We start from the raw sequence: 57671 nt of genomic DNA, 5'->3' as shown, positions 1-57671 counted from the left end.
CTCCCGTAAAGGTAAACATGTTTTTTTGCGCTTCTTTAATGGTTTTCATACTCAGGTTTTTTTGCATTAAATCCTGGTCTAAACCCGTCATTGCAATGGTTACAAAAATACCGCCTATAAACTGCTTGTTGAAGTTAAATTTATTGGTGAAAAAATCATCCCAAAAGAATATTTTAGAATAGCTGCTACTTTTAATGGTTTCAAAAGCTTGTGGAATATTAAAGTTTAAACTATTGCATATAAAGTAAATGGTTAAAAAAACCGATAAAACTAAAAAGAACGTTTGCAGGGTATCTGTAATGATAATGGTTTTTAAGCCCCCTTTAAAAGTGTAAGACCATATTAAGGCCAGAGAAATTAAAACCGTTAGCCAAAATGGAATTCCATAATTATCGAATATAAAACGTTGCAGAACAATTACCACCAGGTATAATCGTGTAGCTGAACCTAGTGTACGGCTTAATAAAAAGATAGAAGCAGCGGTTTTATAGCTGTAATGACCTAATCGTTTTTCAATATAACCATAAATAGAGGTTAAATTCATGCGGTAATACAACGGTAAAAGCACAGTTGCAATAATGATAAAACCAACGGCATTACCTAAAACAAACTGAAAATACTGAAACTGATTTCCACTTGGTGCACCAACTTCTCCGGGAACTGAAATAAAAGTTACCCCCGAAAGTGCTGTTCCAATCATCCCAAAGGCGACCAGATACCATTTAGAATTTCGGTTGGCAATGAAAAATGTAGAGTTGTCGGATGAGTTTTTTGAAGTAGCAAAAGAGATGATAATGAGGACCAAAAAATAGCCCAGAAGAAAACATAAAAGGATAGTTGGCGACATAAATTTGTTTTTAGGCTCTAAATGTAATAAAAACGATTTTTATAATCAATATATTGATTTCTAAGATTGGCTTACATCAGGTAAAGGCACACAAATATTCCTGCTTTTTATCTATTTTTGTAAAATGAATTTCTCTTCCAAACTGCTTGAAGATGCAGTAAACGAATTCTCTAAGTTACCGGGTGTAGGGCAAAAAACAGCCTTGCGTTTGGTATTACACTTACTTAATCAGGAAACTGCTGAAGTAGAAATGTTTGGTAACAGCATTATCCGGTTAAAACAGCAAATTAAACATTGCAGCATTTGCCATAATATTTCGGATCAGGTGGTTTGTGAAATATGTACTTCACACAAGCGTGATAAGGAAACCATTTGCGTGGTAGAAGATACAAGAGACGTAATGGCCATCGAAAATACTGCTCAGTACTTTGGTGTTTATCATGTTTTAGGCGGATTAATATCGCCTATGGATGGGGTAGGCCCATCAGATTTGTATATTGACAGTTTGGTGCAGCGGGTTGCTGCAGGAGGCATTAAAGAAATTATTTTGGCTTTAAGCCCGAATATGGAAGGAGATACCACCCTGTTTTATTTATATAAAAGGTTAAAAGAGTTTAATGTTCCGGTTACTACGATTGCCAGGGGGATTGCTTTTGGCGGAGAGTTAGAGTATACCGACGAAATTACACTTGGCCGATCAATTATTACCCGCGTGCCCTACGAAACCGCTATGATGAAATAGTGTACAGCAAAGGGAATTCAATTACTCCATTAATTAAAAATAAGATTAGGTTTCAATATGAACTTGAAGGATAAAGTCATCATTATTACAGGTGCATCAAGCGGAATTGGTAAAGCTTGTGCGGAAGAATTTGCAAAACGCGGTGCAAATTTAGTTTTAGCTGCCCGTCAATACGTTACACTTTGCGAAATAACAGCAGCGTTTGAAAAGAAATACAACATCAGGGCGGTGGCGGTACAGGCCGATGTGAGTAAAGAGGCCGATTGTGAATTAATTATAAAGCAAACGCTGGTTTCTTTTAACAAGATTGATATTCTGGTTAATAATGCTGGATTATCGATGAGGGCTTTATTTAATGATCTTGATCTTTCTGTTTTAAAAAACCTGATGGACGTTAACTTTTGGGGAACGGTATATTGCACAAAATATGCATTGCCCGAAATTTTAAAAACTAAAGGAACAGTAGTTGGTGTTTCGTCTATTGCAGGTTTTCGCGGTTTACCCGGAAGAACAGGTTATTCTGCTTCTAAATTTGCCATGAATGGTTTTATGGAATCATTAAGAACCGAATTGCTTAAAACTGGAGTAAATGTTTTACTGGCCTGCCCTGGATTTACCACTTCTAATATCCGTGTTGCTGCATTAGCTAAAGATGGCGAAGCACATGGCGAAACCAGTATGGAAGAAGGCAAAATGATGTCGGCAGAGGAAGTTGCCAATAATATTGCAGATGGCATTGAGCAACGCAAACGTACTTTAGTAATGACCAGACAAGGTAAACTAGCCGTTTGGATGAACAAACTGTTTCCTGCATTCGTTGATAAAAAAGTATTTGATTTATTTGCAAAAGAGAAAAACCCTTTAATTAAAGCCTGATACTCAGCATTGTTTATTCAGCCGATAATTTAGGCACGAGAAGTTAATAAAAAGATGTCATCCTGAGCTTGTCGAAGGATCTTATTGATGCTTTATAATCCAGCTTGTTACTCAAATATTTAAATACAAGTTTGATAATGATCAGGAAATGAACGGATAGTAAATTTAGCTTAAAGTAGTCCCGCTCCCGTCTCTGTCCCGATTTTTCTTTGGGGATATAGCGCAAAGCGGGAACCGGCTTTAAAAGCAATTCAGCTTTGCTTTACCGAAAGAAATTGTCTGTCAAGTTAGCTGCATCGCATTTCGACAGGCTACAGACTAAACTCAAATATTTTAACTAAAATCTATTTAAGAAATTGAAATGGTTTTATCCAGCTTACTGTAGTCTAAAACTGTTTTTCCTTCTTCATTATGATAATGCATGATTTCGAATTTTGCATCCAGCTGAATATCTTCATCCTGATAGCTTGTACGGGTGTGGATGGTTTGTGCAAAAGTATCATCAAAAGCTTTTAAAATAACGAAAATCTCTACCTCAGCAACCTTCAGTTCATCCAGTGTTTTCTCAAACATTGGACTATCTTCTGTTATCGGGTGTACAATAGTCCAGTTTAAAGATAAAACGCTGATTTTACTACGTTCGAGTTCCAGTGGGTAAAAACTTCTTCTTAATTTACCATCAATAGTTTCATTAAAGGTCATAAACATTTGCACTTCAATGTCGATCAGAGAATTTCGCCTCAGGTTAACCAAACGGCACATTAAACCTTTATGATGCTGATAAGGTGCAATGACCATGCCTTTGCTAAAGGAAACCTTCGATGTTGGCCGGCTGAAGCGGCCATACAGCAAGCCTGTAGCTAAAGCAAAAGCCAGTAAGCCCAACATACTTTCAAAAGCGGCAAGAACACTGGTGATAAATCCTTGTGGTGAAATGTGCCCGTAACCTACGGTTGAAATGGTTTGTGCAGAAAAGAAAAAGGCATCGAAGAACTGATCGCGGAGTGTTACACCGTTGGCGCCATTTAAATTTTCAATCCCAATAACATTGTAAGCTATGGCAAAAAGGGTATTTACAATGAGGTAAACAGTTAATATCACAAAGAAAAAACGTGGCCAGCTCATAGTAACCAGCCGGGTGTAAGTATCGTCAAATTTAAACCAGGGCAAGCCGGTGCGCTCAATGTTTGGTGTACCGTCGGTATTTAAAACACGTTGATTTTTAATAACAGGAGCAGAGCCGAAGCCCAAATCATCATTAAACTGTACTTTTCTTTTAAAGAAAGCCATATATTTTTAGAAAGATTTTGGAATTATAAAAAAGTATATCAATATTTGTTCTGTACAAACATGATAATTAAAAACTTAAATAACAATTGGTGGTGGCATAACGAAACTCGTTAGGCAAATTCCATTGTGTATTTTTAAAAATATTATTTAACAAAATGAGAAGGATTGCCCAAAAAGCAATCCTTTTTTTATTACCCAAACCCGGAAAACCGGGCCAGCACCATGAAAAAAATATTAAATCATTTATTTGAAAATAAAAGCTTTAGCAGAGAAGAAGCACGCAATATTCTGGTTTCAATTTCTGAAGGGCAATTTAACTCTTCGCAAATTGCAGCCTTTATAACAGCCTATGCCATGCGAAATATTACGGTTCAGGAATTACAGGGCTTTAGGGATGCCATGCTGGATATGTGCGTCAAAGCCGATCTTTCAGGTTACGAATTAATTGACCTCTGCGGTACCGGTGGCGATGGAAAAGATACTTTTAATATTTCCACTTTATCTTCTTTTGTGGTAGCCGGAGCAGGGCATCACGTAGCTAAACACGGTAATTACGGCGTTTCATCAGGCTGCGGTTCGTCTAATGTAATGGAATATTTAGGCTATACTTTTACCAATGATGAAAGTACTTTAAAACGTAATCTTGATGCAGCAGGAATCTGCTTTTTACATGCACCTTTATTCAATCCTGCAATGAAAATTGTAGCGCCGATTCGTAAAGAACTGGGTGTAAAAACATTTTTTAACATGTTAGGGCCAATGGTTAATCCGGGTCATCCTAAATATCAAATGGTAGGCGTTTTTAGCCTCGAGCTGGCCCGTTTATATGCTTATTTATATCAGGATACCGATAAAAATTATACCATCGTTCATGCGTTGGAAGGTTATGACGAAATTTCTTTAACCTGTGATGTGAAAACCTTTACCAATAAAGGAGAGAATATTTTAACCCTTAACGATATGGGCTTTGAAAAACTTGCTGTTGATGCAATTAAAGGGGGCGATACGGTAGAATCATCTGCTAAAATATTTATGAATGTATTAAATGGAGCAGCTACAGATGCACAAACCAATGTGGTTTTATGTAACTCGGCGCTGGCCATAAAAACAATAAAACCAGAATCATCTTTTGCAGATTGTTTTTACGAAGCAGAAGAATCATTGCTTGGCAAAAAAGCCTTAAACAGTTTCAAAAACTTACTGGCATGTTAAAATTAAAAGTTTGTGGAATGCGTTTGGCGGCCAATATTGCAACAGTTGCCGAATTACAGCCGGACTATATGGGCTTTATCTTTTATGAAGGATCGCCCAGATTAATTAGCGAAGTATCGGCAGAATTAATCAAATATATACCTGCTGAAATTAAAACAACAGGGGTATTTGTGGATGAAGCTATTGAAAAGGTAAAACAAAAAGTTGCGGCATATCAATTAAAAGCAGTTCAGTTGCATGGAAAAGAAAGCGTTGAGTATTGTAATGACCTCCGTTCTTCATTTAGTGGGCTTGAAGTGATTAAAGCTTTTGGAGTAGATGAAAATTTTGATTTCTCTGTTTTGGATGCCTACGCCAATGCAGTGGACTATTTCCTGTTCGATACCAAAACCAAAGCACATGGCGGTTCGGGTAAAACTTTTAGTTGGCGTCTTTTAGATAAATATAAAGGTACCAAACCTTATTTTTTAAGTGGGGGAATTGATCTGGAACATGCTCCTGAAATTAAAAAAATTACAGACGCCCGGTTATATGCATTAGACATTAACAGCAAATTTGAGCTGGAACCGGGTTTAAAAGACACTGAAAAGATTAAAACATTTACTAACGAAATGAAAAAATAGAAGGTCATATTGGGATAAACGAAAAATGCTGTTAATCATAAACAAATCTTCGTAGCCCAGATGATAAAATATACAGATATGAAATACAAAGTAAACGAAAAAGGATATTATGGAGATTTTGGTGGTGCATACATCCCCGAAATGCTTTATCCAAACGTAGAAGAATTGCGTCAGAATTATTTAAAAATTATTGATGATGCTGATTTTCAAAAGGAATTTCATCAGTTGTTGAAAGATTATGTTGGCCGCCCTTCGCCATTATATCTCGCAAAAAGATATTCGGAAAGATATGGAGCCAATATTTTCTTAAAAAGAGAAGATTTAAATCATACCGGAGCCCATAAAATTAACAATACCATAGGACAGATTTTATTGGCTGAAAAATTAGGTAAGAAAAGAATCATCGCTGAAACAGGAGCAGGGCAGCATGGGGTTGCAACGGCAACGGTTTGCGCACTGCGTAATTTAGAATGTGTAATTTACATGGGCGAGGTAGACATTGAACGTCAGGCGCCAAATGTAGCCCGGATGAAAATGTTGGGCGCAAAGGTTGTTCCGGCAACTTCGGGAAGTAAAACGCTGAAAGACGCAACAAATGAGGCCATGCGTGACTGGATTAATAACCCTGTTGATACCCATTACATCATTGGTTCGGTAGTTGGTCCGCATCCTTACCCGGATATGGTTGCTATTTTTCAGTCGGTTATTTCTGAGGAAACTAAAAAACAATTATTAGAGCAAACCGGAAGTGACCAACCCAACTATGTTTTGGCCTGTGTTGGTGGTGGAAGTAACGCTATGGGTATGTTTTATCATTTCATGGATGATGAAAATGTAAAATTAATTGCAGTGGAGGCAGCAGGTAAAGGCGTTTCGAGTGGTTTTTCTGCTGCTACAACTTATCTGGGTAAAGAAGGGGTTTTACATGGCAGCAGAAGTATTTTAATGCAAACACCTGATGGACAGGTTGTAGAGCCGCATTCGGTTTCTGCAGGATTAGATTATCCTGGCATTGGCCCTCAGCATGCACATTTATTTAAAACCGGCCGCGGGCAATACGTTTCCATTACGGATGACGAAAGTTTACAGGCTGGTTTACTATGCACACAATTAGAAGGAATTATTCCGGCAATTGAAAGTGCTCACGCTTTGGCTTACTTAGAAAAAATGGAGTTCAAAGCCGGTGAAAATGTAGTGGTTTGCTTGTCTGGCCGCGGCGACAAGGATTTAGATACCTATATTAAATATTTTAATTTATAGTGCATTCGTCATTGCGAGGCACGAAGCAATCTTACAACTATGGTTGGGCTATTTTAACAAACCTTTCTATTGCATTAAGATTGCTTCGTACCTCGCAATGATGCAAAGAATAAAGATATGAACAGAATTAAACAACTCTTCCAGGAGAAGAAAAATATATTATCAATTTATTATACTGCCGGTTATCCAAATACCGGCGATACCATACAAATTGCTGAAGCTTTAGAGAAATCGGGTGCTGACATGCTGGAAATAGGCTTCCCTTATTCAGATCCTGTTGCTGATGGCCCTGTTATTCAGGCAAGCAGCAAGCAATCTTTGGATCAGGGCATGACGCTTAAACTACTTTTTGAGCAATTAAAAGATCTTCGTAAAAAGGTAACCATTCCCGTTTTATTAATGGGTTATGTAAACCCTGTTTTACAATTCGGTGTAGAGAATTTTTGTAAAGCCTGCGCTGAAGTAGGAGTAGATGGTTGTATTGTACCTGATTTGCCCATGGTTGAGTACGAAGAATTTTATGCAGCTAGTTTTGAGCAACACAATTTGAGCAATATCTTTTTGATTACGCCACAAACAGCTGAAGAACGGATTCGTAAGATTGATGGATTAAGCAACGGCTTTATTTATCTTTTATCCTCTTCGGCAACAACGGGAAAAAATTTAGAAGTAAGCAATACCACTGAAGATTATTTTGGCAGAATTAAAGCCATGAATTTGAATAATCCAACTATGATTGGTTTTGGGATCAGTGATAAACAAACTTTTGATAAGGCCTGTACTTATGCAAATGGTGCAATTATCGGTACCGCTTTTGTTAAAGCCATTGCCGAAGGAAACTTAGAAGAAAGCGTAAGCACATTTATGAAGAAGTTTAAGGTATAATATTTTAAAAATAAATTCCTGTACTTGCCATTCTGAATGCAATGAAGAATCCCTTGTTCTGTTGCCTTTTTGTACCTGGGTTATATTTCCGGATAGTTTTTCATTGTTAAAAGATTCTTCATTGCATTCAGAATGACAGGTGGGGGAAGGCTGTATCTTTCACAATTGTCACACTGAGCTTGCCGAAGAATCTTTTACTTTTTCATCCAATCCTCATAACTCATTTCAAATTTCACTTCACCTCTATGTACTGTTCCTGCTGTTTTCCAGCCTTGTAACCGATAAAATTTTTCTGCCCTTGTACCAGGCGAGGTGCCAAGCCAAACCGTTTTGTTAGTCTGGCTGAAATACCAGTCCAGCATCAATTGATGTAATTGTTTGCCAATTCCACGGTTCTCATATTCTGGTCTTAAAAATAGCGCCCAGATATTGTTTTCCTTTAAATCTACAATGGCGAAACCCACAACTTTCCCTTCAATTTCGCAAACCCAGCCTTTGCCACGCTCTGTGATAAACTCCTGGCAATCTGCATCGGTTACAAGAGCAGGATCTGACAAAATATTCTCTTTCACCGTATGCCTGACAATTTGTATCTCCGTTATGTCAGCAACTTCAGCGTTACGAAAAATCATAATCCATGTTATTTAAAACTTAACCGTTGATAAAAATGCTGTTAATGTAGCGTAAAGCTTGATTATCAGATCTTATACTAATTAACAAAATGTTTATGACAAATTAATGATTGTGGATTTTAAAATTGGTTATACATTTGCTTAACAGTGTTAAATTATTTACACACTGAAATTCCAGATGGGAAGCAAAGAGAGAATACTACGTTTAAAAGATGAAACCAGAACTAAAATTCTGGATGCAGCCTTGAACATTGTTCAAACAGAAGGTTGGCAGGCATTAAGTATGCGTAAAATTGCCGATCAGATTGAATATACGGCCCCAATTATTTACGAATATTTCGCCAATAAGGAAGGGATCTTACTTGAATTAACCAGAAGGGGTTATTTAATTTTAGCTAAAGACATCAGCGCTGCCAAAGCAAAACATCAAAATCCGGAAGCCCAAATGGAAGCCATGTGGGTAGCTTACTGGAACTTTGCTTTTAAGCATAAAGAATTTTATAAACTGATGTATGGTGTGGATATGAGTTGTTGCGAGATGCAAAAAAATCTTCCCGAAGCCGAAGTTGTCGGAACATTACTGGGTGATGTAATCGAAACGCTTTATAACAAAAAACCGGTTAATGAAGATGATATCTGCATGAAATATTATACTTATTGGTCCATCATACATGGTTTAATTTCAATCAACCTTGTTCGCCCTGATGGAAGAACGAATAACGAAATGAATCAACAAATTTTAAAAGATGCCATCAAAGGCATTACATTATCCATTAATAGTTAATTTTTTTTACAAGTCTATTTAACACTGTTAAATATTTATTACACCATTAAACCCTTATAATTTTTAATCATATGAAATCTCTACGTCGCTTGTTTCTATCATCTAACGCTGTTAAACAATTTAATATCGTTATCGCTATTCCTGCAATTTTTCTTTTATCGATTATATTTGCCGGCTGTTCATCAAAACCGGAGCAATCTGCAGCTGCTCCGCCACCACCGTCTTTACCGGTTGCCAGCGTTGTTTCTGGTACTCAAACTACTTATCAGGATTATCCAGCCTCTATTGAAGGAACAGATAATGTTGAAGTTCGTCCACAGGTTAGCGGCACATTAGATAAAGTATTTGTTGATGAAGGCGCTTTGGTAAGTGCTGGTCAGCCAATATTTAAAATTAACGAACAACCTTATCGTGCTGCTTTAAATAATGCAATTGCAGCGCAACATTCAGCTGAAGCTGCAATGGTTAATGCAAATTTAGAAGTAGAGCGTTTAACTGCTCTGGTTCAAAATAAAGTAATTTCTGATTTTCAACTGAAATCAGCAAAAGCTACTGCACAAGCCGCCAAAGCAAATATTGAACAAGCTAAAGCAAATGTTTCTGCAGCATCTATCAATTTGGGTTATACGCTAATTAAAGCACCGGTTAGCGGTTACATTGGCCGTTTGGCTAAGAAACGCGGAAGTTTAGTTAATCCTGCTGATGCAGAAGCTTTAACTCAATTATCGGATGTGCATGAGGTGCATGTTTATTTCTCTTTAGGTGAAAACGATTTTGTGAATTTTAAAGCACAATACCCGGGTCAGACACTTAAAGATAAAATCAAACAACTTCCGGCAGTAACCCTTCTTTTGGCAGATAATACGGAATATGCTAAAACTGGTAAAATCGACGTAATCGATGGTCAGTTTGATAAAAATACCGGTGCCATTACATTGAGAGCAAGTTTTCCTAATCCTTCTGGTTTATTAAGATCAGGCAATACCGGAAGAATTCGCTTAAGTCTGGAGCACAAAGATGCCTTAATCGTACCTGGATCAGCTACGATTGATATGCAGGATAAAGTATTTGTATTTACTGTAGGCGACAGCAGCAAGGTAAAAAAACAAGCCATTACCATTGTTGGTAAAGCCGGCGAAAATTACCTGGTTAAAGATGGTGTAAAAGCTGGCGATCAGATTGTGTTAAGCGGCATTGATAAATTACAGGAAGGCATGGTGATCCAGCCTCAAAAGGCAGCAGATAAAGTAGCTGTTGCAAGAACAAAAAATTAATACAACCCTTAAAGTTTAAAAAGTCATGTTTCAGAAATTTATAGACAGGCCGGTACTTTCCACAGTTATTTCCATATTATTGGTAATCGTTGGTATACTTGCCTTAACAAAGTTGCCTTTAGAGCGGTTTCCAAATATCGCGCCTCCGTCGGTATTGGTCACTGCTGTGTATCCGGGTGCTAATGCCGAAACTATTTTACGTTCGGTAACTCCGTCATTGGAGGAAGCCATTAATGGTGTGGAAAACATGACCTACATGACTTCCACGGCCAGTAATGATGGTACCTTGGGTATTACGGTTTACTTTCAACAAGGTACCAACCCCGATCAGGCTGCTGTTAATGTGCAAAATCGTGTTTCGCAAGCAACAAGCCAATTGCCAGCAGAGGTTGTACAATATGGTATAACGACTACTAAACAGCAAAATAGTTTTATTGGTGCGATAGGTATTTACTCCGAAGATCCAAAAAAATACGATGCCGTTTTTGTAAATAACTATGCACAGATCAATATCATTCCCGAACTTAAACGTATTTCGGGTGTGGGTTCTGCCAGTGTATTTGGTGGTATTAAAGATTACTCCATGCGCATTTGGTTAAATCCAGGTCAATTGGCCACTTACAAAATAACCCCCAACGAAGTAATCAGCGCCATTCAGGACAAAAACCTGGAAGCATCACCGGGTAGGGTTGGAGAACGAAGTGAGGAGGCATTTGAATATGTAATTAAATATAAAGGCAAGCTTACCAAACCGGAAGAATATCAAAATATTGCCATCCGTTCAAATTCAGATGGTTCTATATTACGCTTAAAAGATGTAGCCCGTGTTGAATTGGGTGCTTATAGTTACAGTAGTGTAAACCGCTTAAACGGGCATGATGGAATTACCATTGGGGTCATCCAGTTATCGGGATCAAATGCCAACGAAATTCAGATTTCTATTGATAAACTGATGGAAAAATTATCGAAGGATTTCCCTGCGGGTATTAAATACAATCAGTTTTACCGGACTAAAACCGATCTTGACGAATCCATCAACCAGGTTGAGCATACTTTGGTGGAAGCCTTTTTACTGGTATTTATTGTCGTATTTATATTCCTGCAAGATTTCAGGTCTACGTTGATTCCGGCTATAGCCGTTCCGGTTGCTATTATCGGTACTTTCTTTTTCATGAATCTCTTCGGGTTCTCTGTAAACCTTTTAACGTTGTTTGCCCTTGTATTGGCCATTGGTATTGTGGTAGATGATGCGATTGTGGTGGTAGAAGCAGTGCATGCCAAGATGGAGAACGATCCTACGCTTACGCCCAAAGCAGCAACTACCCAGGCGATGCATGAAATTACCGGGGCCATTATATCCATTACACTGGTAATGGCGGCGGTATTTTTACCGGTTGGTTTTATGACAGGTTCAACAGGTATATTTTACAAACAGTTTGCATTAACCATGGCTATAGCCATCATTATATCAGCTGTTAACGCCTTAACCTTAAGCCCTGCACTGGCTGCCTTATTTTTAAAGAATAAACATGCAGCTGGTCACAAAGCGCCTAAAAAAGGTTTTGTTGAAAAGTTTTACGCAGGCTTTAATGGCGGGTTTAATTATATGACCAGCAGGTATATTGGCGGCTTAAAAATCCTTATCCGTAATAAATGGCTTAGTATAGGTGGGCTTGCTTTAATTGTTGCTGCTACAATTTTTCTGGTCAGCAGAACAAAAACAGGCTTTATTCCGACAGAGGATCAGGGTTTTGTGGCTATTGCCGTTGCCAGTCCATCAGGTACTTCATTAGCCAATACCAATAAAATGTTAAAACAGGCTGAAGCAGAATTGAGGGCTATGCCATCTGCAAGATTTGTAATGTCGCTGGCTGGTTATAACTTTTTAACGGCATCCAACAGCCCGTCGGCCGGTCAGATTTTCTTATTGCTAAAACCAAATGACGAAAGGGGGGCAGTAAAGAATATCGACGAAATACAAAATATAGTAAGGGCTAAAATGGCGGCCATATCTGCCGGTACCTTCTTTGTATTTAGTTTCCCAACCGTTCCGGGGTTTAGTAATGTGGAGGCCATGAATGTAATGTTACAGGATAAAACCAATGGCAGACTGGATAAATTTAGCGGGGTAGCGAATAACTTTATAGGAAAATTAATGGCGAAACCGGCAATTGCTTATGCTTTTACTTCTTATAAAGCAGATTACCCTCAGTTACAACTGGATGTTAATGATGAAAAGGCCGATCAGCTGGGTGTAAGTGTTAAAGACATTTTACAAACCATGCAGACTTATTTTGGTACAGCGCAGGCATCAGATTTTAACCGCTTTGGTAAATACTATCGTGTAGTGGTTCAGGCTGATGTAGCCGATAGAACCGATCCCGCAAGTATTGATCGTGTGTTTGTTAAAAACAAGGCAGGAGAAAGTGTGCCAATCAATACGCTGGTTAAATTAACCCGTGTTTATGGGTCGGAAACGGCTTCGCGTTATAACCTGTTTAACTCTATCGAGGTAAATGCGATCCCTAAGCCTGGCTTCAGTTCTGGTGATGCAATTAAGGCAATAGAAGAAACCGCTAAAGAACAATTGCCAACTGGATATGCTTATGAATTCTCCGGACAAACCCGTGAGGAAATTTCTTCAGGAGGACAGTCAACGGTGATATTTTTGCTTTGTTTGGTATTTGTTTATTTTTTATTATCAGCACAGTACGAAAGTTACGTTCTGCCATTGGCAGTTATCCTTTCCATCCCTACAGGTGTATTTGGTGTATTTGTGGTATTGGGTTTAACCGGTATCGAAAATAACATTTATGTACAGGTAGCGCTGATTATGCTTATTGGGCTGCTGGCTAAAAACGCCATCCTAATTGTGGAGTTTGCTTTGCAGCGACGAAAGGCAGGACTTAGCTTGGTTGATTCGGCCATAGAAGCAGCGAGGTTAAGGATAAGACCGATCATTATGACCTCAATGGCCTTTGTGTTTGGTTTATTCCCGATGAGTATTGCAACGGGTCCATCTGCACAGGGTAACCATTCTATCAGTATAGGTGCTGCTGGTGGCATGGTGTCGGGTGTAATTCTGGGCTTATTTATTATCCCGGTATTATTTGTCATCTTCCAGTATTTACAAGAGAAGATTTCACGTAAACCTGTTGCAGTTGCTGTTTACAATGAAAATCACATTAAAGAAAATGAATTTGCTCATGAAACCGTTTAATATAATCAGCATCCTGGCCTTTGTTTTAACATTGGCCGGATGTTCAATTTCTAAAGATTTGGTTACGCCTGCAGGGGTAGAGCCTAAAATATTCAGAAATTCTTTTGGTCAGGATTCTTCAAGTATAGGCGATTTGCCCATGAAGACTTTTATTACCGATCCAACCGTTCAGGCTTTAATTGATACGGCTTTGACAAAGAACTACGATATCCAAATTGCATTAAAAAATATAGATGCAGCCGAGGTCTTATTCAAACAGTCAAAACTGGGTTATTTGCCTGAATTAAAATTACAGGTGACGGCCAATACCAGCCGTCCGTCTGATAACAGTTTGAATGGTTTAAGCATTAGTCAGTTTACAGGCTCAAAACATATAGAAGATTACAGTGCTAATTTAGGCGTGTTTTGGGAAGCCGATATCTGGGGTAAAATCCGCAATCAAAAAGCAGGTGCTTTAGCTGCTTATTTACAAACAGAAGAAGCCCGAAAAGCCGTGCAAACCAGATTGGTTGCAAATGTTGCTGAAGGCTACTATAATTTGCTGATGATGGATGCACAACTGGAAATCGCTAAGAAAAATTTAAAGCTTAACGATAGTACTTTACGCATCATTAACCTGCAATATACAGCCGGGCAGGTTACTTCTTTAGCCATTCAGCAGGCAGAAGCACAACAATTGGTTGCGGCACAGCTTATTCCTAAGCTGGAGCAAAACGTGGCTTTACAGGAAAATGCACTGAGTGTTTTAATTGGTAAACTACCTGAAGCCATCAGCAGAAAAAGCCGTTTGGATCAAATGAATGTCCCGACAGAATTAAGCTCGGGTTTTCCTTCGGCATTGTTAAGCCGCAGACCGGATATTAAAAGTGCAGAGCTTGCCCTTAATATCGCCAATGCAAAAGTAGGGGTAGCCAAAGCGAGTCTTTATCCATCTTTGGTTATTACGGCTAGTGGAGGTGTAAACTCTTTTAAGGCTTCTAACTGGTTTAATGTGCCTGCTTCTTTGTTCGGTATGGTTTCTGGCGGAATTACACAACCAATTTTTCAACGTGGTCAGCTAAAAGCGAATTACGAAGTTGCTAAAATTGACAGAGAGAAAAGCGTAATCCAATTCAGACAGTCGGTATTGAACGCCGTAGGGGAGGTTTCTGACGAATTAACAAAGGTTGAGAAATTGAAATCTCAATATAGCTTAGCCGAGAAAAGGTCGCTGACTTTACAACAGGCTTCAAAAAATGCAAATTTGTTATTCAGAAATGGAATGGCTAATTACCTTGAAGTAATTACGGCTCAAAGTAATTTATTGCAAAGCGAGTTGGAATTAACTTCTATCAAAACAGAACAGTTAACCGCAGTGGTTAATTTATACCGCTCGCTAGGTGGTGGTTGGAAGTAAGTTTTTTAGTTAAATAATTTATCACGAAGGACACAGGGTATTAAAACTTTGTGTCCTTTGTTTATTCGAATAATGAAAGAATCTGCAAGAATTCCAATGAAATGATGCTATGCCTGGGCGTAATCGGAAAGGGTAGTAATTTTAATTAAAGTTAGTTTAGCGATTGCCTATCACTAACAAGCCCAAACCAAAATCTCTTCGTTAACCCCTTAATCGGCATGGTCAATTTTACGGGAAGCACAAGTCAAGCCTACTCGTTAGCTTAAAAAGAAAAATTGCGAGCCGACACTTTTCTTTCTTTTGGTGTCAAAAGAAAAGAAGCCCCGCGGCCAGCGAATAAAAGTATTATTTGTCTTGGCCAGATGGGCTTCCTCCTTTTTCTTGATAAAAAGGTAGCCAACCTGAGCGTAGCGAAAACATGCCTGCCCTTAAAAACAAGAAACACAAAGGCATAACTGAAAGGCTTGCATCTTTTCTTGAACTATGCTATTAAAATTCTGATGGCGACAATAGGAGGCCCCGATGAAAAATCGGAACTTTATATTGCCTTGTTCAGCTGGTTTTTTAAATGTTTGTGGATGAACTTCAATGCTTATCTCTGCGAAAATTTGCTATGCTCAAAGGGTGTTGTTTGGTGGTTCTTTCAATTCTTTGCAGTGGGTCGTTTTGAGTTTTCAGTTGAGAGTATTGAACTTGCAGTTGAGGGATTTATACTTTCAGTAGGTTATTTTAGGTTTTCAGTTAGCAGTATTGAACTTACAGTAAAGAGGTTTATGTTTTCAGTAGGTCGTTTTGGCTTTTCAGTTAGCGGTATTTAAATCGCAGTTAACAGTTTTATACTTTCAGTAGGTTGTTTTGAGTTTTTAGTTAGCAGTATTGAACTTGTAGTTAACCATTTTATGCTTTCAGCAGATTGTTTTAGGTTTTTAGTTGGCGGGATTAATTTGCAGTGCGCCCTATGTTTTATTGGGTTAGTGGCTTAAGGATGGCTTTTAAATAAAAACAGCAACCGATTTTATTTCTGTTGCTGTTTTAGGTTATGCATTGTGCAGGGATGGCAGTTTTCATTATTTAAATTTTTATGGTTTTAAATGGGATACCCGAAATTTGTTTGTATTGTGGGTTACTGGCTCCAAAAATAGATTTTACATAGTTTTTTGCATTTAAGGCCAGGGCAACTATACCGGTTTCTGCATGATATAGTACATGATCACGATTAATGCGATAGCTGCTTAACTGGGAAGTATTTGATACTACGTCGCGGTTTTTATTGAGTAAGTCGGTATACAAATTGCTCAGTGTAGTCTGTTGCAGTTCGATTTCGTTGGGCGCATAATTGGGAATGGTGGCTAAGAGTTTAATCTGCTTGTCGAAGGTATCCAGCAGGCTATCGAAACTTTGTTGCGAGGCCGATATCTGATTTACAATAATTCCGCTTACAGCCAGTTTTTGTTTCTCATCGTCTGTTAGCTTGGCCGACGCCCTTTGGCCCTGCATTTTTCGATTGTGGGTTGTGGCATTACCAATTACCTGCTGCGCTACATTACTTGCTTTAATGGCGTTCAAAATACGGGTACTCAATTTTTTTAAGGGTTCGAATGCCAAATTACGGGTGGCAATGGCATTGCTGTTCCTGGCCGCCATATCATTTACCTGCTGGTTAATGGCCAGGGCAAAGCTGGCTTTCTCGTTTAAACTGCTTAACTGGATGTTGGCATTGCTGGGATTGTACACTGCGCCGTAGCCAGTTAAATAAGTAATGAGGGTTTCGAAGCTGGCCACATTTTTGGCGTGGCCGGTGTCATAATTTTTAGACATAATGTTCTATTTTAAAAGTTAATAATAATTATTTATATATGTCAATATAGTATTATTTGTAATACAAACAGAATAATTAGACAATTTTTTATTAAAAGTAGGTGCAGATAGAGGCTTTCGCGAGTGAACTTCACAAATTTCTGACAGGATATTTTCCAAATCAACACTATATTCTTAAATTGGGCCTAATTAGCCTATATGACAGAAGAAATAACAGCAGCACTATTAAAGTTTAGAGATGAGCGTGATTGGGCGCAGTTTCATAATCCAAAAGATTTAGCCCTTGCTTTGAATATTGAAGCAGCAGAATTACTAGAGCTGTTTTTATGGAAAAATGCTGAGGACGCGAATGTTGACAAGATAAAAGAAGAGCTTGCTGATGTTTTTTCTTATGCGCTATTGCTGGCTGAAAAATACAATCTGGATGTAAAACAGATTATTCTTGATAAAATTAAACTTAATGATGCGAAATATCCTATAAATAAAGCCAAAGGTACCGCAAAAAAATATGATGAACTATGAGTAGGTCTTTCGAACTCTCTATCGACGTTTCTGAACCTTATGATTTTAATAAACAAAGTTTAAGTAAAATTCAGCAAAATCCGTGGGTTAAGAATCAGTGGCCACTGGTTTATTTTATCCAAAACGAAGCAATTGCTGAAGCTTACGTAGGTGAATCGACAAATGCTTACAGTCGTATTTCGAATCATTTGGCTAATCGGGTTAAGGCATCAGTATTTAATAAGATTTCGATTATTGGTAGTGATAAGTTTAACAAGTCGGCTACCCTTGATATTGAATCTAGTCTGATCCAATATATTGCGGCTGAAGGCACTTATAAGTTACAGAATGGTAATGCAGGTTTGGTTAATCACAATTATTATCAGCAAGACTTATATAAAGATTTATTTAAAGAAATCTGGAAGAGACTGATTGATAAGAAAGTTGTAAGTAAATCGTTGAAGGAGATTGAAAACTCTGAGTTATTTAAATATTCGCCATATAAATCGCTCAACGAAGATCAATACCATTCTGTATTGGAAATTTTATCTGGGCTAACACAAAATGATAATAATAGCATTTTCGTAAGGGGTAGTGCGGGTACAGGTAAAACTGTTGTAGCAACTTATCTTTTGAAATTATTGGCTACCAATATTCTAAATACCGATGTGGAGGAATTTAATGATGACGAACTTCGGGAAGTAAATTATATCCGAAATTTTCAGTTAAAGTACCCTAATGCGAAAATTGGTTTAGTTGTAGCCATGACCTCATTAAGAGAATCGCTGCAGCAAGTTTTTAAACAGGTGCCCAGCCTAAAATCTTCTATGGTTATTAGTCCATCCGATACTTTTAAAAGTAAAGAGAAATACGACTTGCTTATTATAGATGAAGCGCACCGATTACGCCAATATAAAAATATAAGCTGGATGGGTGCGTTTCGACAAAATAACCAAAAGCTTGGCTTAGGTGATTCAGGAAATGAACTCGACTGGATTATGGCTAATAGTAGGAATCAAATCTTTTTCTACGATGAAGCACAATCCGTAAAGCCGTCTGATATATCCGGATTACATTTTACTAAACTTCTAGCCGATCAACGTACAATTAAGTTGCAACTCCATTCTCAAATGCGTGTTCAGGGAGGTGAAAACTACATCAAATTTATAGATGATTTGCTGAATGTAAACCGTGAGGATCAAACGGTTTATCACTCTACTAATTATGAGTTGCTCTATTTCGATTCTTTAGCAGACTTGTACAGAGAGTTAGGAAAAAAAGAACAACATTACGAGTTGTGCCGAATGGTTGCTGGATACAGTTGGCCATGGCAATCTAAAAATGATAAAAATGCTATCGACATTGAAATTGAAAATTTATCTTTTCAATGGAACCAAACGGATAAAGATTGGGTAAACTCTCCAAATGCCTTTAAAGAAATTGGCTGTATTCATACCACACAGGGTTATGATTTAAATTATACAGGGGTCATTTTCGGAAAAGAAATTGATTATAATCCAGTTACCGATAAAATTGAGATCGATCCAAAACAATATTTTGACATTAATGGTAAAAAGGGAGTAACAAGTCCGGAGGATTTAAAATCGTATATCATAAACATTTACAAAACAATTCTCTATCGTGGCATTAAAGGTAGTTTCGTTTATGCCTGTAATCCTAATCTCGCAGTTTATCTTAAAAAGCATATTCCATTATTCGAAAGGGTATCTGCCTTAAGAATCATACCATTTAACCAAGTAAAGCCATATGTAAATGCTGTACCGTTAGTAGATATTACTGCTGCTGCGGGTAATTTTAGCGATTTACAGATTCATAGCGATTTTGAATGGGTAGAACTGCCATTCCATATTACACCTCAAACGGATTACTTTGTTTGTAAAGTAGTAGGTGAGTCGATGAATAAGCAAATTCCAAATGGCTCTTATTGCTTATTTAGGCAAGATGCTGGTGGCAGTAGAAATGGTAAAATTGTTTTGGTACAAAGTACGTCTATTCAAGATTCAGAGTTTGGATCAGGATATACTGTTAAAGAATATCATAGTGAAAAGGTAGTAACAGATGGAGGTTGGCAACATAGTGCAATCAATCTCAGTCCTTTGTCTGATGATTTATCTTACGAAACAATCAAATTAGCAGGAGATGAACTGATAGACTTTAAAGTTGTAGGAGTATTTGAGCGAGTGCTGGCCTAAAAGGTAATTTTCAGTAAGAATTTTCTTTCAATACGGGAACCCGTAATTTTTATCTCTCTTAACCAAGTATCTTGGTACCATGAAAAGATTTTATTATGTCCTATTTTTAAGTGTAATTACGCTGGCCTGTAGTAAAGAAAATGAAATAGGATCAGATACAGATATCGAGACTTATAGGCCATGCGGTACGTATAAATCCGGCCAAAAATTATATCAAGGCTCTAAAGGTGGTTGCTTTTATTACAACAGTAATGGTAATAAGACATATGTTGAAAAGAGTGAATGCAAATGTTAATGCCTCATTATACTATAGGTTCTGATTTTAAAAATTTGCAAATTTCAATTCATTCATCTATATTTCAATATCTAAATAACTCTAGCTCGATACTTTCCGTATTTTTTCTCTCAATTCTTTTTATCGTAACCAATATTTACAACTGAATTGCATAACTCGTAATTGCTGTATGCATTGAGCTATTCTATTTATTCTTAAATAATGATATATGAAACAACCAGATCAAGTGATTTTGGATATATATACTTCTAAAGTGCTGGCCGATAAGGCAATATTGATGAATTAAAATAAGCAAAAATAACTCTATGAATTTTCAAGACCCAATACGTCAATCCAAATATTTAAGACAGACTATATCGCAGAGTAAAAGAATGTCCACTTTTTCGATTAGATAAAAAATCTATTGACCGTTACAATAATGATAAATAAGTTACAATAATGATAAATAAGAAATACATATAATGAACCAATCAAAACACGATCCATCTGAGTACATAAGAGGAATACAGCAAATTCTGATTTCTGATAAAAAGAAAATTGGTTTTTTGTTTGGTGCTGGGAGTTCTTTAGCTTATAAAAGTGATAACTCTCTTACGGTTCCTGCGATAGGAAAAATGACTTCTGAAATTGTGGAAGAAGTAGGAAAATTAGAGATTAAATTTAAAACAGCTTTAAACGAAATAAAAGAAGAACTTGGAGAAAATGATTTTAATATTGAGACACTTTTATCAAAACTTGAATTAAAACTAGATGTTATTGGTAAATCAACATTAAACTCCTTAACAAAAGAAGATTTTAAAATTCTCATTTCTTCTATAAAGAAATGCGTTCGCCAAAAAGTTAGTGTTCATTCTGACAAAGGACAAATTGTAAGAAAAGATATAGTTTCTGAGTTGGTTCAAACTGATTTTGCTAACTGGATAGGACAAGCTGAAAGGAAATTTCCAATTGAAATATTTACTACTAATTATGACTTTCTATTTGAACTTGGATTGGAACACAAAGAAATCCCGTATTATGACGGCTTTTGTGGGAGCTTAAGAGCATTTTTCAATCCCGAATCTGTCGAAGATTTTAGATTTCTACCAAAGCAAACAAAATTGTGGAAAATGCACGGTTCCTTGGGATGGCACTTTGATAAGGACACAGAAAAGATATTACGAGTTAGTCCCGATGATGAGGATATTTTGATATATCCCTCTACTTTAAAGTATAAAGATTCTAAGAAACAACCTTATGAGAGTTTATTAGATAGATTGTCTAATTTTTTAAAACAAGATGATGCAATATTAATAACTTGCGGTTACTCTTGGGGCGACGAACATATTAATTCACGTATTATTTCAGCACTAAAAACAAATACTACATCACACGTAATAGGGTTGTTTTTTGATAAATTCGATAGAATTAATGAAGACTCTAAGATTTCAAAGATTGGATTAGATAATCCGAAAATATCTATTTATGCTTCACGTAATGCCGTAATTGGGTGTAATTTTGGAGATTGGGTATTGAAGTCTGAACCCTCAAGAGAAGATTCTGTAAATATTGATTTGTATTTTGATGAGGATGCTGCAATTGATCCAAAAGATGAAAAAAAGGCTGAAGCCAAAGGCGAGGAAATATGGACAGGAAAAGGAGAGTTTATACTGCCAGATTTTAGTAAGCTTGTAAAGTTCCTGAATACTATGGTCAGCGATAACGAGATTAAAAAATTAGGAGAAAATGTCAAAAAGTAAAATAACAGAAATCGGTGAAATAGATAGTATCAGCGGAAATAGTATTTCTGTTAAGCTTTTTGATAATATCAAATCTAATATGCCAATTATTGATGGAGTGGTTTACCGGGTTGGACAAATAGGCTCTTTTGTTAGAATCCCTTTAGGTTATGCTAATCTCTATGGTATCGTAACACAAATCGGTTCAGCCGCAATTCCTGAAAGCTTAAGGGAAGCTGTTATTAAGGATTATGAGCATTTAAAAAATACAAGATGGATAAATATTGTCTTAGCCGGGGAACAGGTAGGGAAGAGATTTGAAAGGGGAGTTACCCAATATCCAACAACAGGTGATAAGGTACATCTGGTAACTATAAATGATTTAGATATAATTTATGGAGGATATGAAGATGCCAACTCAATTACTGTAGGGAATATTAGCGTATCAGAAAGCTTAGATGCCAAGATCGACCTCAATAAACTTATATCAAGACACTGTGCTATTGTAGGCTCAACTGGGAGTGGTAAATCAAATTCAGTTTCTGTATTACTCCAATCCATAGCCAGCAGAGAATTTCCAAGTTCAAGAATTTTGGTAATTGATCCGCATGGAGAATATAATGATGCTCTTTCAAAATATTCTAAGGTAATAGAGGTAAATTCTTTACAAGATGAGAATAAATTACACATTCCTTTTTGGGCATTATCTTTTAATGAGCTAATAAAAATATTTTCTGGAAGTCTTACGGATCCAAACAGAGAATATATAAGAGAAAAAGTTGTAGAAGCAAAAATTAAAAGTGCTGCAGAAAATAAAATAGAGGTTGCAAAAGAATCCATTACTGCTGATTCTCCAATCCCTTTTAGTATAAAAAGACTATGGTTTGAGTTGGATGACTTTGAAAGAAAAACATTTCAAACAGATAGGGTAACAGTTACAGATAAGGTTGAAGAAGGAGATATTGAAATGCTTAAATCCAATGAATATCCTATTGCAGGAATAGGAAATAGTGCGCCATTCCTGAATCAGAAGGCAAAAGGTTTATTGAGTTTTTTGGATAGTATGAGAAACAAGCTAAATGATATTAGTTATAGTTTTTTATTCAATCCTGGGAAATTGACACCAGATCAAAACGGAACTATAGAGGAAGATCTGGACTCTATGTTTTTGAATTGGCTAGGGAACAACTTACCTATAACTATCTTGGATTTGTCTGGCATTCCAAGCGAAATAATGTCTTCCATTTCAGGAACACTTTTGAAAATTATTTATGATGGATTATTTTGGGGTGTTAATACCAAAGTGGGAGGGAAAAATCAACCCTTACTTATAGTTCTAGAAGAAGCTCATAGTTATTTAAAAGCAGGCGAACATTCCATTTCATCAAGAACAGTTCAAATGATAGCAAAGGAAGGGCGCAAATATGGTGTAGGATTGTTACTTGTTACGCAGAGACCTTCTGAATTGGATGAAACTGTACTAAGTCAATGTGGGACTATGATTGCTCTGCGTATGAATAATTCTAGAGACAGAAGTCACATACGCTCAGCGGTTCAGGATGAATTGCAGAGTATGGTTGATTTGTTGCCAAGCTTGAGAACTGGCGAAGCTTTAATATCTGGCGAAGCGGTGAAAATCCCTTCTCGGGTTAAATTCTTTAAAATTGCAAATGCTCCTAAAAGTTCAGATCCAAAAGCCTCCGAGAAATGGCTAGAGCCAATAGAGGATGCACAAAATGAATATAAAAAATTATTAAAATCTTGGCGTAATAAAAATTATAAAATATGAGTTTACCCGAAATGAAGTCAGTAACATCATCTAACATTGATAGTATCGGTTATGATGAGCACAATCAAGAAGTCTATGTTAGATTTGTAAAGGAGGGTCTTTATATCTATAAAGGCGTTCCTCAACACGAATTCCAAAATTTAATGGACGCTCCATCACATGGTTCTTATCTGAATAGGAATTTCAAAAATGTTTATCCTTATGAAAGAATTGAATAAATACATTTATTTCTGAATCAAACACTGGAATTCAGGGGAATAATCAGGTGCCTAGTTCTTTGAATAAGCACTGACGATATTGTAGTGAATTTTATCTCCCCATTCCTTAAATTGGTGGAGGATGAACTAAATGATATATAATTGATTGTATTCTTGTATGGTAGGTAGGCAACTGATTGTTTTCTTCTCTGGCGAAAGCATAGTAGATTGCTTCGGCTCGCTCTAGTCAGCCTCGAAAAAACTATCGTTTAAATACCTCGCAGTTTATAAAGCGGCCGTCATTGCGAACCGAAGTGCGCGACTTGTGATGGGGAGTGAAGCAATCTTATTTGCAGGTAGGCAATTGGCTGTTTCTTAGCTGATGAAAGTATAATAGATTGCTTCAGCTCGCTTAAACCTAGCGTTGCAAAGACGATCCATTTAAGTTTCTCGTGGTTTAAACTTCTTCACCGATTTCAAAAACACGAAACCCACAACGCCCGATAACACTGAAGCCGTTAAAATCGCAAACTTGGCCTCCAGTATGTGCAGTGGATCACTAAAAGAAAGCAGGGCTATAAAAATCGACATGGTAAAACCGATTCCGGCGAGCATACCTAAACCTAATACATGTTTCCAGCCGGCGCCAGAAGGTAAATTGGCAAACTTTAGTTTTACGGCCAGCCAGCTAAAAAAGGTAACACCGATTGTTTTACCCACAAAAAGCCCGACAACAATTCCTAAACCCAATGGGGAGCATAAACCAGAGATCATTTCTTTTTGAAAGGTGATATTGGTATTCGCCAGTGCGAAAACAGGCATAATCAGGTAGTTGACAGGAGTGGTTAAAAAGTGTTCCAGTTTCTCTAAAGGCGATTCTACGTCTGTATTATTGGTTGGTATGGTAAAAGCCAACAGTACACCGGCTATGGTTGCATGAATGCCTGAATGGTGAATAAAATACCATAACAATATCCCGGGGATTAAATAGAAGAACAAGTTTTTTACCCCAAAGTAATTCATTAAACCCAGGATAAGCATAATGCCTCCGGCCATTAATAAATAATCGAAATGGATTTGATTGGTGTAAAAAATGGCAATCACCAAAATGGCTCCTAAATCATCCACAATGGCCAGAGCCGCTAAAAATATCTTTAAACTGGTGGGTACACTTTTACCCAGCATGGCAATAATGGCCAGGGCAAAGGCAATATCGGTAGCCATAGGGATGCCCCAGCCCGATACACTTTCTGTTCCTCTATTAAACAAAAAATAAATGAGGGCAGGAATAAGCATGCCACCTAATGCGGCAATAACCGGAAGTGAAGCTTTTTTTACAGAAGATAATTCGCCTTCCAGTAACTCCCGCTTAATTTCTAGGCCAACCAAAAGAAAAAAGATGGCCATTAAAGCGTCGTTAATCCAGGCTAAAATAGAATAGTTAACCGCACCGAAGCCTAATTTAGTTTGGAGGAAAGTTTCAAAACCTTGTTTGGATGCAGTATTGGCAATGATAAGGGAAATGGCTACACAAATTAATAATAAAAAACCGCCAACCTGCCCTGAACGAAAAAATCTTTGAAATGCCTCTAAGTTGATCAGTTTTGCCATAATTGTAAAAATAGTAAAAAGGAGAGTGCAAGCCATAAAAAAGCGGGTTAATCTTTCAACTAACCCGCTCTGTATTTAATTTGTTTATGGTTTCTTATGTAAACTTAACCGAACACTGACTTCGAAATCGCCATCGGTATAACCACTTATTGCAGAAGTTGCTGTATTGTAATAGGCCATAAAATATAAGGTAGATTTATAATTCATTCCAAAGCCTACAGTTGCATTTTGGGTGCTGTGGTACATGGCCATCACATATAATTTATCGTTGGCAAAAGTTACATTAGCTCCTGCATCCCATAAATTATCATAGTTTTTAATTCCTCTGAAAACGCCTTTGGGCTCCAGGTTAATTCCATTCATTCCGTTTCCTAAAGCAAATTTATAACTGATTGCGGAATAGAAAATTGGTTTGTCTGCATAATTTAAATCATCCTTTCTAAAAACAGATCTCATATTTGGAACAGCACCTTCAATATTTAATGTTTTTGAAGTATAGGAAACGCCAAAATCACCATCCAGGTAATAGCCACGATCGTTAAAACGGGCAATAGAAGGATCGTTAAGGTCACTGTTTCTAATGCTGCTTAAATCCAGTTTATCCTGACTTGTGCCAAATGAAACACCGAAGTTTAATTGCTGATCTTCACTATTTAAAGGCAGGTGATAGGCAAAGGTTCCAACGGCTTTGGTGCGCTGTATTCCTCCGGCTTTTTCGTTGTAAATATTTACACCCCAACCTACTTTATTCAATTGCTGATCTAGTGTTATACTTTGCGTAATTGGAGCACCGGGAATATTAGACCATTGTTTTCTGAAACTTCCGTTAATGTTAAAACCTTCGTTTATACCCGCCATTGATGGATTAACCAAATACCTGTTTTGAAAGTACTGGCCATTTAAAGGAAGGATTTGTGCTTTTGCGGCATTAAAAAATAATATAGTTGTTGCAAATAAGACTGTTACACGAGTCGCTTGCCTGATGTTTTTTGTAATTGCTTTCATGTCTCTGTAATTAGTCTCTTATAATGTTGATAAATCCTTTGAAATTTCCAAGGCCGGGGCCCATATCCAAAATATAATAATAAGTTCCTTCAGCAAGTGGATTGCCATTTACGGTACCATCCCAATCATTGTTATAAGCTTGTTTGGTGTATAAAATACGACCTGCCTTATCAAAGATTTTTAAAGTATTGTTGGGGTAGTAATCAATGTTTTTAACCACGAATTTGTCGTTAATGCCATCTCCGTTTGGCGTAATAACTGTTCCGGCTTCCAATTTATAATCATCCACAATTTGAATGTTAATGGTTTGATCGCTGGTACAACCATTTGCATTGGTAACCACTACACGATAATTACCGCTTTGTTTTGGTCTGATGGTTACCGCGGCTGAATTTTGTCCGCTTAAAATTTCAGCCCCTGTCCATGTGTATTGAACACCACCGGTTGCGGTTAAAATAATGGCATCACCTTTAGAAATCGATAAACCTTTATTGCTGCTGATTGAAATTACTGGCAGTGGATTTATGATCACGGTAGCATTACCGGTTTGTAACTGACTGGTGTAAGCATCGGCTACGCTAACCAAATTATAAACAAATGTACCTGCTGTATTTGAAGGGGCATTTATAGTGGTGGTGCTGGTGCTTGAGGTAACTGTACGATTGCTGCCACCATTAATGTTATAGGTAAAGGTATATGGGGCAGTACCTACCGAACCGGTAAAGGTTATTACCGGAGCAGTACCATTAATACAAACCGATGAGGTACCTGTAATGGCCGCAACTGGTAAAGGACGGATAATTACGGTTGCAGACCCGCTTTGTGCCTGACCGCAGTTAACATCGGTAACATTTAGCAAATTATAGGTAAAAGTACCTGCAGCATTGGTTGGTACAGCAACTGTTGCCGTATTGCCAACAGAGGTTACCGTTTTGGTTGCGCCACCATTAATGTTATAGCTAAAAGTATAGGGTGCAGTTCCGTTTGCACCCGTAAAAGTAATATTTGGTGCAGTGGTATTAATTACGGCTGCTGTTGTACCACTTATAGTTGCCGTTGCTAAGGTGCGAATGGTAACTGTAGCTGTTGCGGTTTGTGGCAATGCGCAATTGCCATCGCTTACACTTACCAGGTTATAGGCAAAGTTGCCGGCTACATTTGCCGGAGCGGTAACCGTTGCTACATTGCTTGCTGCGGCTGTAGTAATGGTTTGGTTAGTGCCGCCATTAATATTATAAGTAAAGGTATAAGGAGCGGTTCCGTTAGCGCCTGTAAAAGTAATTACCGGAGCGGTTCCATTTAAACAAACTGCTGTAGTACCGGTTAGGGTAGCCGTAGCAGCAGCAGTAACCGTAAGTTTAAAGGTTCTTTTAATTTGATCTATGCCTCCAAAATCTGTTCCGCCATTATCCATTACCGTAACCGAAATATTGGCTACACCACTTACATTATTTTTTAAGTGATAGGTAATGGTGCCTTTATCACTTCCGTTTGCGGCTACGGTTAATACATCAAATAAATTTGGATTATCTGAGGTAACTGAAAGGGTAGTAGTTTGGCTGGTTTCAGGACCGGCAGAAATTCCAGTTAGTGGAATTGTTAAGTTTGTGGTATTGTAACATACTTTCTGATCGGCCACAAGATCTAAAGTTGGTACACCGTTTCCAAATAAGTAACGGGTTTTAATAGGGTAGTGATCTGTTGTGGTGGTGCTGTAATTTGTAACCAGGTTTTTTACGGCATCCAGTACTTCGGCTGATGCCGGAATGTAATTGGTATTTAAATTTTTGGTTACAATCACATTATCAATCACGGTTGCAAATCCTGCAGTAGATTGTTTACCTGCCAAACTTAATGGTAAGGTAAGGGGGAAATAACTGGCTGCATCATTGGTGAAATCGGAATAAGAAGTACCTGTTCCGGCTGGCATTGGTGCAATGGTTTTATCGGGATCTAATACATCATTAAAATCGCCCAGAATAATTACTTTTTTATTTTTAAGATTTGCATCAAGCCAGGTTTTAAATTGAGCATTACCATCTTTTCGACGGTTATACGCATCAATTTGATCAGCTGTGGTGCCTGTATTGGCCTTTGCGTGTATTTCTATAAAATATACGGTATCCAGTTTGTTGTTAATTTTAACCTGCGCCTCCATTAAATAAGGGAAACGACCTGATGACCAGTTTTTAAATGGTGTGCCATCAACGCTGGTAGAAGGGATAGCCGGATTATAGGTATCTCTTAATACACCAAAAGAATTTATTGGATGAATAATATCGGTGCGATACATGAAAGCCAGTTTCTGTGCTAAAGGATAATCTGCATCCGCTTTGTTATCGGCATAAGAACCAAAATCACTGAAAATTACATTGTAACCTGCTGGTAAAATCGTGTTTCTGAACAAAGTAGTATCCACAACCTCTGCAAAACCATAAATGTCTGCATTAAGGTTATTGACAACTGTTTTTACATTTGCAGCCTGTTGTGTATCATCCTTAGGATCTTGTGCAGGGCTGCCAAACCACTCGATATTCCAGTTGACCACTTCAAGGCTGTTTGCAATATCAAATGTATTACCCGATAAATTAACTGTTTTGTTTACTGAGCCTGATGTAGCGATGTTTACATTGGCTGAGTAATTGGTATTAACGGTTGTTGGCGAAAATTTAGCATAAACCGTTTGAGCAGTATTGTTAATATCGGTTTTAAGATAAGAAATCGTGTTTGCAAAAGTACCACCACTTGTTTTAGCAATGGTAAAGTTGGCAGGGGCTGTTAACGTTACATCACCTGTTAAGTTTCCGGCAGAAAATCCAAAGGTTTTCTCTGCAGATGTTGTTCCGCTGGCCTGGAAACCGAAGTTTAAACTTGAAGGCGAAGTGCTAATGTCAACAGCAGGTGGGGTGGTTGAATTTAATACCTGGAAATCGTCAACTGTCCAGCGGCTTGCTGACGAAGTAGTGGAATTGTAAATAATGGCCACATAAACCGGTGTTGCTTTATAAGATGTTAAATCAATATTATCCGATTTTGTCCATACATCCGTACCTGTTTCAGGAAATTTACCATCCAAACTGGTCCAGGTAGCTAAAGCAGGATTACCTGATCCGGTATAATTTGTTGAAATTTTTAATTGAAGCTTATCTCCTGCAAAAGCTGATCTTGTCCAGAAGGAAAGAATAGCATAATTAAAAGCAGACAGGTTTAACGCAGGAGAAATTAACCAGTCTTCGTTTAAAATATTACCGCCTGAATAACCATTAATCTGAAGTGCATTTCCTAAACTTCCTTTTCCGGTTGCGTCAGCAGCATCGTGACCAAATGTAGTGGTACATCCCCAGGTTTGAGGACCTGTTACGCTGTACTGATAAAAACCATCAGATAAAGCAGCACTTCCAACAGTGGTACAGTTTTCAAAATTGAAAGCGGTTTGATTTGGATCTACACCCGGACCTGTTAAAGCAAGACTAACCGCTGTTGCGCCAGCACTTGAGTGCATCACAGCACCTGTTGAATTTCCGGTTGCGGTAGGTTTAAAGCGAACAAATATGGTTTGGTTGCTCGCTAAATCAGCAGCAGTATAGTTTAAAGAGGTAGAGAAAGTAACGTCATCTTTTGAAATTGTAAATGGGGCACTGGTTGTTACCGTAACCGGATTGGTTAAATTACCACCTGAAAGCACATAAGTTTTTGATGCAGAAGTGGTATTAACCGCCTGATTACTGAAAGCTAAAGTAGTTGGCGTAACTTTTAAATTAGGCCCTGAGGTAGAAGCAGGCTCAGTAACCGTTGAATTTTGGGGATTTGGTGTTTTTGCAACAAAATCAGCAGCGTTATCATCACTGTCGTAACCGTTTCCGGCAAATTCTTCTGTACCACCAACGCCTAAAGTAGTGGCTGTTGAAGAGGCGCTGGCTTTACGCTCAACCGAAGTGGTATTGGTTGCCGCAACTGCAGGTGCTGATCCTTCATAACCGTTTGCCGTACCAAAACCAACTAAATCAATAATATTTGTGCCTGTTGGTTTTATTCCGGTTTGTGCAGTACTGGTGTTACTTAAAAGTACTTTTCCGGCTGTGCCTGATAAATTCAGGGTGCCAATTTTATCTGGTGTTGGTAAATCTAATGTACCTGCTGCACCAGCGGCTTCTTGTATCAGATAGAAACTTTTAGCTGCAATGCTTCCAGATAATACGGTGGTACTCCATGCACCCGTACCGGTAGCACTGGCGTATTGTACAGACCATCCGGTTAAATCTACAGCAGCAGCAGTTGGGTTGTATAACTCAATGAAGTCATTTTTATAAGTAGCACCACTATTGCCACCACCACCATACACTTCAGCAATTACGATGTGAGTTGCACCTGTAGGTTCAATAACTGTAGAATTTTGTGGATTTGGTGCCTGCGTTACAAAATCGGTGTTGTTGTTGTCGCTGTCGTATCCGTTTCCGGCAAATTCTTCTGTTCCGCCCAAAGCCAATGTTGCCGTGGTTGAACTTGCAGATGCTTTTCTTTCGATTGATAAGGTATTGGAAGGGGCAGGCGTTGCAGCTGTTCCTTCGTAAGCATTGGCTGTTGTACCAAAACCCACTAAATCTATAATATTAGCGCCTGTTGGTTTTGCACCACTTTGTAAAGTGGTTGTGCTGGCCAGTAAAACTTTACCGGCAGTACCAGAAAGGGCTAAAGTTCCGACAGCATCAGGTGTAGGTAAATTAACGGTTCCGCCAGCCCCAACAGCCGCCTGAATAAGGTAAAAACCTCTTGCAGGGATACTTCCTGTTAAATTTGTACCTGCCCAGGTTGTTGTTCCGGTTGCGGCTGCATATTGTACCGACCATCCGGTTAAATCAACCGCAACGTTTGATGGGTTATATAATTCAATAAAATCATTTTTATACGTGGCACCGCTATTTCCGCCGCCACCATAAACTTCAGAAATAACCACATGTGCCGGAGGGGCAGCAGGTGTTGTTCCGGTACCGCTTAAAGCTACATTTACAGTGGTTGCACCTGCACTGGCATTTAAAACGTTATCTGTAGAGGCTACTGCAGCAGTTGGGCTAAAACGAACACTCACTGTTTTGGCTGAAGCCAGTTCGGCCGGGGTATAAGTGATTGAAGTGCTGAATGTGGTGTTATCTTTTGAAACTGAAAAAGGTGCATTGGTGCTTACTGTAACATTTTTTGTTAAGCCACTGGCACTAAGCGTATAACTTTTTGAGGTAGAATTGGTTCCTGTATTCTGTGTTCCAAAATCTAAAGCGGTTTGATCTGCCGTTAAAACTGCCGATTGACCAACGCCGGTTAATGAAACAGTGGGAGGTGCGGCAACACCGCCACCAGCTGTAGTAATGCTTCCATTAATTGTACCCGCAGTTGTTGGCGTAAAATTGGTATAAATTGTATTGCTTCCTGAGGAAAGCTCTGCATTGGTGTAAGTTAATGAAGTGCCAAATCCTGTTCCTGATGTTTTGGAGATTGCATAAGGTGCAGTGGTTGTTAAAATAACATTGGTTCCATTAAGGTTGGCAGAATTTAAAGTATATGTTTGCTCTGCAGAAGTTGTATTGGTTAATTGTGTTCCAAAATCCAGGCTAGATGGGGTAACCGATAAGGAAGGTACAACCGCTGCACCTGAAGTAAAGGATAAATTAAAGTTATCTATTGCACTGGAAGGTCTGTTGCCTGAACCCGTGGTTGGGTTTATCGCGACGATACGAATCCATATTGGCCCTGAAATATTATCTAATGAAGTACCAAAATCGGCAGCTATTGTATTAATTACTGCAGATGATCCGCCGGTAGTTAGCGTTCCTGTTGTACTTGCAACAGTGAAAGTTGTAGGAGAAGCGCCAAAACCATAATCAACTCTCCATGTAGTTACTCTGGGCGAACTTGCATCTAAAGACTGTAAATCAAAACTTAATTTAAGCCCAGTTTTTCCGGTTGTATTCGCCATTTGGAATGCAAACCCAACGCCGGCATCAGAAGCTGTAACCTGTCTTATTCCCAATGCTCTGTTGCTGGCTGCTGTTTGTGCTGCAACAACTGAACTTAGCCCGATGGAACCGGAAGCAAAGTTTTTAAATGTACCGGAAGTATTATTCCACGCGGTTCCGGCGGCTGCTACGTTTGTGTATGTGGTGCTTGTACCTAATGCAGTACCTGTAGCAGAGGTATATACCCCAAATCCATTTGGAAGTGATGATCCGATTCCATCAAAATTTTCCACATAGGGTGATGTGGTGAGCGTTACCTGTGCCTGCGAAAATTTAGAAATGAAAAAAAGGGATAGAATTAATAGTAAGGTTTTTTTCATATAACGTTGTTAGTTTAAAACAAATGTATATGCAAAAATCCTCTTTCAATATTAAGTTGTTGTTAATTATTACGAATGTGGAAAAATAACGTTAATCTTAAATAAGATTTTGACTTTTATGCCGTTACGCATACTTTTTTAATTACAGGTATTCTTCAATATCCCCTTTTCCTTCACGGATAATTTCAAATTCTCCTGTAGTACAATCGATAACCGTTGAAGCTTCGTTATCGCCATAACCGCCATCGATAACCAAATCAACCAGGTTTTCATACTTTTCGTGAATTAATTCCGGATCGGTTGAATATTCAATCAATTCGTCATCATCCTTTATGGAAGTGGAAAGAATGGGGTTTCCCAGTTCTTTTACAATGCAGCGGGCAATATTGTTGTCGGGCACACGAATACCAACCGTTTTTTTATTCGAACTTAATAATTTAGGAACGTTATTATTGGCATTAAAAATAAAAGTAAAAGGGCCAGGTAAAGCCTTTTTCAAAACCCTGAAAGTTGTATTGTCTATCGGTTTTATATAATCGGCAATATGGCTTAAATCATGGCAGATAAAAGAAAAGTTAGCCTTCTCCGGTTTTATTCCTCTAATGCGGCAAATTTTCTCAATAGCCTTTGGGTTTGTAATGTCGCAGCCCAAACCATACACAGTATCAGTAGGATAGATGATAATTCCACCTTTTTTTAATATTTCAACAACCTGTTCTATGGCTTTTTCGTTCGGGTTTTCAGGATAAATCTTAATCAGCATATGTAAAAATAACAAAATTATGATGTCAGTTGTTTAATAATCCTAATCTTTGTATCACAAAACATATTCGCTAATCTAATTTTATGAGAAAAGCATTCATCGCCATTGCCGCATTTTTAGTAGCCATTACGGTTATGTTAGGTTTAACCTACCCGCCACTTTGGTGGATTTCTATTTTTACAGGCCCGATTGTAATCCTTGGTATTTACGATTTGATACAGCCTAAACACAGTATTGTTCGAAACTACCCGGTTGTGGGGCGTTTACGTTATTTTATGGAAGATTTACGCCCTAAGGTATATCAGTACTTTGTAGAAAGTGACACCAATGGAACGCCATACAGCAGGTTAAACCGTTCTTTAATTTATCAAAGAGCCAAAAAAGACAACGATACCATTCCATTTGGTACGCAATTAAATGTATACGATAACGGCTACGAGTGGTTAAGCCACAGTATTGCCGCAATTAGTCACCACGAATTAAACCTTGATCCACGTGTTTTAGTTGGTGGCCCGGAATGTAAAAAGCCCTACTCAGCCAGTATTTATAACATTTCGGCGATGAGTTTTGGTTCACTCAGTCAAAACGCAATTTTATCCCTGAACGGAGGAGCTAAAATGGGTAATTTTGCACACAATACCGGAGAAGGAGGGATTAGTGATTACCACCGTCAGCCGGGCGGAGATTTAATCTGGCAAATTGGTACCGGATATTTTGGCTGCCGTAATAACGACGGAACTTTTAATTATGATGCTTATGCCGAAAGGGCAAAAACCGATCAGGTAAAAATGATTGAAATTAAACTTTCTCAGGGTGCAAAGCCTGGTCATGGAGGTATGTTGCCTGCTAAAAAAGTAACGGCTGAGGTTGCCCGTATTCGTTTGGTTCCTGAAGGTAAAGATGTTTTATCACCTCCTGCGCACTCTGCATTTTCTACACCAATTGGTCTTTTAGAATTTGTTAAAAAACTCAGGGATTTATCAGATGGAAAACCTGTTGGTTTTAAACTGTGTATCGGTCGCCGCAGTGAGTTTTATGCCATTTGTAAGGCTATGATTGAAACGGGTATTTATCCGGATTTTATTACCGTAGATGGGGGCGAAGGTGGTACGGGTGCTGCACCACAGGAGTTTTCAAATTCAGTGGGTATGCCATTGCGTGAAGCCGTTGCCTTTGTATATGATGTTTTAAATGGATTTAACCTTAAACAACACATTAAAATTATTGCTTCGGGTAAAGTGGCAACAGGCTTTGATATAGTTAAAAATATTGCTTTAGGTGCAGATATGTGTAATGCTGCCCGCGGAATGATGTTTGCCTTAGGTTGTATTCAGGCCTTAGAATGTAACAGCAATACCTGTCCTACGGGTGTAGCTACTCAGGATCAGAGTTTAATGAAAGGTTTAGTGGTTGAAGATAAAACGGTTCGTGTTAAAAACTTCCATAATTTAACAGTAGCCAGTGCCGTAGAACTTTTGGGCGCTGCGGGTTTAAAAGAGCCTCAGCAATTAAGTCGTGCTTATATTAACAGAAGGGTTAGTCCGAATGTAATGCAATCATACCTGGAAAGTTATCCTTACATTCCGGCGGGTAGTTTATTGCAAACACCTTATCCATCCCGTTTTGAATTGGGTATGGCTTTAAGCAGCTCGAAAACTTTTGCACCAACAGATTATAAAGTTTCAGCAGTAGATTATTCTCACGCCAATCCATATAATGATACAATGGCAGAGCCGGGAAATTAATTTTTCTTTGCTTTATATCACACAAGGGTCAGTCGTTTATTTCGGCTGACCTTTTTTATTTGAACAATAGGCTTCGAATTGTTAAGAGAGAAAGGTGTCTTATTAATACTTTATAAATCGACAGTAAGGATGATTTGGAAATGTACAGTTTAGTGTTAATGGCACCGGTAGTCCCGCTTTATACTGTATCCCGATAGAAGAAATCGGGATGCCGTTTCAATCTGGTTTAAATACAAAGTTTCTGCATATAAAGTACAAGCTTGGTTAAATAAACCTGACCGGAAGCGTTATCCCCGATTTTTTCTATCAGGATTTAGCCAAGGTCAGGCCTGCATAAGCCAATAACTTCTGCCTTTCGTTTCTAACTGTATAGTAAGTAAATAGCTTTACGATGATTAGGAAATGAACGGTTCTGCGTTTTGTGGCAATTGTTGCCCCGCTTTGCGCTTTACTTCGTTTCACTCCGTGTTCGCTGCAATCGGGTTTAGGTAGAATGGTTTGTAGAAATGCATGGCTTCTTAACTGTAGTTCAATAAACCTGACCGGAAGCGGTATCCTGATTTTTCTATCGGGATTTAGCCAAGGGCAGGACTGCATAAGCCAATAACTTCTGCCTTTCGTTTCTAACTGTATAGTAAGTAAATAGCTTTACGATGATTAGGAAATGAACGGTTCTGCGTTTTGTGGCAATTGTTGCCCCGCTTTGCGCTTTACTTCGTTTCACTCCGTGTTCGCTGCAATCGGGTTTAGGTAGAATGGTTTGTAGAAATGCATGGCTTCTTAACTGTAGTTCAATAAACCTGACCGGAAGCGGTATCCTGATTTTTCTATCGGGATTTAGCCAAGGGCAGGACTGCATAAGCCAATAACTTCTGCCTTTCGTTTCTAACTGTATAGTAAGTAAATAGCTTTACGATGATTAGGAAATGAACGGTTCTGCGTTTTGTGGCAATTGTTGCCTCGCTTTGCGCTTTACTTCGTTTCACTCCGTGTTCGCTGCAATCGGGTTTAAGTAGAATGGTTTGTAGAAATGCGTGGCTTCTTAACTGTTGTTATATAAACATTGCAAGCAACAACACTTCTGATTTTTAATCGGGTTTTAGCTAAGGCTCAATTAATGCTGCTTTTCCCAGAAGCCTTTTTCGTCAAGAATTTTTAAATAGCTTTTATATGGTTCGTCAGCATGATAACGTTGATGCAGCTGATCGGTTAGGGCTTCTAAAAAGCTATAGAAAATAGAAAACTCTTCTTTTGAATTGTAAAGCCCGCCCCACTCATTTAGTATCCACTTTAATATTCTTCCATCCTTTGTAGTAATCGAAAATTCCAGGTAAGGAAAATCAACATCTGTTTTTTTGTAATAGTCGAGCTGCGCCCCACCCAATAAACCTATTTCCATTATCGGGACCCGAATATTGTGTATTTCATAAAACAGAATGGAGCCGAAACAGGAACTTTTAAAGCCTTCTTCGTTCAGTGAAATAACTTCTGTCGACTTCCTCGCTGATGTTGTTTTAAACAGCTTGTAAATGGCAATAAACATTAATGGTATGGAGATCAGCAATAGCCAGGAGGGGAAAAGCGGGTCTGAAACGGTAAATAAAATAATGGTTAATGAAATAGTTATTAGCGTGGCGAAAAACCAAAATAGAATAGGTAAGGTTTTTTTGCTGTTATTAAAACGGAAGCGATAAATTTTCATAAATAACTACTTTATAAGCTTAATCTATCTTAGATAGTTCTGCCTAAAAATAACTAATAAAACCATTATATAAAACGGTTGAGAAAAGGGCTGCTTCCGTTCGTTTCCAATAACAGTATAATAAGTAGTAAAGAGCTTTAAAGGTGATTTGGAAATGTACAGTTCAGTGTTAATGGCAGCTGTAGTTCCGCTTTACACTGTATCCCGATGGAAGAAATCGGGATGCCATTTCAATCGGGTTTAAATACAAAGTTTCTGCATATAAAATACAAGCTTTAGTTAAATAAACCTGACCGGCAGCGGTATCCTGATTTTTTCTATCAGGATTTAGCCAAGGGCAGGCCTGCATCAGCCAAAAGCTACTGACATTCGTTTCCAAGAAAAAGGAAATAGATTTCTCTGCAGTACGGAGAATTAGAACGATTGTTATAAAATAAAGAGGGTCGGCTGGAAATACCAACCGACCCTTTTTTGTAAGCTTATATTTTCTAAAACTCTGCGTTTTTAGGAAAACGTGGGAATGCAATTACATCACGAATGTTGGTCATTCCGGTTACAAACAATACTAAACGTTCGAAACCTAAACCAAAACCTGCGTGTGGTGCAGAACCAAATCTGCGGGTATCTAAATACCACCATAATTCGTCTTGTGGAATATTCATATCTTCCATGCGCTTGGTTAAACGATCTAAACGTTCCTCACGCTGAGAACCGCCAATCATTTCGCCAATACCCGGGAATAAAATATCCATCGCAGCAACGGTTTGTCTTCCTTCTGCATCCGGTTCATTTTGGCGCATGTAAAAAGATTTAATATCAGCAGGATAATCCGTTAAGATTACCGGTTTTTTAAAGTGTTTTTCAACTAAATAACGCTCGTGCTCACTCTGTAAATCGGCACCCCACTCATCAATTAAATATTTAAACTGTTTCTTCTGGTTAGGTTTAGAAGATTTTAAAATTTTAATTGCTTCTGTATAAGTTAAACGCTCAAAATCGTTGGCCAGGCAAAAGTCTAACTTCTCTAACAAAGTAAATTCGCTGCGCTCGTTTTGAGGTTTCTGTTTGTCCTCTTCTGCTAAACGTGTATTTAAAAATTCCAGTTCATCTTTGCAGTGGTCTAAAGCATATTTAATTACATACTTCATCATATCTTCTGCAAGCTGCATGTTGTCTTCTAAATCAGCAAAGGCAACCTCAGGCTCAATCATCCAAAACTCAGCCAAATGGCGGGTGGTGTTCGAGTTTTCAGCTCTGAAAGTAGGGCCAAAAGTATAAATCTGCCCGAAAGCCATTGCCGCTAATTCACCTTCCAACTGACCTGAAACGGTTAAGTTTGTTGCACGGGCGAAGAAATCTTCTGAGAAATCTACTTTACCATCAGCAGTACGTGGCGTATTGTCAAAATCTAAAGTGGTTACTTTAAACATTTCACCTGCACCTTCAGCATCACTTGCGGTAATTACAGGGGTGTGCATATATACAAAGCCACGTTCGTTGTAAAACTGGTGGATGGCGAAAGCCAGGGCATGCCTTACCTTAAAAACAGCGTTAAAAGTATTGGTGCGGAAACGCAGGTGTGCAATTTCACGTAAAAACTCTAAGCTGTGTTTTTTAGGTTGTAAGGGGAATTTCTCCGGATCACTATCGCCTAAAATTTCAATGCTGGTGGCTTTAATTTCTACTGTTTGACCTTTTCCTAAAGATTCGATCAGTTTTCCGGTTGCAGAAATTGCGGCTCCGGTTGTTATTCTTTTCAACAGCTCTTCAGGTAAATTATTAAAATCAACTACAACCTGGATATTGCCCATGCAAGAACCATCATTTAAAGCGATAAACTGATTATTACGGAAGGTTCTAACCCATCCCATAACCGTTACTTCTGTGTTGAATGCTGTCGATTTTAATAAATCTTTAATTTGCTGTCTCTTAATCATAATTTTAATTGTAAAAGGCCCAAATTTAGAAAAAATAAATAGTTTTCAGTTGGCAATTTTCAATTCATACTGCAAAATGAAAATTGCCAACTGAAAATTCAGAATTGACCGCCTATTTTGATAAAGATTTATCCCTGACAGCCTTAAACTCCGAACCTTTTTTCCATGCCGGGAAAGTTGTTTCATTACTCAGTTTATACCCAACGTTAAATAAGATGTTGGCAACCTGAGCAATCCCATCTGCATTAAAGGCATCGGTATAACTATCAGAAGGCTGATGATAATTTTTGTCGTTATATATTTTCTTTTGAGCAGCGCCCCATTCTTTTCCATTTTCGTAGCTGTCAATTCCGTTGCCTATATCTACAGCCGGAACGCCAACTTTAGCAAAATTAAAATGGTCAGACCTGTAATAACTTCCTGCACTCGGTCTTTGATCGCCAACGGCATATAATTTATCTTTTTCTATTTCGGCAACAATATAATCTTCCACTTCATTTTGTCCTTTGCCTTTTATCGAAATGTCCTTTGTTTTTCCATAATCGCCCAAAGCATCCATATTTAAATTGGCAACGGTTTTATTTAGCGGGTAAACCGGATTGGAAGCGTAATACTCTGAGCCCAGTAAACCTTGTTCTTCGCCAGTTACCGCTAGAAATATAACGGATCTTTCAGGTTTTTCTTTAGCGTTTTGAAATGCTTTGGCAATGCTTAACATGGTTGCTACACCGCTTGCATTATCTACAGCGCCATTGTAAATAGAATCGCCGTTAATTTTAGGGCCAATGCCAAAATGATCCCAGTGCGCAGTATAAATAATATATTCATCAGGTCTTTTGGTGCCTTTTATAGTTGCAATAACATTTTGCGAAGTATTGTATTTCAATTTATTCTTTAAACCTACGGTTACATTCGCGTTTAAAGAAACAGCCTTGAACTCCTTTTTGCGGGCATAAGCACGGATGTCTCCGGTAATTCCGGCACTGGCCAATAATTTGGTTGCTGCCTCTTCAGTCATCCAGCCTTCCAGTTTACACCTTGAGGCGTGTTTATCTTTTTGCTGTAAATATAACCTTGCACCCGTATTGCTATTGGTAATAACCGACCAGCCATAACTTGCCGCATCTGTTTGATGTACAATGATTACGCCAGCAGCACCTTGTCTGGCTGCCTCTTCAAATTTATAAGTCCAGCGTCCATAATAGGTCATGGTGTCGCCTCTGAAAACGGTTTTATCATCTGATTTAAACCCCGGATCACTAACCAGAACAATAACCGTTTTACCTTTAACATCTAAGTTTTTATAATCGTTCCATTGATATTCAGGAGCTACAATTCCAAAACCTGCAAATACCAATGGCGAATTTTTAAGCTGAACACTATCTTGCTCTCTTCTGCTAAAGGCAACAAAATCTTTGGTTGCTTTTAAAGTGATGTTCGTTTTACCTCCGGTAATTTCCATGTTTTCGGATGGGGTAGAGGTAATTTCAACCATCGGTACTTTTTGGATGTAACTTCCATTATTGCCGGGTGCCATACCCATTTCTTTAAATTGAGCAGACAGGTAGTTCACTGTTCTGGTTTCGCCCTCCGTAAAGGGGCGGCGGCCTTGTAAACTATCATTCGCTAAAACTGCAATGTGGGCTTTAATGGATGCTGAACTAATGGCTTCAGGATTATCTTGTGCTTTTTCTTGTTGGCATGAAGATAAAACAGCGATAGCCAGGAGGACTGGCAGACTGGTAAATAGTTTTTTATTCATATGTAAATCTTATGGTGAAGGCTAAAGGGGTTTAATCAGTACGTACTGATTAAACCCGCATGCGCTTCTGTAAAATTAACGGAATAATTTATGATTACCATAATCAAAATCAGATACTATTGTTGCTGCTGCTACTGCTGACTCTTTTGAAAAAATGTTAATGAAGTTTTGTTAATGATTGCGGTAATTATTTTTATTAATAAACATTTCATCAAACGTGTTGGGATGATTCAAATAGTTTTTTATAAAATATTCTATCATTTCGTTTAATTTTTTGTTTAAAATATGATTTTGAAGTTAAAAATCAATTAATTTTTGATATTTTTTTAATTAAAATTTATTTTTATATAGTTTTTTAGTTTGAATACTTGATTTATTTTTGTGTTTTATTGATTTTTTATGAAATATTTTAAATTTTTATCTAAAAAAAATTGCTTTTTTAATAAATATTTGTATTTTTGTGATGCTCGTTAATTATTATTATATATTTGGTTTAAAAAAAGCGCTGGTAACGGCGCTTTTTTTATAAAAACATCGAAAACGACTTATTCATAATCAACATAAACCAAACCAACCAAAAAAAGCCCCGACAAAATCGGGGCTTTTAATTTTTAAGAGAATTGTGGGATTTAAACAAAAAAAGCTTCCGTTGGAAACCAGGGAAGCTTTTTTGCAATATGTTTTGTTAGTTATTGTTCTGAGTAAGTGATTTTATTAACGTGTTTGTCAATTTCCCATCTGCCTGTACCTTCTTCACCAATTACATCAAATAATTCCAGCGCACGGCGGGCTTTATATTCTTCTTCACGTTGCTCTTTTAAGAACCAGTTTAAGAATTCCATAGTTACGAAGTCTTGTTCTTTATGGCATTTTGCTGCAATGTTTTTAAAGCTTTGTGTAATTGCAATTTCTGCTTCTAAAGCATCTTCAAATACTTCTCTGAATCCGGCAAAATCAGTTTTTATGTTTGATACTTCAGGAGAGATTGCATTTCCGCCCATATCTAAAACATATTTGAATAATTTTAGCTGGTGAATTCTTTCTTCTTCTGATTGCTTTAAAAAGTAATCTGCTGAAAAGTCAAATCCGTTTTGGTCACACCAGGATGACATTGATAAATATAGTGATGAAGAGTGAGCTTCTTTTTTTATCTGCTGATTTAATAATGTTTCAATTTCTTCAGAAATTAAACATTTGATGCGCATTAAGTCTTTCATAATTCCGTGCTTTAATAACCATACAAATGTAACATGTATTTTATGTTTTTGTGTGAATTATTTGCTATATGAAATTAGTCTAAATTGCTGGAATGTAGGTATTTGTAATCAGTTTAAATAAGGCTGGGAAGTGGTATAATGCTATCGTATTGTAGAGGGCAGGCTTATTAAGCTGTAAAATTGATACTCATTACATTTTAAATAACAACGTATTAGGTATTTACTGCAATTTGGATTAATAAACCAGGCGATGAAGGCAATCACTGATCATGTGATTAAGCTTAAACATGGTAAAGGTGCCTTGAAGTAAATCTTTTAAAGCAATAATTTCTAAAGCACTTAAAAGGTAAATGTGTTCGCAACCGTTGAAAGTAACCAATTCGAAATCAGCCTTGTGCGTATTTAAAAGAAGTGCTTCAATATCAATGCTTTCTACGGCATTTTTAAGTTTTTGCAGAGCCAAACAATTGAAGCGGGCAAATTTGCCGCCAAAATCGATATAAAAACAATTAAGCTTATCAGATTGATAAATAGTACCTTGGTTGTTCGAGAAAACGTTGATCAGCTCGTTGATATTGATACAGGCTCTTTCCATTGGGTACAAATGTTGTGATTATTTAGATTAAATACAAATAATCTTAACGAAAAGTGAAATTTATTTAAACGGGCTCTTGATTATTATAAATCATATGGTAATACTGACCTCCAATAAATTGCCTTTCGTTTTCTATTTCGAAACCCATTTTTAAGTACAACCTTAAAGCCCCTTCATTTCCTTTATCAACTAATAATGCTGCTTTTTTGTGACCAAGTTTGGCAGACCATTCTATACCAGCTTTAATTAAAAGTTTACCAATGCCTTTTCCCTGCATATTTTCAGAAACGCTGATAGTGTCCAGGTAAAATTCTCCTGCTTCTGTTTCCGGTTCGGGATTAAAATCTTTCAGACCACAGTTTTTAATCAAGTATTGAAGAAATGGCGCTCGGAGTTCCAAAAGTTTTGCACCATCGTATGCATTTATAGATCCAACAACCTGTCCGTCATTTTCAAAAACTAAAGTATTTTCATAGCTGTATTGGTTGCCCTGCTGACTGAAAAAATACTCGAAAAGAGCAATTGCATCATGTATATTATTAGAATTGGCGAATTTAAAGGCTAAATCGCCCATAGCTTGCACAATTAATAAAGCAACAATCTTACGGTCATCAGGATTTGCCTTACGGATCATGATAGCGCAGCCAGATTAAATGTTTCAGCAACCCGGATTCCTTTTTCTGTTTGCTGTAAAGTACAACATTCATTTACAGAGTCGTGCTCCAGATACAGGATATAATCATTTACAACAGCCTCTTCTAAAAAAGATTTTTTTTCTGTTAGCGTTTTTAATGGAAACATATCGTAAGCCATTACATAGGGCAGGGGTAAATGCCCAACGGATGGTAAAAGATCGGCCATATAAACGATGGTTTTACCTTTGTAATTAATTTTTGGAAGCATCATTGCATCGGTATGGCCATAGGCAAAGCTGATGTTGATGTTGGGTTGCCATTCAAGGTCTTCTTTTTCCTCAACAAATTTAAGCTGACCACTTTCCTGAATGGGCAAAATATTATCTTTTAAAAAGGAAGCTTTTTCTCTGGCATTAGGTTCTACTGCCCATTGCCAGTGTTTTTCGTTACTCCAGTAACTGGCATTTTTAAAAGCAGGGAGCAGTTTTTCTCCTTCACGTTTTATGGCGCCGCCAACGTGGTCAAAATGTAAATGCGTTAAAAATACATCCGTAATATCTGCACTGTTAAATCCCAGCGCAGCCAGTGATTTTTCCATGGTATCATCACCATGCAAATAATAATGGCTGAAAAATTTTTCATTTTGTTTATCCCCAATACCGGTATCCACTAAAATCAATTTATTTCCATCTTCTATTAAAAGACAACGCATAGCCCAGGTGCAAAGGTTATTGCCATCTGCAGGATTTGTTTTTTGCCAGATGGCTTTGGGTACCACGCCAAACATAGCGCCGCCATCTAACTTAAATAAGCCTGTATTTATGGTATGTAATTTCATATCTGATTTTAATAATTGGGTAAAACAAAAATTGGTTAACTGTTATTAAAACAATTAACCAATTTTAAATTAAACGGTTAACCGTTTGTATTATAAATGTATCACTTCTCCGTAAGCATCAGCTGCAGCTTCCATAATGGCTTCGCTCATGGTTGGGTGTGGGTGTACCGCTTTAATCATTTCATGGCCTGTTGTTTCCAGTTTACGGGCAACTACAATTTCAGCAATCATTTCGGTTACATTAGCGCCAATCATGTGTGCGCCTAATAATTCTCCGTATTTAGCATCAAAAATTAATTTTACGAAACCGTCTTTTGCACCGGCAGCGCTAGCTTTACCTGAGGCAGAGAAAGGAAATTTACCAATTTTTAATTCGTAACCCGCGGCTTTGGCAGCTTTTTCTGTATAACCTACTGATGCAATTTCTGGCGTGCAATAGGTACAGCCCGGAATGTTATTATAATCTAAAGGCTCAGCATGCTGACCAGCGATTTTTTCTACACAAATAATACCTTCTGCAGAAGCAACGTGTGCTAAAGCTTGTCCGCCTACAACATCACCGATTGCATAATAACCTTTAACTGAAGTATTGTAGAATTCGTCTGTAACGATTTTACCTTTATCTGTTTTAATACCTACTTCTTCTAAACCAATGTTTTCGATGTTGGCAACAATACCGGCGGCAGACAGAACGATGTCTGCTTCAATAGTTTGCATCCCTGAAGCCGTTTTAACCTGAACTTTGCAGCCAGGACCACTTGTATCAACAGATTCAACACTTGCCGAAGTCATTACATCAATGCCAACTTTTTTAAGGCTGCGTAATAATTGTTTAGAAACATCCTCGTCTTCTACCGGAACTACGTTTTCCATAAACTCAACCACGGTAACCTTGGTTCCCATTGTTGCATAGAAATAAGCAAATTCAACACCAATAGCGCCAGATCCTACCACAACCATACTTTTTGGTAATTCTGGTAAAACCATTGCCTGGCGGTATCCGATAATTTTTTTACCATCTTGTTTTAGATTAGGCAGCTCTCTGGATCGGGCACCTGTAGCAATAATAATATTTTTAGCCGTTAATTCCTGTTGAGAACCATCTGCGCCTTTAACTTCTAATTTGTTGCCTGGTTTAACTTTTCCGGTACCCATGATTACGTCAATTTTATTTTTTTTCATCAAAAACTGAACGCCTTTACTCATTCCATCAGCAACACCACGACTGCGTTTTACTACAGCTGCAAAATTAGCGGTTGCTTCGGCAGTAGTAATGCCATAATCTGCTGCGTGGTTAATATATTCGAAAACCTGAGCACTTTTTAAAAGTGCTTTTGTTGGAATACAGCCCCAGTTTAAACAAATGCCGCCTAAAGATTCACGCTCTACAATTGCAGTTTTTAAACCCAGTTGAGAAGCTCTGATTGCAGCTACGTATCCACCGGGACCGCTGCCTAAAACAATAACATCGTAATTCATATCTATTAAAAGAAATTTGCTTTTTAATTGTTTCGTTATAAAAATTTATAACCTCCGGCCAGGAGCGGGCTCTGATTGATCAGATTTCCCCATCGGTTACTTAAATCAGAACCGAATTATAAAAATCTGGAAATTTTTGGTTTCCAATAATTGCCAAAACTAAAAAAAAAATGTCAATTCGGTTAGAGATTGTTGTCTTTGCCTAAACAAAGAATGTAAAAATTACATTGGGAGAATATTATGCTTTGATTTTAAGAATGGTTGAAAACAGTTTTTAGAATAATTTTACTGTTGACTTAAATTTAATATGTTTTTGCTAACCAAACATCTGCTTTTTTGATAATTATAGAAATGGATTAGCAAGATATTGATAAAGTGAAAGTTATTAGGGGGTTAACGTATGTTAATTGTTGAAAAGTTTTCTCTGGCTTAATAATTATTTAACATTGAATGTTAAATTGTGTTAAAATTTATTAATTACATTTGCAGCGATAAAATCAGTTGATCTTATTCATAAAAAACAAAACATTTAAAAAACAAAGTATGAACAAATCTTTACTTTTAAAATTTGTATTCATTATTGTAGCTTTCGTAGGTTTTTCTTTCGCTGTAAATGCGCAGGTAACCACTTCTTCAATGACTGGTACAATCAAAGACGCAAAGGGAGCTTTGCCAGGTGCCAGTGTTAAAGCTACGCACACCCCTACAGGTACAGTTTATTCTGTATCAACTAACAACGACGGCCGTTTTACTATTGGCGGTATGCGTGTTGGCGGACCTTATACCATTGAAGTTAGTTTCGTTGGTTACAGACCAGAAAAATTAACTGATGTTTCTTTAAAATTAGGTGAGCCTTATCTTTTAAGCGTTGTATTATCTGATAACAGTGCTACTTTAAGTGAGGTAAAAGTTGTTGGACAAAGCACCAACAGTGTGATGAACTCAAGTAGAAATGGTACATCAACAGTAATTGGTAAGCAACAGATTCAAAATTTACCTTCAATTTCACGTAGTGTTAATGATTTAACCCGTTTAACGCCTCAGGCTAGTACATCAACTAACGGTGTTTCTGTTGGTGGTGGTAACTATCGTGCAAATAACTTTACTGTAGATGGTGCTAACTTTAACAACCAGTTTGGTATTGGTGGTAACGTACCTGCAGGTGGTTCACCAATTTCAATTGATGCATTAGAGCAAATCTCCATCAATGTTACGCCTTTTGATGTTCGTCAAACTGGTTTTACTGGTGGTGCAATTAATGCTGTTACCCGTTCAGGAACAAATACTTTCACCGGAAGTGCATTTTATACTATGCGTGGTGAAGATATGCAAGGAAAAAGAATAGGTGATGTTTATAGAATTCCTACTCTTCAAAAATTAGACGAGAAAAATTATGGGGCAAGTTTTGGCGGTCCAATTATAAAAGACAAATTGTTTTTCTTTGTTAACTATGAAAAAAAACATACTATTCAGCCTGGCACAACTAAAATTGCTGCAACCCCATCTCAACCATTTGGTAGTTTGTCGACCGTAGCTAAACCAACAGCTGTCTTTTTAGATGAAGTTAAATCAACGTTACTTTCTAAGTATGGGTATGATCCCGGTGTGTATCAGGGATACTCAAATATTAGTGATAACGAAAAAATGTTTGCCCGTTTAGATTGGAACATTACTAAAGATCACCGTTTCAGTATACGTTATAATCAAGTTGAAAGTCAAACACCATTAACAGTGAGTACTTCAACTACGGGATCAGGCATTACTTTTGGTTCTAATAGTCATAGAGGAACGATTAATGCATTACCATTCTCTAATTCTAATTATTATCAGGCAGCGAATTTATATTCTGCCGTAGCTGAATTAACTTCATCATTTGGAAGCAAAGTAACTAATGTTGCTCGTGCTACTTATTCGCATCAAAACGATCCAAGAACATCAGATAGTTCTCCATTTCCATTAGTTGATATTTTAGATGGCGGTAATACTGCTACTACATTTGGTTACGAGCCATTTACATATGGTAACTTAAGAGATGTTAAAGGTTACACTTATAGTGATGATTTAAGTTTAGCTTTAGGAAAACACAACATTACATTAGGTTTACAGGCTGAATTTAGTACTACCAAAAATGGTTTCCAACGTTTTGGTACTGGTTATTATGTGTTTAATTCATGGTCTGATTTTGTTAACAATCAAAAACCAGCGAATTATGCTGTAACCTATTCTTTAAATCCTGATGGTTCTCAAGCTTATCCTAGCTTTAAATTTAATCAGTACTCTGCTTATTTACAAGATGAATTTACGGTTTCTGATCGTTTGAAGTTAACTGCAGGATTAAGAGTTGAACAAGCAAGTTATCCTGATGTAACTGAAGTTAAAACCCATCCTCTTGTTGCTAATTTATCTTTTGCTGGTCAAAAGGTAGATACTGGCGTTTTACCTGAGAACAGAATCTCTTACTCACCACGTTTTGGTTTTAACTGGAATGTATTTGGAGATCGTTCATTCCAGGTACGAGGTGGTACAGGTATCTTTACGGGTCGTATCCCATTTGTATGGATTGTATCTCAATCAGGAGATGCAGGTTTGTTACAGTTTACTCAAACTTATTCTGGGCAAGCTAATACTCCATTTTTCAATCCAAGTATTGCACCTAACTTAGTGGGAGCTAAGGGAACAGCTGGTTCTTCTATTCCTAGTAGTATAAGTGTTATGTCTCCAACCTTGAAATTACCACAAACGTGGAAATCAAGTATTGCATTTGATGTAAAATTACCTTGGGGTATAGTTGGAACATTAGAAGGTATTTATGGTAGAGACTTAAATGTTGCTGTAGCTAAAAATATTAACTTAATTGAACCAACTGCTTTAAATATTTCTGGATATGGTGATAATAGACCAATGTATCCAAACAGTGCTTTTGGCAGACAAAACGTTTCTTTAACTGCCGCTGGTCAAGTTGCAACTACTGCTGCTGCAACAAGTACGTCAGGTTTCAACGTGATTCAGATGTCAAATGCTAAAGGTGGCTACAACTGGCAAGCTACTGCTCAATTAACCAAGCAGTTCTCTAATGGCTTAGCTGCAATGATTGCTTATACCAGATCTGATCAACGTAATTACGGTGATGGAGGAGGTGATCAGTTGTTAAACTTATGGTCAATTCCACAAACTTCTGGTAATCCAAATACTCCAACTTTAAGTTATTCAAGTAATTTAAACCCGGATCGTGTTATTGCTAATATTTCTTATAAAAAAGAATACCTTAAAAATTTAGCTACTTCATTCTCTTTATTTTATGAAGGATCTCAACAAGGAAGATTCTCTTATACTTATGGTTCAGATTTTAACCGTGATGGACAATCAGGTAATGATTTAATTTATATCCCTAAAGATGCATCTGACATTACTTTCGTAGCTGTTCCTGCTGGAACCACTGGTTACGGCAGAGCTTTTACCGTTCAGGAGCAAAGTGAAGCTTTTGAAGCTTATATCGCTCAGGATAAATATTTAAGCCAACACAGAGGCGAGTATGCAAAACGTAATGCTGGAACATCTCCTTGGAGAAATCAGTTTGACTTTAGACTTACTCAAGAAGTTTTCAGAAACTACGGTAAGACTAAAAACTCTTTCCAGTTTACAGTTGATATTTTTAACGTAGGTAATTTATTAAACCGCAAATGGGGTAATGTAAACTTTGTGAACAACACAGCAATTTTAGTTCCCACAAATGCTTCAGCAGTTAATAATACAACAAAACCAACATTTAGATTAGCAGCAAGTAATAATGATCTTGTAAGAAGTACTTTTGGTACATCTCAAACAATTTTATCTACTTACTATATGCAATTTGGTGCTCGTTATATCTTTAACTAGTATTGCTTAATAGTTTAAAAACCCCCGAATGAAAATTCGGGGGTTTTTTTGTAATTAACCTTTTGTGTTTTTAACTATCAAATCTGAATTTACTTTACAAACTCATCAATCAAAAACGAAACCGATTTTGACATTACAAGATAAATAATGGCCATTAAATCAGTTTTTTATAAACACTTTTTAAAGTTATAGTTGTTCCATTTTCTAATTTCATCTCGTTACCAGAGATATTTGTAATGTAATTCAGGTTAACCAGATATGAATCGTGAACTTGTAAGAAACGCAAATCGTTTTTGAGCTCTTTTAGTGCCTCGCTGAAATCAACATGGGCAATGATATTTTTTGTTTGCGTAACAATCAGTATAGCGTCTCCTTCATTCTGAATTAGTAAGATGTGAGCCTTAATTACACGGTCAAAATTACCTTTCTTCTCCCGCTCAATAAATAAATTATCATCTGATTTTACTTTGTAAGTACGGGTAAGCTTATAAATAATTTGGGTAAATTTAAAATTATCTATTGGTTTAACTAAGTATTGGGTATCATTTTTTAAGGTATATGTTAAGCCGGAAGTTGTAAAAATAATAACCTGTACCTGATTTCCTAACCTTTCCTGAAATTCTAATTCCGAATGCCCAGGCACCTCAATATTTATAAAAAGAAGGTGAATAGGAATATCTTTATTGATTTCCGAGAAAGCCTTTTCTGGATTATTATATGTTTTAACTAAGGATAATAGGGGATGGAACTTAATTAAAGTTGCTAAGTCTTTAACAGAATCCTGATCCCTGTCTATGATTGCACATCGTAATTTAATATTCATAATTACGCGTATAATGGAGTTTGAAAGCTCATAAAATTAAATAATATTGTGAGTAATACTGATATAAATACGGTTTTTGTATGTTTAATGCATTTTTTCAAACAAAAGTATTAATACCTTAATTTGTAATGTAAATATACAAAATAATTTAAATAGCGGTCTTATGTGACCGCAGATTTTTTAGATAATCTAAACACCTTGCTTAACTCAATAGTTAAGTAAGAGAAATGGTTGGAAAAGACTATACAAGTATTCAAAAGCAATTTGGAGATAACCTTCAAAAAATAAGGCATAATAAAGGATTAAGCCTTAGGGCACTTGCTGCAAATTGTGAAATTGACGATAGCAAAATTTCTAAAATTGAGAATGGAAAATTTAATATTAAACTCTCTACAATAATCGAATTAGCCAAAGGTTTGGAAGTGAAACCTGCTGATTTACTTGATTTCTAAGACTCAACCCGTATTAAAAAAAATACTTTTTTCCTTTTTTTTCCTTTTTTATACTAAATTAGCATATCGGATTCGGCTTTAACCGTTCTCGTTTATTGAAAAATAATTTCATTCCTCTTGATAATCATTCCCATAGGCTTGTATGTACTGCAAGACCTGTACTTCATTAATCATCCCGAAATGGTTTAATAAGTATTTAAATCTGAAAATAATGGATTACTAAGTTAGCATCTTAACAGGTAATAACTTTTAAATCATTGTTTTTTGGGTTTGGTTAAAAGCTAAGTAATGAAAAAAATTTTAGTGATGTGCGCAATATTATGTATGCACAATTTGGCATTTGGACAAAAGGTTTTTCAATCTGGAAATTATGGAAAACAAAAGCAAAAAAGCTATTTAGAACTCGAAGGTGTTTTAAAGGATAAGTATAAGAATAAAGGCTTTTACTGGTTTAATGTGCAGCGTAAAGATGACGTATGTATTGTTAATATTGTGGATACTGCTCTTTTTAATAAAACAACCATTAATACTCCGGTAACTTTAAAAGAATGCTTCGAGTTGGATAGTAACCAGTGGAAAAAGAAATTGAATTAACGCTAATGGCTATTGTTTTAAATCTGCCATAATCATAATTATTTTCATTACTTCCTTATTCAAACCGTTAATTTTAGGGCATAAAACCTATCCCTGAAAATCATGAAAAATTACCTGTTTCTGGCCTTTGCAATCTTATTTGAAATTCTTGGAACAACAGCATTGAAATATTCGGAACAGTTTACCCGATTAACTTTTAGTATCGTGACTGTTTTGGCCTATGCCGCTGCATTTTATTTTTTAAGCCTGACCTTAAAAACCATTCCTGTAGGAATAGCCTATGCAATCTGGTCGGGTGTTGGGATTTTGTTAATTACACTGATTGGCATACTTGCTTTTAAACAAACACCAGATTTACCTGCCATTATAGGCTTGATTTTAATTATTGCAGGTGTTGTTATTATTAATCTGTTTTCTAAAACAGCTTCACACTGATTGTTTTATAGCCATTTCCTTCCAGTAAATTATTAATTAATAAAAACGATGTGATACCAAGGTGTAATAATAATATAGCATTGATTTAAAAAAGTCCAGTTTATCAAAAGTTTTATCTTCTATACAGTCTTGCATGAATAGGAGTATCTGGTATGAATAAGAAATAAGAATAAAAAGCCTGCCCGAATTAAAACCGGGCAAGCCAATGATTTACTTTACTGGTATTTCACGGAGAATGTGAAGCAGGTAGTTGTAAAATTTATCAACGGATGAAATGTTTACCCGTTCATCCGGCGAATGTGCGCCACGAATGGTGGGACCAAAGGAAATCATATCCATATCTGGAAAATAAGAACCTAAAATGCCACATTCCAAACCAGCATGACAAGCACCTACGTGTGGTGTATGCTCGAAATGATCGGGATATAATTTTAACATCAGTTTTAAAATGGCCGAATCTGCATCCGGTTTCCAGCCTGGATAATCTCCATTTTGAACAATTTCGCAACCTATATTTTCGAAAGCAGATTTAACGGCAGTCGCAACATCTTCTTTAGTACTTTCCACACTGCTGCGTTGAAGTGACTGAGTGATAAATGTACCTTCCTTAATGCTTACCTTGGCCAAGTTAGTCGAGGCTTCCACCAGGTTTTCTATATCCGGGCTCATTCTGAAAACACCATTTGGTACAGTATATATGGCTCTTAAAATTTGCCAAAAATAAGCTGGTTCTACCATGAACGAAGGCGTTTCTACTTCAACAGCCTCTACAATAAGTCCTTTTTCTACAGTTTTATATTCTTCCTTTAAAATAGCCGTTAATTTTTCGAAGAACTTTAAAAAAGCTTCCTTTTCAACTTCTTGAAATGTAATGGTGGCTATAGATTCTCTTGGGATAGCATTACGTAAGCTGCCTCCATCTAAACTGGAAAGCTGAATATTAACAGATTGTTTAGCTTTATAAAGCAAACGGTTCATTAATTTATTTGCATTTGCCCTGCCACGATGAATATCCATACCGGAGTGGCCACCCATTAAACCTTTAATTTTGATCTGGAAGGCTATTGAACCTTTTTCAACCGGAACTTCTTTATACTGTGCTTTGGTATTGGTATCTAAGCCGCCTGCGCAACCAATGGTTAATTCATCTTCTTCTTCAGTATCAAGGTTTAAAAGAATTTTTCCACTAAAATTAGCCGGGTCTAATTGCTTTGCACCGGTCATACCTGTTTCTTCATCAATGGTAAACATGGCTTCAATGGCAGGGTGCTGAATATCTTTTGAAGCAAGTACCGACATAATTGCGGCTACACCAATACCATTATCTGCCCCAAGGGTGGTGCCTTTTGCTTTTACCCATTCGCCATCCACGTACATATCAATACCTTGAGTTTCGAAATCAAAAACAGTATCGCTATTTTTTTGGTGTACCATATCCAGGTGTGATTGCAGTACAACCGTTTGACGGTTTTCCATTCCTGTGGTAGCCGGTTTTTTGATCACTACATTTCCAATGGAATCCTTAATCGTTTCGAGGCCTAAACTTTTGCCATAATTTAATATAAACTCAATAACACGCTCTTCTTTTTTAGATGCCCGTGGTACAGCATTTAGGCTGGCAAAATTTTCCCATAAAATGGCCGGGGATAAATCTTTTAATTCCATTTAGTATTGATTAAATTTAATTGTTAAGGTATTTTAAAATGTAAAGTTACTATTTACCTGAACGGATATTGTGGGATTTTGAATCTTTTTAAAAGGAATTCCTGAAAGATTTTAAACAAAAAAAGTGGTTAAATTATTTAACCACTTTTAATATTTTGTCGAAATTTTATTCTAATTGTATACAAAAGTTCCTTTTTCACTTTCAATGGTTACCTGTTTTTGGCTCCCTTTTTCTACACGCCCGATAACCTGAGCATCAATGTTAAAGCTTTTAGAAATTTGGATAATGCTATCTGCAATTTCATGTGGAACATATAATTCCATCCGGTGGCCCATGTTAAACACTTTGTACATTTCTTTCCAGTCTGTACCCGATTCTTCCTGAATTAATTTAAACAGGGCTGGAACTGGAAACAAATTATCTTTAATTACATGGATATCATCATTAACAAAGTGTAATACCTTGGTTTGTGCACCTCCACTGCAGTGTACAATGCCATCGATTTGGTTGCGGTGCTGATCTAATATTTTTTTAATCACCGGCGCATACGTACGGGTAGGAGATAAAACCAGTTTGCCAGCCGTAATTTTACCAAAACCTTCAACTTCAATTTCGTCTGTTAATTTCTTTTTGCCTGAAAATACCAAATCAAAAGGAACAGCAGGGTCGAAACTTTCCGGGTAAGCATTTGCAACCGACTTATCAAATACATCATGGCGGGCAGATGTTAAACCATTTGAACCCATGCCTCCGTTATATTCAGTTTCGTAAGTAGCCTGACCATAGGACGCTAAAGCAACAATTACATTGCCTGGTTTAATATTATCATTACTAATAATATCTTCACGTTTTAAACGACAGGTTACGGTAGAATCAACAATAATCGTTCTTACTAAATCGCCTACATCAGCAGTTTCTCCACCGGTAGAGTAAATTGAGATGCCTTGTTCGCGTAAATCAGCTAAAATTTCTTCGGTTCCGTTAATTACTGCAGCAATAACTTCGCCTGGAATTAAATTTTTATTACGGCCAATAGTAGATGACAATAGAATGTTATCGGTAGCGCCAACACAAATTAAATCGTCAAGATTCATAATGATTGCATCCTGAGCAATTCCTTTCCAAATCGAAATATCTCCGGTTTCTTTCCAGTAAACGTAGGCTAATGATGATTTTGTGCCTGCTCCATCGGCGTGCATGATGTTGCAGTAGTTTTCATCGCCTCCTAAGATATCCGGAACGATTTTGCAGAATGCTTTCGGGAATATTCCTTTATCTATATTTTTGATGGCATTATGCACATCTTCTTTTGAGGCAGAAACCCCACGCTGATTGTACCTGTTATCACTCATTTGCTGCAAAGATAGGGTTTTAAGGTAAAAGGGCGAAAGGTAAATGGTAAAAGGTGCAGGGTAAATCGGAATCTGTTTTCTAATTGCTTCGATGGAGAGAAAATATAGATTTTATGATAAAATCTTCATAGGTGACAAGCACTAATGATTGTAATTTAAACCCGATTTTACGAATGCCAATTTTTCTATTGGCAGCAGGGAAAGCGGGACAGAAGAAACCGACTGGCAATGAAACAGCTTTCCAAATAAAATAAATATAAGTTTGAGATTCTTCGTTCCTCAGGAATGACAAGATGAGAAATCGCTTTCTTGAAAAATGCTGAGTTTGAGATTTTCCATCACTCACAGAATGACAAAAATAAAAAGGCGTAGAGCAAACCCTACGCCTTAAACCTTTTAGCTTATACCATTCTTATTTCAAGAATAATAATTCTCTGAATTTTGGTAAAGGCCAAACGCTGTCGTCAACAATTTGCTCTAATTTATCAACGTTGTAACGGATGGTATCGAAATAAGATTTAACTTTCTCATCGTAGGCAATCGCTTTTTCGCGTGTATCTTCGATTTTGTTGGTTACTTTACGTTCTTCTAACATGGCATCGATATTGGTTTTAACAATATTTAAATGCTCTGCTAACTTGTTAACGATATCTAAAGAAACTTTACTGTCAACACCAATTTCTTTTAAACCTTTAACGTTTTCGATTAAAGTATTTTGGTAAGCAATAGCAGCAGGAATAATGGCTGTGTTTGTTACCTCGCCCATTACACGTGCTTCGATCTGTAGTTTTTTGTAGAAATTCTCCAGCATGATTTCATGACGGGCATGGATTTCACGTTTGCTGTAGATATTGGTTGAAGCAAATAATTCAGCCGATTTTTCAGATAAATAAGCATCTAAAGCTTTAGGTGTAGTTTTGATGTTTGATAAACCGCGTGTTGCAGCTTCATCTTCCCACTCCTGGCTGTAACCATTACCTTCAAAACGAATCGCTTTAGATTCTTTGATGTATTTTTTAATTACCGTTAATAAAGCGATATCTTTTTTATCACCTTTCTTGATTAATTTATCAACTTCAGCTTTGAATTTAACCAATTGCTCAGCCATGATTGCGTTTAAGATCGTCATTGGAGCAGAAGAGTTTGCAGATGAACCTACCGCTCTTAACTCAAATTTATTACCTGTAAATGCAAATGGAGAAGTACGGTTACGGTCAGTATTATCCAGTAAAATTTGTGGAATTTTAGGAATACCTAACCAAAGTGCGTTATCTTCTTTAATTTTTTTGCTGATGCGTGAGTGCTCAATTTCGTCTAAAACATCATTTAACTGAGAACCTAAAAAGATAGAGATAATTGCAGGTGGCGCTTCGTTTGCTCCTAAACGGTGATCGTTGCTTACGGATGCAATACTTGCACGTAATAAATCTGCATGCTCACTTACCGCTTTAATGGTATTTACAAAGAAAGCAAGGAACATTAAGTTATTTTTAGGCGTTTTACCTGGTGCCAGTAAGTTTTTACCGGTATCAGTAATTAACGACCAGTTGTTGTGTTTACCTGATCCGTTGATACCTGCATATGGTTTTTCGTGTAATAAAACACGGAAATGGTGACGACGGGCAACTTTTTCCATCAAATCCATCAATAATTGATTGTGATCGATGGCTAAGTTGATTTCTTCATAAATAGGTGCACACTCAAATTGAGATGGAGCAACTTCATTGTGACGGGTTTTTAAAGGAATACCTAATTTAAGGGCTTCGTTTTCAAAATCTACCATGTAACTGAATACACGTTCCGGAATAGAACCGAAATAGTGATCTTCTAATTGTTGTCCTTTAGCAGACATGTGTCCGAATAAAGTACGGCCGGTTAAAGCTAAGTCCGGGCGTGCATTAAATAATGACTCATCAACTAAGAAATACTCTTGCTCAATACCTAATGATGCATTTACTTTAGTAATGCTTTTATCGAAATATTGGCAAACATCAACAGCCGCTTTATCCAATACAGCTAATGCTTTTAATAAAGGAGCTTTATAATCTAAGGCTTCGCCTGTATAAGATACAAAAACAGTTGGGATACAAAGCGTTTTACCTGCTTTGCTTTCCATAATGAAGGCTGGAGAAGAAGGATCCCATGCAGTATAACCACGGGCTTCGAAAGTATTACGAATACCGCCGTTAGGGAAGCTTGAAGCATCAGGTTCTTGCTGAACTAAAGCACTGCCTGAGAATTTTTCGATTGCACCATCGCCGCTTGGCTCAAAAAATGAATCGTGTTTTTCTGCTGTAGTACCGGTTAATGGCTGGAACCAGTGCGTGTAATGGGTTGCGCCGGCGCTCATTGCCCAAGCTTTCATAGCTGTAGCAATCTGATTAGCGTCGTCAGAATTGATTAATTCACCTTGATTGATCGATGAAATTAATTTTTCATACACGTCTTTAGATAAGAAATCTCTCATTTTTCTCTTATCAAATACATTAGAGCCAAAAAAGTCAGAAATTTTTGCCGCTGGTGATTTAACTTCTGGTGAAATTCTGTTTTGAGCCTCTTTTAATGCGATGGTTCTTAAGCTTTTCATTAATTTATTAAGTTTTTTGTCAAAAATAGTATATTTTATTAATTTTTGTAAGGTTTTTTATTAAAAAACATCAATTTTATTGAAAATGAAATAAAAAAATGTTTTTCAGATGAAAAATTTCATTTTTTGTAAAGAATATAGATTTTTTTAAAGTTTTATGGAATTGATGATTTTTCTACATCATGGTATAAAACTTAAATACTATGTTCAATTCATCTTTTAACGTATACAAAACCGAGTGGCTCGATCTTGTATTTTCAAACAGAAACAAAAGTTATGGTGCTTACGAATTGAGATCTAACTCTTCGAAAATCATGACGAAGTCTTTAATCGTTGCAGGTAGTCTTTTTATGCTGCTTTTCTTTTCGCCAATGGTTTATAATAAACTTTTTCCAAAAATGGTTGAACCGGCTTATGTTGCAAGAGTGGTTGACCTTTCTAATGTGATCCATGATAATATTAAGAAAGAAGAACCTAAAAAAGAGGAATTGAAAAAAGCAGAACCAGAACAGCAAAAGGTTAAAACGGTAAAAATGGTTTCGAATATTGTGGTGACCAGTGATCCGGTTGTAACGGACCCGCCAACGATGAAAGAATTGGAAGGTGCTGTGGTGAGCAATGTTACGCATGATGGCGATATTAAACCTAACCTGGTGATTACAGATACAAAAGAAAAAGGTGATGGCAATGGGACAGG

42 protein-coding genes (2 of these 42 cut by a window edge) are annotated in these 57671 nt (G+C 37.2%); 22 read left to right on the top strand and 20 right to left on the bottom strand.

Annotated elements, in window-relative coordinates; genetic code table 11:
- Nucleotides 1-847, bottom strand: partial view of a sodium:solute symporter gene (locus tag O0955_RS09480; RefSeq protein WP_269427312.1) — the 5' portion only. Its footprint begins 662 nt before the window's first position; the window shows 847 of its 1509 coding nt (coding positions 1-847); its start codon is at nt 845-847; the stop codon falls past the left edge of the window.
- Between the two features lie 124 nt (nt 848-971).
- Between O0955_RS09480 and recR the strand changes: the two genes are divergently transcribed.
- Together recR and O0955_RS09470 are read left to right on the top strand one after the other, a co-directional pair.
- A complete protein-coding gene (gene recR, locus O0955_RS09475; RefSeq protein ID WP_269427311.1) occupies nt 972-1589 on the top strand; it encodes a recombination mediator RecR in 618 nt (205 codons plus the stop codon).
- A gap of 57 nt (nt 1590-1646) precedes the next feature.
- Nucleotides 1647-2465, top strand: coding sequence for an SDR family oxidoreductase (locus tag O0955_RS09470; RefSeq protein WP_269427310.1), 819 nt, complete (start codon nt 1647-1649; stop codon nt 2463-2465).
- 348 nt (nt 2466-2813) lie between these two features.
- Here O0955_RS09470 and O0955_RS09465 read toward each other — a convergent pair whose 3' ends face one another.
- Complete coding sequence (locus O0955_RS09465) at nt 2814-3755, bottom strand: ion channel (RefSeq protein WP_269427309.1); 942 nt, start codon at nt 3753-3755, stop codon at nt 2814-2816.
- Nucleotides 3756-3977: 222 nt separating this feature from the next.
- Between O0955_RS09465 and trpD the strand changes: the two genes are divergently transcribed.
- From trpD to trpA, 4 genes are all read left to right on the top strand, one after another.
- Nucleotides 3978-4967: an anthranilate phosphoribosyltransferase gene (trpD, locus tag O0955_RS09460; protein WP_269427308.1), complete on the top strand. Its 990-nt coding sequence runs from the start codon at nt 3978-3980 to the stop codon at nt 4965-4967.
- Nucleotides 4961-5590 carry a phosphoribosylanthranilate isomerase gene (locus tag O0955_RS09455; RefSeq protein WP_269427307.1) on the top strand — a complete coding sequence of 210 codons (630 nt, stop codon included), beginning with the start codon at nt 4961-4963 and terminating at the stop codon, nt 5588-5590. The genes trpD and O0955_RS09455 overlap by 7 nt, the downstream gene beginning before the upstream one ends.
- Nucleotides 5591-5668: 78 nt before the next feature.
- Nucleotides 5669-6850, top strand: a complete 1182-nt coding sequence (gene trpB / locus O0955_RS09450; RefSeq protein ID WP_269427306.1) for a tryptophan synthase subunit beta — start codon at nt 5669-5671, stop codon at nt 6848-6850.
- A gap of 117 nt (nt 6851-6967) precedes the next feature.
- Nucleotides 6968-7735: a tryptophan synthase subunit alpha gene (gene trpA / locus O0955_RS09445; RefSeq protein WP_269427305.1), complete on the top strand. Its 768-nt coding sequence runs from the start codon at nt 6968-6970 to the stop codon at nt 7733-7735.
- Nucleotides 7736-7929: 194 nt separating this feature from the next.
- On the opposite strand, the gene O0955_RS09440 is transcribed toward trpA, so the two are convergent.
- On the bottom strand, nt 7930-8367 hold the full coding sequence (locus tag O0955_RS09440) for a GNAT family N-acetyltransferase (protein ID WP_269427304.1): 438 nt from the start codon (nt 8365-8367) through the stop codon (nt 7930-7932).
- 178 nt (nt 8368-8545) lie between these two features.
- Between O0955_RS09440 and O0955_RS09435 the strand changes: the two genes are divergently transcribed.
- The 5 genes from O0955_RS09435 to O0955_RS09415 all read left to right on the top strand — a co-directional run bounded on the left by O0955_RS09435 (nt 8546) and on the right by O0955_RS09415 (nt 15859).
- A complete protein-coding gene (locus O0955_RS09435) occupies nt 8546-9151 on the top strand; it encodes a TetR/AcrR family transcriptional regulator (protein WP_269427303.1) in 606 nt (201 codons plus the stop codon).
- Between the two features lie 71 nt (nt 9152-9222).
- On the top strand, nt 9223-10425 hold the full coding sequence (locus tag O0955_RS09430) for an efflux RND transporter periplasmic adaptor subunit (RefSeq protein WP_269427302.1): 1203 nt from the start codon (nt 9223-9225) through the stop codon (nt 10423-10425).
- Between the two features lie 25 nt (nt 10426-10450).
- Nucleotides 10451-13645: an efflux RND transporter permease subunit gene (locus O0955_RS09425; protein WP_269427301.1), complete on the top strand. Its 3195-nt coding sequence runs from the start codon at nt 10451-10453 to the stop codon at nt 13643-13645.
- The gene (locus O0955_RS09420; protein WP_269427300.1) at nt 13599-15041 is read left to right on the top strand and encodes a TolC family protein; all 1443 of its coding nucleotides are present in this window, start codon (nt 13599-13601) and stop codon (nt 15039-15041) included. The genes O0955_RS09425 and O0955_RS09420 overlap by 47 nt, the downstream gene beginning before the upstream one ends.
- 500 nt (nt 15042-15541) lie before the next feature.
- Nucleotides 15542-15859: a hypothetical protein gene (locus O0955_RS09415; protein ID WP_269427299.1), complete on the top strand. Its 318-nt coding sequence runs from the start codon at nt 15542-15544 to the stop codon at nt 15857-15859.
- A 253-nt stretch (nt 15860-16112) separates the two neighbouring features.
- Here O0955_RS09415 and O0955_RS09410 read toward each other — a convergent pair whose 3' ends face one another.
- Nucleotides 16113-16859, bottom strand: coding sequence for a hypothetical protein (locus O0955_RS09410; protein ID WP_269427298.1), 747 nt, complete (start codon nt 16857-16859; stop codon nt 16113-16115).
- 198 nt (nt 16860-17057) lie between these two features.
- Here O0955_RS09410 and O0955_RS09405 point away from each other — a divergent pair, with 198 nt between their 5' ends.
- The 5 genes from O0955_RS09405 (at nt 17058) to O0955_RS09385 (ending at nt 23593) form a co-directional block, all read left to right on the top strand.
- Nucleotides 17058-17381, top strand: coding sequence for a nucleotide pyrophosphohydrolase (locus tag O0955_RS09405; protein ID WP_269427297.1), 324 nt, complete (start codon nt 17058-17060; stop codon nt 17379-17381).
- Nucleotides 17378-19573: a DNA/RNA helicase domain-containing protein gene (locus O0955_RS09400; RefSeq protein ID WP_269427296.1), complete on the top strand. Its 2196-nt coding sequence runs from the start codon at nt 17378-17380 to the stop codon at nt 19571-19573. Before O0955_RS09405 ends, O0955_RS09400 begins: the two co-directional genes overlap by 4 nt.
- A gap of 756 nt (nt 19574-20329) precedes the next feature.
- The gene (locus tag O0955_RS09395) at nt 20330-21607 is read left to right on the top strand and encodes an SIR2 family protein (RefSeq protein WP_269427295.1); all 1278 of its coding nucleotides are present in this window, start codon (nt 20330-20332) and stop codon (nt 21605-21607) included.
- Nucleotides 21594-23375, top strand: coding sequence for an ATP-binding protein (locus O0955_RS09390; protein ID WP_269427294.1), 1782 nt, complete (start codon nt 21594-21596; stop codon nt 23373-23375). Before O0955_RS09395 ends, O0955_RS09390 begins: the two co-directional genes overlap by 14 nt.
- Entirely contained in the window at nt 23372-23593 is a 222-nt protein-coding gene (locus O0955_RS09385; protein ID WP_269427293.1) for a KTSC domain-containing protein, read from the top strand. The genes O0955_RS09390 and O0955_RS09385 overlap by 4 nt, the downstream gene beginning before the upstream one ends.
- 420 nt (nt 23594-24013) lie before the next feature.
- Here O0955_RS09385 and nhaA read toward each other — a convergent pair whose 3' ends face one another.
- From nhaA to O0955_RS09365, 4 genes are all read right to left on the bottom strand, one after another.
- Nucleotides 24014-25183 (bottom strand): Na+/H+ antiporter NhaA, encoded by a 1170-nt coding sequence (gene nhaA / locus O0955_RS09380; protein ID WP_269427292.1) that lies wholly within the window; start codon nt 25181-25183, stop codon nt 24014-24016.
- 84 nt (nt 25184-25267) lie between these two features.
- Nucleotides 25268-26188 carry a PorP/SprF family type IX secretion system membrane protein gene (locus O0955_RS09375; RefSeq protein WP_269427291.1) on the bottom strand — a complete coding sequence of 307 codons (921 nt, stop codon included), beginning with the start codon at nt 26186-26188 and terminating at the stop codon, nt 25268-25270.
- A gap of 10 nt (nt 26189-26198) precedes the next feature.
- Nucleotides 26199-32516, bottom strand: coding sequence for a lamin tail domain-containing protein (locus O0955_RS09370; RefSeq protein WP_269427290.1), 6318 nt, complete (start codon nt 32514-32516; stop codon nt 26199-26201).
- 142 nt (nt 32517-32658) lie between these two features.
- Nucleotides 32659-33279 carry an L-threonylcarbamoyladenylate synthase gene (locus O0955_RS09365; protein ID WP_269427289.1) on the bottom strand — a complete coding sequence of 207 codons (621 nt, stop codon included), beginning with the start codon at nt 33277-33279 and terminating at the stop codon, nt 32659-32661.
- An 83-nt stretch (nt 33280-33362) separates the two neighbouring features.
- On the opposite strand from O0955_RS09365, the gene O0955_RS09360 reads away from it, so the two are divergent.
- Nucleotides 33363-35024, top strand: coding sequence for an FMN-binding glutamate synthase family protein (locus O0955_RS09360; protein WP_269427288.1), 1662 nt, complete (start codon nt 33363-33365; stop codon nt 35022-35024).
- Between the two features lie 1114 nt (nt 35025-36138).
- On the opposite strand, the gene O0955_RS09355 is transcribed toward O0955_RS09360, so the two are convergent.
- The 8 genes from O0955_RS09355 to lpdA all read right to left on the bottom strand — a co-directional run bounded on the left by O0955_RS09355 (nt 36139) and on the right by lpdA (nt 45189).
- Nucleotides 36139-36726 carry a hypothetical protein gene (locus O0955_RS09355; RefSeq protein ID WP_269427287.1) on the bottom strand — a complete coding sequence of 196 codons (588 nt, stop codon included), beginning with the start codon at nt 36724-36726 and terminating at the stop codon, nt 36139-36141.
- 488 nt (nt 36727-37214) lie between these two features.
- Nucleotides 37215-38663 (bottom strand): asparagine--tRNA ligase, encoded by a 1449-nt coding sequence (asnS, locus tag O0955_RS09350; protein WP_269427286.1) that lies wholly within the window; start codon nt 38661-38663, stop codon nt 37215-37217.
- Between the two features lie 112 nt (nt 38664-38775).
- A complete protein-coding gene (locus O0955_RS09345; RefSeq protein WP_269427285.1) occupies nt 38776-40425 on the bottom strand; it encodes a M28 family metallopeptidase in 1650 nt (549 codons plus the stop codon).
- A gap of 689 nt (nt 40426-41114) precedes the next feature.
- A complete protein-coding gene (locus tag O0955_RS09340) occupies nt 41115-41642 on the bottom strand; it encodes a ferritin (protein WP_269427284.1) in 528 nt (175 codons plus the stop codon).
- A 235-nt stretch (nt 41643-41877) separates the two neighbouring features.
- On the bottom strand, nt 41878-42237 hold the full coding sequence (locus tag O0955_RS09335; protein WP_269427283.1) for a hypothetical protein: 360 nt from the start codon (nt 42235-42237) through the stop codon (nt 41878-41880).
- Nucleotides 42238-42301: 64 nt separating this feature from the next.
- Complete coding sequence (locus O0955_RS09330; RefSeq protein WP_269427282.1) at nt 42302-42871, bottom strand: GNAT family N-acetyltransferase; 570 nt, start codon at nt 42869-42871, stop codon at nt 42302-42304.
- Nucleotides 42868-43710 (bottom strand): MBL fold metallo-hydrolase, encoded by an 843-nt coding sequence (locus O0955_RS09325; RefSeq protein WP_269427281.1) that lies wholly within the window; start codon nt 43708-43710, stop codon nt 42868-42870. The genes O0955_RS09330 and O0955_RS09325 overlap by 4 nt, the downstream gene beginning before the upstream one ends.
- A gap of 90 nt (nt 43711-43800) precedes the next feature.
- The gene (lpdA, locus tag O0955_RS09320) at nt 43801-45189 is read right to left on the bottom strand and encodes a dihydrolipoyl dehydrogenase (RefSeq protein WP_269427280.1); all 1389 of its coding nucleotides are present in this window, start codon (nt 45187-45189) and stop codon (nt 43801-43803) included.
- Nucleotides 45190-45732: 543 nt separating this feature from the next.
- Here lpdA and O0955_RS09315 point away from each other — a divergent pair.
- Nucleotides 45733-49065 (top strand): TonB-dependent receptor, encoded by a 3333-nt coding sequence (locus O0955_RS09315; protein WP_269427279.1) that lies wholly within the window; start codon nt 45733-45735, stop codon nt 49063-49065.
- 154 nt (nt 49066-49219) lie between these two features.
- Here O0955_RS09315 and O0955_RS09310 read toward each other — a convergent pair whose 3' ends face one another.
- Nucleotides 49220-49888, bottom strand: a complete 669-nt coding sequence (locus O0955_RS09310; RefSeq protein ID WP_269427278.1) for a LytR/AlgR family response regulator transcription factor — start codon at nt 49886-49888, stop codon at nt 49220-49222.
- Nucleotides 49889-50115: 227 nt separating this feature from the next.
- Here O0955_RS09310 and O0955_RS09305 point away from each other — a divergent pair, with 227 nt between their 5' ends.
- From O0955_RS09305 to O0955_RS09295, 3 genes are all read left to right on the top strand, one after another.
- Nucleotides 50116-50340, top strand: coding sequence for a helix-turn-helix domain-containing protein (locus tag O0955_RS09305; protein ID WP_269427277.1), 225 nt, complete (start codon nt 50116-50118; stop codon nt 50338-50340).
- Between the two features lie 288 nt (nt 50341-50628).
- Nucleotides 50629-50934 (top strand): hypothetical protein, encoded by a 306-nt coding sequence (locus O0955_RS09300; RefSeq protein ID WP_269427276.1) that lies wholly within the window; start codon nt 50629-50631, stop codon nt 50932-50934.
- Nucleotides 50935-51036: 102 nt separating this feature from the next.
- A complete protein-coding gene (locus O0955_RS09295; protein ID WP_269427275.1) occupies nt 51037-51369 on the top strand; it encodes a DMT family transporter in 333 nt (110 codons plus the stop codon).
- Between the two features lie 210 nt (nt 51370-51579).
- Here the strand turns inward: O0955_RS09295 and O0955_RS09290 are convergent, their stop codons facing one another.
- The 3 genes from O0955_RS09290 to O0955_RS09280 all read right to left on the bottom strand — a co-directional run bounded on the left by O0955_RS09290 (nt 51580) and on the right by O0955_RS09280 (nt 56974).
- Entirely contained in the window at nt 51580-53034 is a 1455-nt protein-coding gene (locus O0955_RS09290) for an aminoacyl-histidine dipeptidase (protein ID WP_269427274.1), read from the bottom strand.
- A 171-nt stretch (nt 53035-53205) separates the two neighbouring features.
- Nucleotides 53206-54387 carry an AIR synthase related protein gene (locus O0955_RS09285; RefSeq protein WP_269427273.1) on the bottom strand — a complete coding sequence of 394 codons (1182 nt, stop codon included), beginning with the start codon at nt 54385-54387 and terminating at the stop codon, nt 53206-53208.
- A 412-nt stretch (nt 54388-54799) separates the two neighbouring features.
- Nucleotides 54800-56974 (bottom strand): glutamine synthetase III family protein, encoded by a 2175-nt coding sequence (locus O0955_RS09280; RefSeq protein WP_269427272.1) that lies wholly within the window; start codon nt 56972-56974, stop codon nt 54800-54802.
- 203 nt (nt 56975-57177) lie between these two features.
- Between O0955_RS09280 and O0955_RS09275 the strand changes: the two genes are divergently transcribed.
- Nucleotides 57178-57671, top strand: the 5' portion of a protein-coding gene (locus tag O0955_RS09275; protein ID WP_269427271.1) for an energy transducer TonB. It continues 349 nt past the right edge of the window; only the first 494 of its 843 coding nucleotides appear in the window; it begins with the start codon at nt 57178-57180; its stop codon lies beyond the right edge, outside the window.

It is taken from the genome of Pedobacter punctiformis, from assembly GCF_027213715.1.
Classification (GTDB): Bacteria; Bacteroidota; Bacteroidia; order Sphingobacteriales; family Sphingobacteriaceae; genus Pedobacter; species Pedobacter punctiformis.
The sequence above is the reverse complement of the archived record's forward strand: the minus strand, read 5'-3'. Positions and strand labels throughout refer to the sequence as shown.

Excerpts from the sequence above, each read along its gene's own strand:
- trpB (WP_269427306.1), top strand. The coding sequence starts at position 5,669 with ATGAAATACAAAGTAAACGAAAAAGGATATTATGGAGATTTTGGTGGT.
- O0955_RS09405 (WP_269427297.1), top strand. The coding sequence starts at position 17,058 with ATGACAGAAGAAATAACAGCAGCACTATTAAAGTTTAGAGATGAGCGT.
- O0955_RS09310 (WP_269427278.1), bottom strand. The coding sequence starts at position 49,888 with ATGAATATTAAATTACGATGTGCAATCATAGACAGGGATCAGGATTCT.
- nhaA (WP_269427292.1), bottom strand. The coding sequence starts at position 25,183 with ATGGCAAAACTGATCAACTTAGAGGCATTTCAAAGATTTTTTCGTTCA.
- O0955_RS09365 (WP_269427289.1), bottom strand. The coding sequence starts at position 33,279 with ATGCTGATTAAGATTTATCCTGAAAACCCGAACGAAAAAGCCATAGAA.
- O0955_RS09390 (WP_269427294.1), top strand. The coding sequence starts at position 21,594 with ATGTCAAAAAGTAAAATAACAGAAATCGGTGAAATAGATAGTATCAGC.
- O0955_RS09345 (WP_269427285.1), bottom strand. The coding sequence starts at position 40,425 with ATGAATAAAAAACTATTTACCAGTCTGCCAGTCCTCCTGGCTATCGCT.
- O0955_RS09325 (WP_269427281.1), bottom strand. The coding sequence starts at position 43,710 with ATGAAATTACATACCATAAATACAGGCTTATTTAAGTTAGATGGCGGC.
- O0955_RS09400 (WP_269427296.1), top strand. The coding sequence starts at position 17,378 with ATGAGTAGGTCTTTCGAACTCTCTATCGACGTTTCTGAACCTTATGAT.
- O0955_RS09285 (WP_269427273.1), bottom strand. The coding sequence starts at position 54,387 with ATGAGTGATAACAGGTACAATCAGCGTGGGGTTTCTGCCTCAAAAGAA.
- trpD (WP_269427308.1), top strand. The coding sequence starts at position 3,978 with ATGAAAAAAATATTAAATCATTTATTTGAAAATAAAAGCTTTAGCAGA.
- O0955_RS09290 (WP_269427274.1), bottom strand. The coding sequence starts at position 53,034 with ATGGAATTAAAAGATTTATCCCCGGCCATTTTATGGGAAAATTTTGCC.
- O0955_RS09385 (WP_269427293.1), top strand. The coding sequence starts at position 23,372 with ATGAGTTTACCCGAAATGAAGTCAGTAACATCATCTAACATTGATAGT.
- O0955_RS09430 (WP_269427302.1), top strand. The coding sequence starts at position 9,223 with ATGAAATCTCTACGTCGCTTGTTTCTATCATCTAACGCTGTTAAACAA.
- O0955_RS09410 (WP_269427298.1), bottom strand. The coding sequence starts at position 16,859 with ATGTCTAAAAATTATGACACCGGCCACGCCAAAAATGTGGCCAGCTTC.
- trpA (WP_269427305.1), top strand. The coding sequence starts at position 6,968 with ATGAACAGAATTAAACAACTCTTCCAGGAGAAGAAAAATATATTATCA.
- O0955_RS09335 (WP_269427283.1), bottom strand. The coding sequence starts at position 42,237 with ATGGAAAGAGCCTGTATCAATATCAACGAGCTGATCAACGTTTTCTCG.
- O0955_RS09305 (WP_269427277.1), top strand. The coding sequence starts at position 50,116 with ATGGTTGGAAAAGACTATACAAGTATTCAAAAGCAATTTGGAGATAAC.
- O0955_RS09375 (WP_269427291.1), bottom strand. The coding sequence starts at position 26,188 with ATGAAAGCAATTACAAAAAACATCAGGCAAGCGACTCGTGTAACAGTC.
- O0955_RS09280 (WP_269427272.1), bottom strand. The coding sequence starts at position 56,974 with ATGAAAAGCTTAAGAACCATCGCATTAAAAGAGGCTCAAAACAGAATT.
- O0955_RS09425 (WP_269427301.1), top strand. The coding sequence starts at position 10,451 with ATGTTTCAGAAATTTATAGACAGGCCGGTACTTTCCACAGTTATTTCC.
- recR (WP_269427311.1), top strand. The coding sequence starts at position 972 with ATGAATTTCTCTTCCAAACTGCTTGAAGATGCAGTAAACGAATTCTCT.
- O0955_RS09370 (WP_269427290.1), bottom strand. The coding sequence starts at position 32,516 with ATGAAAAAAACCTTACTATTAATTCTATCCCTTTTTTTCATTTCTAAA.
- O0955_RS09435 (WP_269427303.1), top strand. The coding sequence starts at position 8,546 with ATGGGAAGCAAAGAGAGAATACTACGTTTAAAAGATGAAACCAGAACT.
- O0955_RS09470 (WP_269427310.1), top strand. The coding sequence starts at position 1,647 with ATGAACTTGAAGGATAAAGTCATCATTATTACAGGTGCATCAAGCGGA.
- O0955_RS09465 (WP_269427309.1), bottom strand. The coding sequence starts at position 3,755 with ATGGCTTTCTTTAAAAGAAAAGTACAGTTTAATGATGATTTGGGCTTC.
- O0955_RS09395 (WP_269427295.1), top strand. The coding sequence starts at position 20,330 with ATGAACCAATCAAAACACGATCCATCTGAGTACATAAGAGGAATACAG.
- O0955_RS09420 (WP_269427300.1), top strand. The coding sequence starts at position 13,599 with ATGAAAATCACATTAAAGAAAATGAATTTGCTCATGAAACCGTTTAAT.
- O0955_RS09330 (WP_269427282.1), bottom strand. The coding sequence starts at position 42,871 with ATGATCCGTAAGGCAAATCCTGATGACCGTAAGATTGTTGCTTTATTA.
- lpdA (WP_269427280.1), bottom strand. The coding sequence starts at position 45,189 with ATGAATTACGATGTTATTGTTTTAGGCAGCGGTCCCGGTGGATACGTA.
- O0955_RS09415 (WP_269427299.1), top strand. The coding sequence starts at position 15,542 with ATGGCGACAATAGGAGGCCCCGATGAAAAATCGGAACTTTATATTGCC.
- asnS (WP_269427286.1), bottom strand. The coding sequence starts at position 38,663 with ATGATTAAGAGACAGCAAATTAAAGATTTATTAAAATCGACAGCATTC.
- O0955_RS09455 (WP_269427307.1), top strand. The coding sequence starts at position 4,961 with ATGTTAAAATTAAAAGTTTGTGGAATGCGTTTGGCGGCCAATATTGCA.
- O0955_RS09300 (WP_269427276.1), top strand. The coding sequence starts at position 50,629 with ATGAAAAAAATTTTAGTGATGTGCGCAATATTATGTATGCACAATTTG.
- O0955_RS09315 (WP_269427279.1), top strand. The coding sequence starts at position 45,733 with ATGAACAAATCTTTACTTTTAAAATTTGTATTCATTATTGTAGCTTTC.
- O0955_RS09440 (WP_269427304.1), bottom strand. The coding sequence starts at position 8,367 with ATGATTTTTCGTAACGCTGAAGTTGCTGACATAACGGAGATACAAATT.
- O0955_RS09295 (WP_269427275.1), top strand. The coding sequence starts at position 51,037 with ATGAAAAATTACCTGTTTCTGGCCTTTGCAATCTTATTTGAAATTCTT.
- O0955_RS09355 (WP_269427287.1), bottom strand. The coding sequence starts at position 36,726 with ATGAAAATTTATCGCTTCCGTTTTAATAACAGCAAAAAAACCTTACCT.
- O0955_RS09360 (WP_269427288.1), top strand. The coding sequence starts at position 33,363 with ATGAGAAAAGCATTCATCGCCATTGCCGCATTTTTAGTAGCCATTACG.
- O0955_RS09340 (WP_269427284.1), bottom strand. The coding sequence starts at position 41,642 with ATGAAAGACTTAATGCGCATCAAATGTTTAATTTCTGAAGAAATTGAA.